The organism is Vibrio ruber DSM 16370 (assembly GCF_900163965.1).
GTDB classification, from domain to species: Bacteria; Pseudomonadota; Gammaproteobacteria; order Enterobacterales; family Vibrionaceae; genus Vibrio; species Vibrio ruber.
Window position 1 is genome coordinate 1 of record NZ_FULE01000037.1, and the last position, 57,671, is coordinate 57,671.

Genomic DNA, 57,671 nt, shown 5'->3' on the forward strand with positions numbered 1-57,671 from the left:
AGCCGACGGGCTTCGGAGACATCCATTCCCGCATATTTTTTGCGCCAGGTGTAAAAAGTCGCATCCGAGATCCCGTGTTTACGGCACAACTCCCTGACGGGAATACCTGCTTCGGCTTCTTTAAGAATGGTAATGATCTGTTGTTCGTTGAATCGCTTCTTCATGTTCATCATCTCCTTGGTTGGATGAACATCACTAAGTATAGACTGGACTAGATTTAGGGGAGCAGGTCACCCATTAAAACTCTTTTTTATTTTTAAAGCCACGACTACATCGTGGCTTATAATTTATTATTGATTTTTTTCGTTTAGATCGAGTATTTCTATTATGGTGTCAATCAAACATTCAGAATTAAATTCTAATTCACCTAGTTTTAGGAAAAGTTCCTTCATTTTATTTGATATGTTATAATTATTTTGTATTTGTGTGTTTAATTCTAACCATAACTCTTTTGACATATACCCTGTCGTACCAATAGGCAACAGAAAGAGTTCATTTTGTTTTGCAATTTCAAATTCTTCTCGCATGCCATTTGAAGATATTATTTCATTTCCATCTAATTTATTCCCAAACAAAAACAATGTTATTCCTGCATAGTTTATCATATCCTCGCGATATTTTGTCCAAAGTTCAGATAATGGAACTTCTCCAGCGGTAGACTGTGGAAATGGTCGTAGTATAAGCTTATCTTCAAGTTTTGCTTTTGGACTTTTAAATGTTTGTTCTAGCGCACCAGAAATGACAGAACTACCGACACCTAAGCCGAAACCAGAAACTATTCGCATATTTTTCGAAACTAGTTTTTTACTTAACTCATATACAAACTTCAAAGCTTGATGCTCGCCTATACTTCCGTATTCATGTGCGGCACCTGAAATAAAGACGGTTTTGGATTTGAATTTTTTCTCTAGCCTTTTTAGTAAGTCGGTAATCTCTCGAAAATCATCAATCAGTATTGTTTTGATGTTAAATCTTGCAAGATCTTTTACAAAATATTCTTGCTTCCTAACGCGATACTCGAAATCTGCATCATCTTCATCTTTTTGCTTTTCTACATTTTTAATAAAACAGTAGTGACGTCTTTGATTCTTTTCATAAGCTACACGAACTCTGCTGAGAATGTAGTCTAAGTTTGGATCAGTAAAACTAAAACCAATGAAAATGAAAGTTTTAGAAATTAGATCACCTTTTAAGTTAGCTAAATACTGCTCCATTTTGACATGATATTTTTCATAATCATCTTTGGTTAGGACTGCTTGACTTGGGTGTTCAACATCACCGTGCATCTTATAAACAACAGCATCACGTTTTGGCTTTGTCGTAGCCAAGTGATCTTTAGTATGCTTTACATCAGAAATTTTCCCAGCCTTGTCTAAAGCTAATTCTATAATTCTGTCATAATTGGTAGTCCAGTAAGTGCGAATCGGAAGTCTAGCCAGAATTCTGTGATTTTCTGTTTCTTCGGCTTCTCTTGAAAACTCTTCAATTAATCTTTGGTTTAACTGGCTACGGTTAGCTTCATTATCATTGCAGTGATATTGAGCTAGAGCGACCAGGTCTTTTTCTCTATCAACATCAAGACCTAGTTCATCAGCTATGGGACGGAGTAACTCCGCCCAGTTTACGAATCCAGATCCTGCCGACATACCAGCCCCTGCAAAAACAGCTACGTTTTCTTCAGCAAGCTCTTTTCCTATATCTTGTAGGAAAGACTGTTTTATGCGTTCTCTCATTATTGGTATCTCTATTGACTCATTTATACAGTGTTATAAGTACTAGCAGCAATAAGAGCAGCACTTTGATATGTAATGCTTGTTTTGTATAGCAAAGTGCGCCCTTCAATTTGGGATATATCGGCTATTTTTTTCTTTGAGCTATCGCTTTGTTAACCCAAGACTCCATATTTTCTGCTATGTCCTTGTATGTGTCTGCTGGACTAGGATCGTAGCAGCTCACGATCGATGACAATTTGGTTCCATTTTCAAGTGTGAACTGCTCAAATGGATTCTTACCTTTTAGGCTTTTTCCGTTGCGAGGGCATGCTAAGTTATGGATATGAATACCAAAAATCGGTTTTCCATCATTCCAAGCCTTTTCGATTTCGTATTTAACCCAAGGGCGAGCGTGAGTTTCTTCACCCACTAGAACGATTACGCATTGTTTGTATTTCAAATTATCATCGATCCAACGTTTGATAGATGCGTCACCGCCACGTTTTACTGTTTCCCAGTCGTTAACTGAAACTGGGGTGTTGCCTTCAAGCGCACCTATATTCCGAACTTGCTGTACGCGCATTACATCATTTCCGTAATGAAAACTAAAAAAAACTGGTTTTCTGGCCATAATTCCACCTTCTGAGTCAATGAGATTCAAGGTTGCTCATATGCAACTTATCCTTTATCAAATTTGGGGCTGTTACTTAAAATTCAACCCATTAACCTGAATTTATTGAAAATATGGCAAAAATGCGAGTTTAGTATGGCGACACATTGACAAGCTACAATTGATTGCCAAACGCTTACCAGTATAGAGCACACTATCAGCTTCAATGAAGCAGAATACCGAACACGTTGCAGTAGTTGCATAGCTAGCAGTAGGTGATTGGGATGACGGCTTGAGGGATTAAGCACAATATTCTTAAGAGTTTAACGTCGATCGCAATCAAAAAGCGGAATTCATTCCGCTTTTTTACTTTCATGTCACGAGCTGACACCCGCCCAAATGACTCCCCTCTTATCGGATCGCCGCTCAATTAAGGCCAGTTCGGCTTTTTCTCTTCCGCACAAACTGTTTGGGTGTCATCCGCGCAATCTGCTTACATTCCCGGGTCATATGGGCCTGATCGGCAAAGCCCTGCGCCAGCGCCAGATCCGACAAAGAGATGTCAGGCTGTGCCCGAAGCTGCTCTAAAGTCTGTCTCACCCGGGTAATGCGTTGATAATGTTTCGGAGTAATCCCCAGCCATTTCTGAAACTGACGCTCTCTCTGCCGCTGACTGATCGTTGCTCGCTCTTGGTCGATAATATGACTGACATCCTGAGGCGCACATACTGCAATCAGATCTTGGCACCAGCGGTATAACACAACCATTCTCGCTGACGGCGAACGCGCGGTTTGCAGAGATGCAAATGTCGCAAGCGCCAAAGAGGCGAGCGGATGCTCCCCCTCGATTCGCAACGGCTGTGCTAAGCATTGACCAAACAACTGATAACCGACAGCCGGATGAAAGCGCACCCCGGCCATAACAGCACCGGGCGGCAGGCAAACCTGATGCGCCAGCGTGCTGACGGGCAGTAACAAAACCCCCGGGCTCTGCCACTCGCCGTCCATCTGCACCTCATTTTGCAAAATGAACGTCACACCGGTTCCGGCATCACTGAGTAATTCCTTACGCACCGTTTGCACCATGTCAGATGCGACGGAAACCGACCAGATTGCCTGAATATGGCCGGCTAACTTTCCCTGAGGTTTAAATATCTCAAAGTCTAAACTCAAACGAATTATCCTATTTAACCACAACTGATTTAACCACGACTCAGAGAAGAACATCGTATCCATTGATACTCTTTCTTTTTCGTCTTCAGTGAAAGTATAAACAGTCAAGTCCCGATTAGATTAACCCGAGTTCAATTATTTGGGCTGGTATCCCCCCACCTGAGGCTTAAATGCCTTCACGATTCGATTCCAACTATTGATGGCGTTGATCGCAATCGTCAGGTTGACCATCGCTTTTTCACCAAAGGTATCTAAAGTCAGTTGATAGGTATCATCATCGACCGGCAGACCGGCCGTCAGTAATTCAGCCCAGCCCAACGCAACTTGTTCTGCATCGCTGTAGAAGTACATGTCTTTCCACGCACTAAGCCCCCATATCCGTTCAGGCTTTTCCCCCAGTTTAAGTGCGTCTTTACTGTGCATATCGATACAAAATGCACATTGATTGATTTGCGAAACACGCAACTTGACCAGTTCCCATATGATCATATTCATGGTGTCAGATTGACGGAATTGCTCATGGAAATACGCTTCCTGAGCATACAAGATGTCAATTGCCTTCGGTGCGATGTCGGTGTAGCTGAGTCGTTTTTGCATGGTCTTTCTCCTTTATTTTTTTACATGATAAAAAACGTACTGAGCAATAGATTGAAGATTTTCGACATGTTGCTGAAATCACCCCACAACCATATTAAGTGATTTACGCTATGAACAAAGTAGTAATGAGCGAGAGATTAAAGACCTGCGCTCGAAAATTACCGACAAAACCAATTTAATGCTCTCGAATGAAACAACCATTGATAACCGTTACCGGTTAAATCAAGAAATCAGCCAGATGCAACAAGACTTGGGCGGATTAGAACAACGCAACAGACAACTGATTGCGGATATCGCCCGGACTCAAGCAAAGTTAAGCACGCTTGAAAACCAGTCGGTGCATTTCTAACTCAAGACTTCCCAACCCATCGGTGGCTGTAGTGATCTGACAGCCACTGTCACTTAATGCTCCCCTGTTAACTCACTCGCAAAACCTCATACTTTTTTCATACTTTTATTTTCTAAAAAACAGATAACCTACTCTCTGCACTGGCAAAATCCGGTGCCGGGCGTAGGAACCCGCAAATTTTTTCTTCAGGTATTATAGTTGCTAACTTTACGTTGGTTTTTTACTATATGCGGCCTCAGCACACCTGAATAATGGTGAGCTGGGCAAGGCAGCTTCGGCTGGTCGTAATCCTGAAGAGCGGCATTCCTACACCTTGTTCCAGTTCACCGCCCGAGCGTAGGAACTCCCGTGGTGAAATAACTTTCCACTCTTCAGGAGTCAAATGATGTACGAAACTATCCCTTACGATCCCGACTTTGCCCAAAAAGCCCGCGAATATCTGCGTCAGTTAGAAGAAATGTTTGAAGCCGAGCAGCGGCACAACAGTCAAGAGCTACGCAATGTATTGCTGTATCTGAACAATCTGATTACCACTCATTACGTGCGCTACCATCAAGAGCTTGATGGGGAGGATTTTGTGTAGTTACTGGTGAGATGTCGAGCCGCGAATGCGGCTCGTTTTATATAATCATTATTTGATACTGATTTTAGATGATTGGAAAATTCTGCTCGCGTAATCTCTACCGCTGTGCCATTGGGTGCTCTGGATTTAATTGAAGCAAATCCCAGAGATTCCCATATAAATCTTCAAATACTGCGACTGTCCCGTAGTCCTGTTCTTTGGGATCACGAACAAATTTAATGCCTATTGATTTCATATGTTCATAATCACGCCAGAAATCGTCAGTATTTAAAAATAGAAAAACTCGCCCACCGGCCTGATTACCAATGAAATCATGTTGCTCTGGTTTTGAGGCTCTCGCGAGTAACAACGTCACGCCATGTGAATTTGGTGGTGCAACCACAACCCAGCGTTTATCTTGTTCTGGCTGATAGGTATTTTCAATAAGCTCAAATTGAAGCTTATTCACATAAAAATCTATCGCTTCATCGTAGTCCTTTACTACCAATGCAATGTGTACAATATTTTGCTTCATTTTCTACCTTATATAGTAAATGACTCGAATGATATCAGGCCAATTTACCCCGTCTAATACGCTTCACAGAAATGCCATCATAAACGCTAATCTTCAAAAGTGCTCCCCCTCCTTAAACCAAGGGGGATTGGCATGGCCGGAAAAAGTAAGCATTGAAAACTGATCTTTTTATTACAAAGTAGCATGCAAAATCTCATACTTTTTCCATACTTTTCCTTCCCCACAATCAGATAACCTGATGTCTGTACTGACAAAAACCGGTGCCGGGCTTGTCATAAAGTCAGCAAACATTGTGACACTTTGTTTACGGATAGCTTACTAAGTTGACATATGGAAAATCACATATATTATATTTCACATATGTGTTTTAAGAGATGTGAAACATGACGCCATTACAGTTTTTCAAATGCTTGTCTGATGACACCAGACTCAAGTCAATTTTGATTATTCATCAACTCGAAGAAGCTTGCGTGTGTGATCTCATGGCAGCACTTGAGCTTGACCAACCGAAAGTTTCACGCCATTTAGCCGAGCTACGCAAATGTAATATTTTGCGAGATGAGCGTCGTGGTAAATGGGTGTACTACCAACTCCATGAACAACTCCCTGACTGGGCAAAAACCGTTATCCGTCAAACGGCCGATAGCAATCCCAGCTATTTTGCTGATGCTTTATCAAAATTGAAAGCAGCGAAACAGCAAGCTTCATGCTGCTAAACAAAAGGAATTCCCATGAAAATTCTGTATATCTGCACCCACAACCGCTGTCGAAGTATCTTATCTGAAGCCATCACCAATCATGTGGCCGGAGAACGGATTATTGCCAAAAGTGCCGGGAGTCAGCCTTCAGGGGTCGTGCATCCGCTTTCTGTCCAGTACCTGAAAGAAGCCAATATTTCTGTTGAAGGTTTGCAAAGCCAGTCATGGGATGAGTTTGAAGATTTCCAACCCGATGTGGTTGTGACCGTGTGTGATTCTGCTGCCGGAGAAGCCTGCCCGGTGTGGTTTGGCAATTCTGTTAAAGTCCATTGGGGGCTGGCAGACCCTTCTAAAATCGAAGGCAGTGAAGCAGAAAAAGCCCAAGGGTTTCGCGCCTGTATTGCTGAAATCACAGTTCGGGTTAACCAATTACTCCCAATCGCAGCACAAGACCTCTCCCCTGCCGAACTCAAAGCGGAATTGGCGAAGTTAGGAGCGCTGTAGGTATGCGTCAAAATATTACCCTGCCGAATATTGATGAGTCGCAGTTTGAGATTCCAACATTTGATCAGTGTCAGAGCACACCGGCTGACCATGCGCCGCGCATCCTTTTACTTTACGGCTCGTTACGAAAGCGCTCATTCAGCCGCTTAGTGGTCGAAGAATGTGCTCGCCTCCTCACGCGAATGGGCGCTGAAGTAAAAATCTTCAACCCTGAAGGTCTGCCACAGACAGATACCGAAGATGAGAGTCACCCCAAGGTGAAAGAACTCCGGGAATTAATGATGTGGTCAGAAGGACAAGTGTGGTGTTCACCAGAACGTCACGGCGCTATGAGCAGCATATTCAAAAGTCAGATTGACTGGGTGCCGCTGAGCATCGGTGCTGTGCGGCCGACGCAGGGTAAAACGTTAGCGGTGATGCAGGTATGCGGGGGTTCACAGTCATTCAATGTGGTGAATCAGTTACGGATTCTTGGCCGCTGGATGCGCATGGTCACTATCCCGAATCAATCCAGTGTGGCGAAAGCCTTTCTTGAGTTTGATGAAAATGACCGGATGAAACCTTCCTCCTATTACAATCGTATTGTTGATGTGATGGAAGAGCTGATGAAATTCACTTTATTGCTGCGGAGCAATAAAGACTACTTCGTAGACAGGTATTCTGAACGTATTGAGTCGGCTGAGCAGTTAAGTCAGCGTGTCAATCAGCGTTCTATTTGAGGGGGAAATATGGGCTTATTTGAACGCTATTTATCAGTATGGGTGGGGATTGCCATTGTCGTTGGTATTCTCCTTGGCAGTGTTGTCCCTGATGCTTTCGCTGCTATTGCCAGTCTCGAGTATGCACACGTCAATCTGGTGATTGCCGTACTCATCTGGCTGATGATTTATCCAATGATGGTGCAGATTGACTTTTCTTCATTGAAAGACGTGGGTAAAAAACCCAAAGGTCTCACTCTCACACTTGTGATTAACTGGTTAATCAAGCCGTTTACCATGGCTTTCCTTGGCTGGTTATTCTTCAAGGGGCTGTTTGCAGACTGGGTTGATCCACAAACGGCAACCGAATATATCGCCGGCATGATCTTACTCGGTGTTGCGCCTTGTACCGCAATGGTGTTTGTCTGGAGTCAACTGACCAAAGGTGATGCAAACTACACGCTGGTGCAGGTTTCGATCAACGATATTGTTATGATCTTTGCCTTCGCACCGATTGCAGGGATGCTATTAGGCGTCACCGATATTACCGTGCCGTGGGATACACTATTCCTGTCTGTCATTTTGTATGTGCTGATTCCACTGATTGCCGGTGCAGTGACCCGCCAAAAACTGGACAAGGCCGATGACCATTCACGATTGAATCAGTTTTTAGCGACGATGAAGCCTTGGTCAATCATCGGCTTACTGGCAACGGTTGTTTTACTCTTTGGCTTTCAGTCGGAAACGATCATTGCGAAACCGCAAGCGATCGTGCTGATTGCCATTCCGCTGCTGATCCAGACTTACGGCATTTTTGCGATTGCTTATTTTCTGGCGAAACAGATGAAGTTACCCCATAACGTCGCCGCTCCCGCCTGCATGATCGGGACATCGAACTTCTTTGAACTGGCCGTTGCCGTCGCAATTTCGTTGTTTGGCCTGCATTCCGGCGCAGCGCTGGCCACGGTGGTCGGCGTGTTGGTGGAAGTTCCCGTGATGCTGTCGCTGGTGTGGTTTGCGAACCGTACACAGCATTGGTTCGGAGCGTAAACATGTTTGCAGCAGTATTCACCCAATTATTCGCCCAATTCGCCGACTGGCTGACGGATTCAGTGCTCTCACTGTCATCTGAGTCGAAATTGGCTAATGCTGGATTATTCAACCAAAGGGATAAGGTAAAGTTATGATTGTGATACATCACAACCCAGAATGCGGTACATCGAGAAATGTTTTGCAGATCATTCAGGATGCAGGATATACGCCGGTTATCGTCGAATATTTACAAGACGGATGGACACGAAATCAGCTTCTGGGGCTTTTTGCCGCGGCGAACATCACACCGCGGGAAGCACTGAGAACGAGTAAATCTCCTGCCAAAGAGCTGGGATTACTCGATGAAAATGTCACTGATGAAGCACTGATTACGGCAATGCTTGAGCACCCGGTGTTAGTCAACCGCCCCATCGTCTGTTCGCCAAAAGGCGTCAAATTATGCCGGCCAAGTGAAGCGGTGCTGGATTTACTCGACAACTGGCCGGCGGGCCCGTACTTCAAGGAAGACGGGGAACAAATTTTGGACGAACAGGGGCGTTTGCTCTCTGAGCCTGAAGCACATCAATAAACGAAGCGGGATGCAGCGTCAACGCGGTGTGACATCATCAACATCGCTTACCACGACACCCGCACCCGCTTTCGCCTGACACACATAAATCGAGGCTCTGAGGCCGGTTTCTGGTTCATATCGGGCTTCGACCGCTGCTGTGACGGATTCAACCAATGTTGAAGGTATCAGCGCAACGACACAGCCACCAAAACCACCGCCGGTCATGCGCACGCCGCCTTCATCACCGATCACGGCTTTCACCATCTCAACTAACAGGTCGATTTCTTGCACGGTGATTTCAAAATCATCACGCATCGATACATGGGATTCCGCCATTAATCTGCCCATCCACCGCATATCACTGGCGCGCAGCGCTTCTGCCGCTTCAAGCGTCCGGGCATTTTCGGTGATAACATGCCGGGCACGTTTTGCAACGATTGGGTCCAGTTCTGCACGTCTTTGATTGAATTGCTCGATACTGACATCACGCAGCGCTTTGACACCAAACACTTGCGCGGCTGCTTCACACTGCTGACGACGGGTATTGTATTCACTGTCGACTAAGCCGCGTTTTTTATTGGAGTTAATGATCAGTACAGCTACATTTTCCGGCATCGATACCGCCTCTGTTTCCAGACTACGGCAGTCCAATAGCATGGCGTGGTTTTCACGCCCTTGCGCGGAAATCATTTGGTCCATGATGCCGCAGTTGCAACCGACAAACTCGTTCTCCGCCTGCTGACCATTTAATGCAATTTCAGCCTGACTGATATCCAGACTGAACAGCGCTTTAAACGTTTGTCCGATCACCACTTCAAGTGCTGCGGACGAACTTAAACCCGCGCCTTGCGGGACATTACCGCTGACAGCCATATCCACACCACCGAGCAGATAACCCCGGGCAAGCAAGCACTTCACCACGCCCCGAATATAGTTCGCCCACATTTTGTCTGGTTGAAAAATGATTTCCTGACTGATGTCGAACTCATCCACTGCATTGTCATAATCAACGGAGACGACACGCACCAGATTGTCATCACGCTTTGCAGCAGCGACCACGGTTTGATAGTTAATCGCACACGGCAGAACAAAACCGTCATTATAATCCGTGTGTTCACCAATTAAGTTCACCCGGCCAGGGGCTTGAATCGTATGGCTGGGTACATAGCCCAACACCTGTTCAAAATACTTTTTCACATTTTGGATGCAATCAGACATAAGGTCGCTCTCTTAAACATGTAAATTGATCGGAATAACGCGTGCTTTAATGCATATTTTTTATGATGCGCATTCCTTGTAATGCACATCGCTCAGCTCACGCAGGCGCCGGGCTGCTTGTTCTGCGGTGAGATCGCGTTGTGCTTCGGCCAGCATTTCGTAACCCACCATAAATTTACGCACCGTCGCACTGCGTAGCAGTGGCGGATAGAACACCGCATGTAATTGCCAGTGTTCGGTGCTCTCCTCTGCTTCGGTAAAGAAAGGCGCATAATGCCACCCCATGCTGTACGGGAAGGAACATTGAAACAGGTTGTCGTAACGGCTGGTCAGTTTTTTGATCGCCACGGCGAGATCGTCGCGTTGCGCCTCACTCAGCTCACTCATACGGCGAATATGTGTTTTCGGCAGCAGCATGGTTTCAAACGGCCATGCCGCCCAATAAGGTACCAAAGCAAGCCAGTGTTCTGTTTCAACCACAATCCGTGAACCGTCTTTCAGTTCAGCTTGCACATAGTCCACCAATAACGGACTGCCATGCGTTTGATAATAGGCTCTCTGGTGATGATCTTTTCGCTCAATTTCGTTCGGTAAGAAGCTGTTCGCCCAAATCTGGCCGTGCGGATGCGGTTGCGAGCAGCCCATACTCTCACCTTTATTCTCAAAGACTTGAACCCAAACGTAATCTTTACCTAACGCTTCGATCTGAGCATTCCATGTGTCAATCACATTGCGGATTTGGCTCAAGGACAACTCCGGCAAGGTTTTACTGTGATCAGGAGAAAAACAGATCACGCGACTCAAGCCGCGAACGCCTTGGGTTTGAAACAGCGGATGAGCAGATGCCGGTGCGTCGGGAGAATCGACCATCAGCGCAGCAAAATCATTATTGAACACATATGTGCCTTGGTAATCCGGGTTAACATCGCCAGAGACACGCTTGTTGGTCGGACAAAGGAAACACGTCTCAGCGTAGCTTGGTAATTCATCAATTGCGGGTTGCTCATCTGCGCCACTCCAGGGACGTTTGGCGCGATGGGGTGAAACTAAAATCCATTGCCCCGAGAGTGGGTTGTAACGACGGTGTGGATGATCCACAGGGTTAAATTCAATGTTCGGCATCTGACTGACTCAACTGTTAAAGTTTTTCTTTGCATTCCCCCTGTTAAATTGGGGGGCAGCAGACAACAAGGTGATAAGGCAACACGCTTTCCCCTTGCCATGCACATCAAGATTAAATGTCGCTGGCATGAGAAAAATACTGTGTTTTCACTTACTCCGGGGAATAACCTTGTGGGTTATTGATTTGCCAGTTCCAGGTATCGGCGGTCATCTCTTCGATGCTGCGTGTCGCTTTCCAGCCAAGGTCACGTTCCGCTTTTTCGGTGCTTGCCCAGCATTCAGCGATATCGCCCGGACGACGCGGACACAGCTCATAAAGCACCGGATGACCACTCGCCTGACTGAATGCTTCAACCATTTCAAGCACGCTCGATCCTTTGCCGGTTCCGAGGTTATAGATATGTAATCCGGACTTTTCCCCCACGGCTTTGAGCGCAGCAATATGGCCGTCGGCTAAATCCATGACATGAATATAGTCGCGCACGCCTGTGCCGTCCGGGGTCGGATAATCGTGACCGAATACCGATAGTTTCTCCCGGCGGCCTATCGCGACCTGAGCAATAAACGGCATCAGGTTATTGGGAATCCCTTGTGGGTCTTCTCCCATCGTGCCGGACGGATGCGCCCCGACCGGATTAAAGTAACGCAGTAAAGTGATACTCCAACTCCCTTCGGCAGCGAATAGGTCGCTCAGACACTGCTCCACCATGTATTTACTGCGCCCGTAAGGATTCGTGGTGCCACCGGTTGGGGATGCTTCCGTGATGGGTACGATCTCAGGATCACCGTACACGGTAGCCGAAGAGCTGAACACCAAACTTTTCACGCCAGCTTTACGCATACAACGCGCCAGCACTAATGAGCCATTGACGTTGTTGTCATAGTATTCCAAGGGTTTTGCAACGGACTCACCGACTGCCTTGAGACCGGCAAAATGAATCACGGCTTGAATATCGTGGTTGGCGAAGACCGAATCTAAAAAGGCTTCATCGCGAACATCCCCCTGGTAAAACAGCGGGGGTTTGCCCGTGAGCGCTTCAATTCTGTTTAACACTGCTATTTTGGCGTTACACAAATTATCGACGATGATTGGTGTCATCCTCGCTTCAATCAGTCGGACACACGTGTGACTACCGATATATCCCATTCCGCCAGTAACCAGAACGTTCATTGTTGATTCTCCTTACCTCATATCTGATGATTCAGTTGCGTCGTAAGACGCTGCCCCCCCTGACTCATCTCAAAAACATATGACAAAAATACCGATAAACATGCTATAGGCCAGAATGAAATCACACTGGCCTAACAATAGGATTAAGTCACAATATCAATCAATTACCACCAAGCTTCGATTTGCACACCGTAGTTAAACGTGTTGTTGCGCTTGTTGTTATCGAAAGCGTTCCCCTCATTGTCTTTCAGATAAGTCACAAAGAAGCGGATTTCCGGGCGAGCAAAGAAAGATTCACCGGCAGAAATTGCATGGGCAAGGGTGAATTTGGTGCCGCCGGACTGTACTTCAGCGCCTGAATCTTTGGTTTTGTCTTGGTCAAAGTAGCCGACCTCTAACATGGTTTTGTTGTACGGTGACCAGATATAAGTCGGGCGGGCAACAAATGAGATCATGGTTTCCTTATCGAGCCCGTCGCCATGATCTTTGGCATTGCCGTAAGTGAAAACATGATTGATCACGACATTTTCACTTAAGTTCAAATCACCGGTACTGATCAAGCGAAAGCCTTTGGCCTGACTGACATCACCACTCCAGATGTCATACCATCCCCCGCCTTGCGAGATCGCATTTTGTGCCAGCCCTTTGTCCATATACTGAAAAACAAATTTGTTATAACCCAATGAAAATTTCTGGCTCAGCTCTGCGGTTAACATCAGACCGTTATCGAAATTTTTAGCCAAATCCTCTTGTTGGTCGGTTGGATTGACGATTGCGTAGTCAACCCCGAACTCTGTCCACGCGCCTTCCCACGGGCTGAACCCCGCGTAACGCAAGTCTAAGAAATAAGTATTGAGATCACCGTGGCTGGTCTTCTTACCGCCTCCGTCCCACGTTGCCAGCTCATTGTCGGCCCGGATGACCGCGGCTGACACTGCACCGGTATCTAACTTGATATTTTCGATCCCCGCACCGTAACCGGATACATTCCAGTATTTGGTATCAATAATGTGAATATCATGGCGTTGATAAAAACGTTTACCGGCCCAGATCACCGCATCCGGTAAAGACGGAATATAGCCCTTCGCCTGAATATTTAACTGTTTAATCCCAAAGTTGGCGCTGTCATCTTTACTATTTTCCGATTCAAGATTCCCGTCGGATGACATTTCAATCATGCTTTGAAAATACATCGAACGACCGTCTGCATTAAATAATTCCTGACCTAAACCAATTTCGGAATATGTGTCAAACTCATTGCCCAAACGGCCTAATTTAGTTTTGTTAAACTCATCGCCGCCTTTGGTGCCGCCCCCGTCAGAACTGGCGCCCAAACCAGCCCGGACATAACCATTAAAATCGACCGCAAAAGCTTGAGTGGCAGATAAAGCGCCTAAAATAGCGACTGTCAATATTGCTTTTTTCATCTTCATTTCCTTTTGTATTATTTTGCGTTATTGGCCGGGTAAATATCGCCATTGCATAAATTCAGGCAACACTGACCCGTGAGATGAATGTCATCTCATTTTTTAAATGTTGAAATTCATGACCGCCTGAATGATTCAGGCGGTATGGTTAATTGTTATTTTTTATTCATGATGACGATAACTTGATAAGGTTGAATGATCATATCCTCCTGAACTTCACAGCCGGTATTAACATCAATCCATTGCCCACAGGGACGTTTCAGCGCTTGCGACTCATTCATAAAATTCATGATAAACAAGTAGCGGGACTGTTGATCTTCACGCGTGGTTACGGACACACCATAAGGCACATTCTCCATCGGTTGGCGAAGACCGTGTAAATCCGCCAGCGCGGAATAAAATAACGTATTGAATGCTGTCTCGGTGCGTGCCGCGATGTAGTAAGCACACCCTTTACCGATTTGGTTTTTGGTGATCACCGGACAACCGGCAAAAAGATCCTCGCGGTAATAAGCCAGCGCTTGTGCCGTTTCCAAATGAATATGCTCCATTAAGTGCTTGGCTTTGAATTCACCACTCAAACTAAAGTCAGTCTGCTCCGCCATTGTGAACGCGACACGTTCATGGTCATAGAGTGAGTCAATCTCTTCAGCCCAGATCCCCAGAGTGCGACGCAGCGGGCTCCCTTCTCCACCGGGGAAACCGCCCAGAAAGCACAGATCATGCTCATCAACAATGCCACTCCAATACGTTGCGACCAGTGTGCCGCCCTGCTCAACGAACGCTTCCAGCCGCTGTGCGACACCCGGTTTAATCAGGTACAGCATCGGCGCGACAACGACCTTGTAAGGTGCAAAGTCACAGAGCTGCTCGATAATGTCACAGCTAATGCCTTGCTGCCAAAAACCGCGGTAATGATCGCACACGGTTTGTTCATAGTGCATCCCTTCATTACGAGGGCCTGAAGCATCATCGATAGCCCAACGGTTTTCCCAGTCAAAAATGATCGCGACTTCGGCCTGAGTCCCCGTACCCGCCACAGCATTAATCTGTTGCAGATACTCGCCGACAGCGGTCACTTCCCGTCCGGTACGCGTATTCGCATGACCAACATGATCAATCACCGCACCATGAAACTTCTCCACCGAACCGCGGCTTTTGCGCCACTGGAAGTACTGCACAGAATCAGAACCGTGTGCTACCGCTTGTAAGGAAGACAGCAGATGCACCCCGTCTTTTTTAAGCTTGGTGATCGGCTGCCAGTTGGTTTGACTGGGGGTTGATTCCATCAGCAAAAACGGCTGATTTTTCAGCGTGCGCATTAAATCGTGATACATCCCGGTATAACACGCGAGCGCCGCTTCATCGCTGTCCCGGTGCCACAGCGGATAACTGTCCCAAGACACCACATCAATAGATTTTGCCAACTCCCAATAGTTGTAGTCGTAGAAATACTCCATCAGGTTTGCCGTGGTCGGCAGATCGGGATTGATCGATTTCAGTGGTGCAATCTCATGTGCACAGAAGTTCGCGACCCGATCAGTACAGAAACGTTTCCAATCCAGCTTCAGCGCGTGGATGGAGTTCTCCCCGATCGGAGATGGTGATTCAATTTGTTCCCAACGGGTATAGGTGTGGCTCCAGAAAGTGCTCCACCACAACTTATTCAGATTATCCAGACAACCGTATTTGTTTTTCAGCCACTCACGAAATTCGGTCTGGCAGTAATGACAGTGACAATCGCCACCATATTCATTGGAGACATGCCAGCCGATCACCGCCGGGTGCTGACTGTAACGTTCTGCCAGTTTGGTGTTGATGATGGTCACCTTCTCACGGTAGTTCGGTGAGCTGTAACAATGATTATGCCGTTCACCGTGCAGTTGTTTCACCCGCGCGCTGTTAACTCGCAGCACATCCGGATATTGCTCAGACAACCACGCCGGACGTGCCCCGCTGGGGGTCGCCAGAAAGACAGAAATACCGTTTGCTGCCAGATTATCAAGGACGTGATCCAGCCATTCAAACTGAAACTGACCTTCCACCGGCTCAAGGGTTGACCAGCTGAATATCCCGACAGACATCACGTTACATTGCGTCTGTTTCATCAGTTCAATATCTTTGGCAAGAATATCCGGCCGATCTAACCACTGTTCAGGGTTGTAATCTGCGCCGTGAAGTAAGCCTTTTATCTTGGGAATAATATGTTTTTTATGATTCATTATTGACCTTTAAATACTTTCAATGACGGTAAAGCGTTACCTTCAAAATCAAACAGTGCTTGGTTTTCCCATGAATTGCCCATGGCCCCTTTATCGCTGCTATAATCCATCCCGGCTTTCGTTGACCAAGTCGCCCCCTTAATCGGTAACCATGCCGGCTCCCAGTAATAGATTCCTAAGCCTTGTTGATCAGGCAGTTGATTCAGCAGCGTCATGATGTCCGCCAGATATTGCGCCTGACCGGTAACTGAAACGCTGTACCCTTCAATCGGGCCGGTCTCGGAATAACTGTTGCTGAGTGAGTCACCATTCTCAGAGGTAAAAGGGAAAGCCGTTTCCACCAAGATGACTGGTTTGTGATAACGACGGATCACATCATTCATATTGGCTTTGACTTTAGCGATTGAGCCATGCCACCACGGGTAGTAAGACATGCCAATCACATCAAAATCGACACCACGTTTGGTGATTTCATCAAACCACCAGCGGAACAGGCCGTTGTCGCCTGCTTCAGCAAGGTGCAGCATAATTTTGGTCTTTTTACCGCTGTCATTGTCATGCACCGCCTGAATACCGGCTTTTAAGAGGCGTGACAGGCGGTCGAACTCCTTGCCATCTTGCCCCCAGCTTTTTCCGTCCGGCCACAGCATTCCACTGTTCAGTTCGTTCCCGACCTGAACCATATCCGGAACAACCCCTTCATCCTGGAGTGATTTCATCACGTGTGCGGTGTAGTCGTAGACTTTCTGAGTGAGGTTCTCAAATGTCAGTTGCTGCCACGCTTTTGGTTTTTGTTGTTTCTTCGGATCAGCCCAAAAGTCGCTGTAATGGATATCCAACAGGAATGACATGCCATTCTGTTGTGCTCGCTGACCAAGCTCAATCGCCCGCGCTAATGTACTATTACCACCACCAAACGCTTCACCACTGGCCGACATCGGATCGACCCACAAACGGGCCCGGATAGAATTGACCCCATTGTCTTTTAATATTTTGACCAGATCTTTTTCATGACCATTTTGGTAATATTTGCCGCCTCGTTTTTCTATTTCAGGCAACATGGAAATATCCATCCCACGGATAAAATCGGTTCTGAGTTGTGGCGCGGAGATAACCACCTCATCCGGGTCACTATTTATATCTGCACCACGATGATTCGATGAATGGACGGACTGACAGCCAGCCAAAGCCACTGCCGCACTCATTAGTGCAACCTTAAATTTTCGCGTCATATCTTTCTCTCTCGTATTAACCTTTGGTACTGCCTGCTGTTAAGCCAGATACAAAGTATTTTTGTAGGGACAGATAAAGCAGCGCGACCGGAATTGAAATCAGCACTGCACCTGCGGCATAAGTGGTATAACTTGCACCCATTTTTTCCACGACTAAATTATATAAACCGATGGGCAAGGTATAATTTTCCGGCGTTCTTAAAATCGTTGTCGCGAGAATAAAATCGCCCAGAGGCCCCGTGAAGGAGAATAATGCGACGACCGCAATAATCGGTTTTGAAATCGGCAATATAATTTCCAGAAAAATACGGATATGACTGGCACCATCCATTTTGGCCGATTCATCCAGATCCCTCGGTATTGCGTCCAGATAGCCTTTCATTAAATAGGTATTCATCGGGATCATGCCCCCGACATACACCAGCACTAATGCAAGGTGGCTATTAATTAAGCCCAACATCTGTGCCAGCACAAAGATCGCAATTAAGGCCGAGAATTGCGGGATCATCTGCAATAGCAGAAACAGCATCAGCCCATTTTTTCTGCCCTTAAAGCGAAAGCGTGAGAACGCATATGACGTGCATGACACACAGATCAGCGTCAGTACCATGGTCAAAAAGCTGATTTTCAGGCTATTCCAGAACCAAGTCAGATAGGCCACTTTGTCATTGGCAAACAAAGTGGCATAGTGACTCCACGTTGGGTTATCCGGGAAAATCGACTCACCCATGATACTGTTGCCCGGATAGAATGATGCACCAACCGTCCAGACTAATGGGTAAATAATGATCACCGCTACCAACAGGATCAGACCGTAACTCAATGTCAGTCGAATGCGATTACTACGTTTAATACTCATAGTTTTATACTCATCATATGGTTATCTCGCCTCTTCTTTGAATGACTTAGTCATCCGGAATTGCCAAAGGGCAATCCCCACCACGAAAATCGACAGTAACAAGGTGATTGCAGAAGCCACCCCGTATTGCGAGGACGACATCGTTAATTTGTAAATCCATGACACGAGGATATCGGTACCGCCCGCGTTACTGCCGATGACCGCAGGGCCACCATTGTTAAACAGATAAATGATATTGAAGTTATTGAAATTAAACGTGTATTGCGTAATCAAAATCGGTGCAATGGAATACAGCACCAGCGGTAAGGTGATGGTTCTTAACTGTTGAAATTTACTGGCACCATCCATCGTCGCGGCTTCATACAGATCACCCGGAATCGCCTGTAATACCCCGGTGGTCATGGCAAATACAAACGGGAAACCGAGCCAGGTCTGAATCATGATCAGTGCAATTTTGGTCCAGAACGGATCGGTCAGCCAAGCTTTCGGCTCAATCCCAAAGCAGTCGAGAATCACGTTGTTGATCACCCCAAAGCTGTCGTTAAACATCCCGGTAAAAATCAGGATGGTGACAAAACCGGGGACCGCCCAAGGCAGAATAAAGATAGTCCGGATCAATGGCTTAAATTTCAGATCTTTCTGGTTAACCAGAATCGCCAACAGCACGCCGACAGTACATTGCAATGTGGAGGCAACTAACGTCCAGACGACCGTCCACTGCAATACATCGATAAACGTGTTGCGCCATAAGTTAATGTGGAAAATGTTAAAAAAGTTCTTTAACCCAACCCAGTCAACCAGCTTTGCCGGCGGTGAGTTGTATAAGTTGTAGTTGGTAAAGCCAATGGCAAAACCAAAGATAATCGGAAACACCACCACAAACACCAAGAGGATAAAACCGGGACTAATCATCAGATAAGGAAAACCGGCATTGATTACATTGCGGTACTGAACGCGTAATGAATTCAGCGGGCGTCCCTCATCAAACAATCGACCATTTTTGTACGCGTCATGGATGCTCAATGCATAAACCGCTAAACCAAATAGCACAACAAGCGAGGCAATAATCCCTTTTGCAAGCAGGAAAACCGAGTTGTCTTCAGGCAGGTTTTCGCCCAGTGTGACAAGCCCCCACATCCCGTGAGAAATAAAATCACTGGTTACCGCATAAAAACTCGTGAGCAAGATGAAAAACATCATGCCTTTAACAAACTGTCGGTTATAGAACTGGCCGAAGCCAGGCATGAACGCCAGTAAGGAGGCCGTCAATCGGTGGGATCGATAACGCCCCGAGTCATGCTTAAAATGTTCACTCATGTCAGGTATCACTTACAAACTCCATTTCAGAAACATCTGGGGGAAATTTCTGGCGTCTGTCGGCTCACATTAAAACGCACATAGGCCAACAACTGCTTTCGCCAGACAATACCTTCAACTACTGGCCCATCATGGCGTGGTTCGCTTCGATTTGCATATGGATACTTTCTACCGCGGCGTCGAGTGCACTTTTCGCATCTTGTTTATTGGTCGCGATCAATTGCAGTGCGCTGTTCGCCGGCCCCCAGACTTCATTCATTTCCGGAATGGAAGGCATTGAGGTTGCATGTAGGGATTGCATCGCAACCGCACTGGCACCCGGGTCATTTTTGATCACCGGATCGTTCACCAGTTTTTTCACCGCCGGGACTTCACCCGTCAGTTCAAAACGGCGTTTGGCGTTATCGTAATTATTGATGAAGGTAATAAATTCCTGTGCGAGGGGTTTATTTTTCGAGAAGGTGGAAATGCTATAACTCTTCACCCCCATAAATGATCCCATTGGTTCACCGGAGGGTAATTTTGGCAGTGGTGCAACACCATAATTGATGCCTGCTTCTTTATACGGCTGAAGCGACCAAGGCCCTGTTTCAACAATTGCGGCTTTGCCCGAGGTAAATAATGAATCAATCGCATTCAACCCGTTATTACCAATAATACCGGTCGGAAATAGTTTTGATGTATAAAACTTCTGAATGAATTTTGCGCCTTCAATTGCTCCGGGAGTGTTGAGTAATATTTTTTCCGGGTCATAAGAACCGTCAGATTTTTTACCGAAAATATCGCCACCCATACCATTTAAAATGCCGTAGGTGTAATAAAGTTCATCCCATTTTGCCAGCAAGCCGTATTTATTTTCTTTACGAAACCGCTTCGATAATTCAAATATTTTATCCAACGTATCAGGCAGTTCAGAAATAAGATCTTTGTTGTAAACCATAAATACGGTTTCAACTGATTTTGGTAAACCGTAGAGAACGCCATTATAAGTCAATGCCGCAATCGAAGGCTGACTAAATGTATCGATCACCGCTTGCTCAACCTGAACCGGCGCAAGCAAACCTTGAATCACTGCCCCACCAATCTGATCATGAGGAATTAAGACCACATCAGGCCCGGTGCCCGCCGGGCCGTCCATCCGCAGCGATTCGATCTGACCACCGTATGGCATTTCAACAACTTTCACGTTTACATCGTGCTGTTTTTCAAATGCTGCAACCGCTTGTTCATTACCAAAAGACTTTTGGATGTCCTCCCAGACTAATAAGGATTGCTGCGCCAACACCATTGGCGAACAAAATAGAGCCGTCACTGCAAGCGCAGTTATTTTTTTACTAAATTTATTATTATTCATAAAAAATCTCACGTCTTTGTATTTGGAAAAATAAAATTTATGGTGCAAATATGCTCCTTTGTGTTAGTTTTTCCATACAAGCAATTCATTCACGTGATACAAATCACTTTAGCAAGCGGTTATTGTGATAAAACAAACAAGTAAAAATAAAATTTACTAAATAAAAACCGAATGAGATCACACATTTTTATTTATTATCATTTATGAGGAACTTAAAATGTCTTCGATTCAATTATCCAATGTCGTAAAACGTTTTGACGATACCCAAACGATTCACAACGTAAACTTATCAATAGAAGAAGGTGAATTTGTGGTATTTGTCGGCCCGTCAGGTTGTGGAAAATCGACACTGTTGCGCATGATTGCCGGTTTAGAAGAGATCAGTGATGGGGCTATCTCGATTGCAGGCAATGTGGTCAACGACACTCCCCCGTCAGAACGCGGCGTCGCCATGGTATTTCAGTCTTATGCGCTCTACCCGCATATGACGGTTGCTGAAAACATGGGGTACTCGTTAAAAGTCAACAAAGTGCCCAAACAAGAGCTGGAGAAGAAAGTCCGTCTGGTCAGTAAAGCCCTGCAATTGGAACAACTGCTCGATCGCAAACCCGCTCAGCTTTCAGGCGGACAGCGCCAGCGCGTTGCCATCGGCCGGGCGATCGTCAGAGATCCGCAAGTCTTTTTGTTTGATGAACCGCTCTCAAACCTTGATGCAGAACTACGGGTAGACATGCGCCTGCATATTGCCAAATTACACCAAGAACTCAAATCAACCATGATCTATGTGACGCACGACCAAGTCGAAGCCATGACACTTGCGGATAAAATCGTCGTGCTTCGTGATGGAAAAGTTGAGCAGGTGGGTTCACCAATGGATCTGTACCATCACCCGATTAACAGATTTGTTGCCGGATTTATCGGCTCACCTAAAATGAACTTTATCCCCTGTACCATCGAAGGCTGGGATGAAAACAGCTTAACCGTAAATCTCAATGTTGGCCGTTCAATCACTCTACCGATAAAAACAGCGCCCATTGCAACCGGCAAAGAGCTCACGCTAGGGATCAGGCCTGAACATCTCACGACAAGTCCGGATATCATTACGCTGGCATTCCAGTGTGAAGTAGTCGAGAGACTGGGAGGCATGACGTACATTTTTGGCCAGTGTGGCGGTGTGGATGACTTCAAGTACCTTCACCATGGGGATACACAAATACAGCCGGGTGAGTCAATTTCGTTATTTACATCACCTTCCCATTTACACATTTTTGACCCCGATGGAAACGTCATTCAATTTGATTCTGTACAATCAACGCATTAACGTTTTCGTGCCAAAGTGCATTCAGAATACGCTTTGGCATCATCGGATCGTTCGATAAAAATAATATAGGGTAATCTTTTGGCTACACTTAAAGACATTGCACAAAGAGCTAACATTTCTACGTCCACTATTTCGCGCTTTCTTAACGAAGACCCGACTTTATCGGTCAGTGAAGATAAAAAGCGGGCTATTTTAGAGGCGGTAGAGTCACTGGGTTATCAATCCCCGAAACGGAGCAAAAAACAGTTTGTTCATCATGAAGTGACCAAAACCAATGAGCCGGTTGGTGAACAAAATGTGGTGATGTTGAATTTTTTAACGCCGACACAAGAAATTGACGATCCGTATTTCACGTCGATTCGTGCCGGTATTCAAAATCGTTGCTTAGAAAAAGGTATCGACTTAAAAACACTGCATTTGGATCAAGTTGATGCCAATCTAAAGCTGATCAAAAATGCCCCGGCTCTCATTGCGGTCGGACATTTTTCTAAACAGGTTGTCGAAACTTTATATCAGGCGAACCAACATATTATTTTTGTCGATTCAAACCCTTTGGGCAGTAAAACAGATGCTGTCTTAATTGACCGTCTCGCATTATCCGATGAAGTTATGCAGCATGTGTTAAATAACCACTGCAAACGCCCCGCTTTTATCGGCAATAATGAGGAACGCTTGCATGTCTTTCGTAAAGTCACCAAAGAACACGGCTTATATCACGAGGCATTATGTAAAGTCAGTAAAGAATATTGCATCGAATCCGGATACCAAGCGATGAAAGAAATGCTACAACTCGATGAACTTCCTGATGTGGTTTACGCGGCAACCGATATGGTTGCTGTCGGGGTTTATCGCGCAATTTATGAGAGCGGATTAACAATTCCGGGGGATATACAAGTTATCGGAACCAATGATATTTCATCCGCCCGACATATGAGCCCCAGCCTGACCACTATGAGGCTATTTCCATTTGAAATGGGGGAAGTTGCCATTGATATGTTTATTGAAAAAATGGCAGGTAGAAAGTATAAAAAAACGGTTTTATTTGGACATGAATTTATTTGGCGGGACAGTTTTCAACGCAAATAAATACGGGACGGTTTTTATTTTCAATCACACAATGGCACATCGAGTAGATACCTTTCATTTTGGCAAGGATCTTCCTCACAATGCCCGAAGTAAATTTACTGTGACAATTCATTGATAATCACAACCCGATAAAATACTTGATTCCGATATCCCGAATCTATTTATCAATCACATCCATTTTAAAATCCGTTGCTATTCTTTTCCTGACGTCATGACGTGACGATAACGTGAATGAATAACAACGGTGAAACGATGAATAAGACCTTAAAAATACTTGCTATTTTCAGCTCACTCGCCACATCGGGCTATTCTCATGCGCTGATTAAAGGTGCAGATATTAGCTGGATCACGCAGATGGAAGACAGTGGCTACGAGTTCTACAACGACTGGGGGTATCGGCAAGATGTCCTGTCCATATTACGCGACCATGGCATGAACGCCGTCCGTTTACGGGTTTGGGTGAACCCTCGCGATGGGTATTACAATTCACTGCAAGACGTGATCACCAAAGCCAAATGGGCGAAAGCCGCCAATATGGATGTGATGATCGATTTCCACTACAGCGATACGTGGGCAGATCCGGGCAATCAATGGAAGCCAGCGGCATGGGCGCAACTCAGTTTTGACGATTTAATGGCCCGGGTCTGGTCTTACACCCGTGACTCACTCAATACCTTAAAAGCGGCCGGTATTACCCCCAAGTGGATTCAAGTCGGAAATGAAACCAATAACGGTATGTTGTGGAATGACGGCATGGCATCAAGCAACATGCGTAATTATGCATGGTTATTTAATAGCGGACGCAACGCTGCGAAAGAAGTCTTCCCGAATGCAAAAGTCATTGTTCATTTGGCGAATTGCCATGACAACGCTAATTTCCGCTGGATACTGGATGGCTTACAGGCCAATAGTGCCTGGTGGGATGTGATTGGTGCATCATCTTACCCTAAAAATGCGACGGGCATGAGTTGGCAAGAAGCAAACCGCCGCTGTCTCAATAATCTTAATGATATGGTCAAGCGCTACGGGACCGAAGTGATGATCACTGAAATCGGGGTACCTTGGGATGATCCTGAATCAAAAACGATTGTTGCAGACATGATCCACAAAGTCCGGCAAGTCAATCAAAATAAAGGGATTGGGATTTTTTACTGGGAGCCACAGGCATATAACTGGCAAGGTTATACCTTGGGCGCATGGAATCCAGACACACGCCGTCCGACTCAGGCGCTGGATGCTTTTCTTGAATAACAAGTAACTTGCCCCGCCCCTCAATGATGAGGGGCATCCTCAAAAGTTCACTATCCGTCAATATGAGGTGTTAAACGCACTGATTGACGCCAGATTAAACATGCAATTCAATCCGTGACACAGAACACACCATCATTGAGTAAGCGTGTGTTAAGCACGACTTTTAGCGAGGAGCAGGTTCACTTTCCCTTTTGCTGTTTTACCAATGGCTTGCATAAGCTGAAAGCTTGGCTTGACGATTCCCGATTGCTCTAAGTCCTCTACCATTTGAAGCCAAAGTTTGGCTGTCATCTGTGCATCAGCTAATGCCCGGTGGAATACACCGTCATTGTCGATGTTTTTGTAGCGAACAAGCGCACCGAGTTTGTGTGACGGTGCATCTTGAATCAGCCGCCTTGCAACCAGTAAAGAGCAAGCAAACTCTCCTGAATAACCACGGTTGATTCTCTCAAGCTCTGCGTCTAAAAATCGTTTATCGAACGAAGCGTTGTGAGCAATCAGGTTCTCACCGGTAATGAACTCACTAAACGATGCCATTACTTCATCACAGCTTGGTGCTGTACGTAACATGTGATTGGTGATGCCAGTATAGCTTTCAATGAATGAGCTCACTCTGAAGCCCGGATTCATCAATTGCTGAAAACTATCGACAACCTCACCATCGACGAGTTTAACCGCACCAATCTCGATTGCGCGGTCACCAAGATTAGGAGAGAGGCCAGTGGTTTCAAAGTCAAGTACGACTACGGAATTTGCTTGAGGCATGCAGTTTTCCAGCTAAATAATAATGTGCAAGAGTATCATCGAAAGTGGTAGAAAAAGAAAGGCGATAGCCGCCGCTGATAAGACTCCAAGTATGTGTCCATACAAATGAGTAACATTGATGATTATCATCCCAAAAACACTAAATCAGTTCCTTTTATCTTGATTAAGCCGAACAGTTTAGTAATAGTGTATTCACTTAGTAAAAGTAATTGTATATCATCGAATACAAGAATAAGGCTTATTATCGTGTTATCTTTCATTAGAATAATATTTGTTATTTGCATCATTAATCTATGTGGCTCATTTCAAGTTTTTGCCAAAAATGAACAAGTAGAGTTAGCCGGACGTATGATTGATACTGACGCATACATAGCGACTTCCGGCTTCAAAAAACTGAACTCAGTCAACATAAAAAATATAAATAAATTCAGCAATTTGGGTAATCTAACAATTACTGCCGAGGATATTGATCTTCATTTTGCCGGAGAAAATAATACCGTCACGGCAATCACTCTTGAATTACAGTCATCCCATCCGAAAAAATTCAACCAAACAATCTCTTCTCTGAAGCAATTCAAGAAAATATCCAGTTTAGATATAAGACTGAATTCTCCAATGCATCGACTTGATTTGAGCCAACTGCAAGGATTAAAAGAGTTTAAATTTACTGGCACAAAATTCATTCCACAAAATCTTATACTGCCAAACACAGTGAAAGAACTATCAATCAGCTCTCCAAAATTTCATACGAATGAATTAAAAGAGTTCAAACATATCCAAACACTATATATAACAACAGATCATCTAACTTTTGATCCAAACACGCCAATACCAGCAATCCAAAAAGTTTCTCTAACATTAGACAATACCTCTCTGAATGGAATCGAGCAGTTCCCTAACCTGAAATTTATAGAACTTAACACCATCCGGTTAACCGATTATTCAGCACTTACAAATCTGAAATTATTAGAGCAGCTAGAAATTACGACTACCGGTGTTGATATACTGCCCGCCATTCATAACCCAACAATTCAAAAACTTATTATCCGTTACCTGGATACTCATGACCTCAATAGTGAACGTTATCTGGGGAATACTGAGCACTTTAAAGATAAGATAGGAAAAACTATCAACAATATCGATCAAATTACGGCAATGACCGGATTAAAATCACTCGAACTACAACACCCTACAATAAATGTAACGCCTCTTGAAAAAATGGCGATAGAGAAGTTAACTCTTTCTCGTCATCATCCGATGCCTATTGGTACATTGCGTAACATGAAGCACCTCAAAACGCTTAAACTGGGATATAAAGAATATGAAGGGAATGAGCTAATACAGATAATTAATTCAAAGTATACCGATAAAAATGAATTTGATGCTCTGATCATTTCTAATGCCGAACGAGGTAGTATTGTTTATGGCAAGAACTCTACATTAATTCCAGTTCATAAAATTCAGCTAGATACTTACACTCGCTGTGGTTCGAATCAGATTGTACTGAACCCTAAATTTATGGATCTTTCTATTAACGATTACATGTCTGTCCTCAAGAAAGCTTTTGCACAAACCAACGCTGGAGTAGAAAGCCGATACTTCATCCAGTCATGCAATAGTTCCAGTGCTGTTATTAATAAAATCATAGTTCACTAACTTTCGATCTAGGCAAGATGATGTGTCACAACCTCATCTTGTCTTTTCTTCATGGGCTGCTTTATTGGTATTTGACGATTACACTGGATGAGCCATTCGCAGTAACATTGTTGCCGAAATTTCCTCTCGGCATAGAGAATCACGTCTCGCGTATTTGTGCCATTTTCTCATTTGCAATTAACTGGAACACACTTTAGATTTCGAGATTGCCGCTGAGCAGACAACTCATCTTGGTCGTATAGTTTTCATCATCTTTCCCCACCGTGGTAATTTCACCATTAACTTTGAGTTGTTTATCCATCGAAAACAGCGAGGATAAATCTTGCCACTCACTGAAGGTATCCGCACTCTGGAAATACCACTTCTTAGTCATTTGCCGATAGTCGGTCAGCAAATCCGGAAAGCTGTTCAACTTCTGATTGATATAATTTGTTGTTCACTCATGAGAGTATCCCTAACCGTTGTGCACCCGATAAAAATAAACGGATACCCCCATCCCACATATTGGGTTTTCAAGCAGACGCTATTTTATTGGATCAGAAAGAAAACTGTTGGCTGATAGGCAATTGACGGGAGGAAAATCTCATAAAAATAATAGGATTTCATATTTTCTCATTCATACAGGGGTCAGTAATTTTCTGTCACATCAGCATCATCAGTTCGGGAATAGCCTAATAATTGAGAGAACATTCAAGTCGTAGCTTGAAAAAAAACAAACTGTTAACCCACACCCAAAATCTCATACTTTTTTCATACTTTTATTTTCCCAAAAACAGATAACCTACCCTCTGTACTGGCAAAATCCGGTGCCGGGCGTAGGAACCCGCAAATTAACCTCTAGCATTATAGGTTGCTAACTTTACGTTGGTTTTCTACTATATGCGGCTTCAGCACACCTGAATTATGGTGAGCTGGGCAAGGCAGCTTCGGCTAGCCGTACCTAGAGGGCGGCATTCCTACTCTTGTTCCAGTTCACCACCCGAGCGTAGGAACTCCCGTGGTGAAATAATCTCTAATCCTCTAGGAGTCTACTATGTACGAAACCATCCCTTACAATCCCGAGTTTGCCCAGAAAGCCCGCGAATACTTGCGTCAGTTAGAAGAAATATTCGAAGCCGAACAGCGGCACAACAGTCAAGAACTACGCAACGTACTGCTGTATCTGAATAATCTAATTACCACTCATTATGTGCGCTACCATCAAGAGATTGACGGGGAGGATTTGGTGTAATTAATGGGTTTATTTGGATTTCGAGCCGCGGTTGCGGCTCGTTTTACAATAGAAGGTGTAACTCGTCGGTTACGTCCCTGACCAAAGCGATACTACCACTCCCCGGATATTCACCTCAAGGGTCAGTGGCTGCGGGAAGCCGGGTTTGAGACCGGGACGAAGATCACCGTCAACATAACCACGGATTCATTGTGCTCTTCCGCGATATCAGTTGATTTGAAAAAATAAAACAGTCGGGACTATTTGCCCGGCTGCTGTTTTTTTTGATGTTGTGAATGAGTTAATCAGGTTAGGGTGACCCTGTTAATTTATTTGTAAGAAACAACCTTGGTAATAAGATTTTTACCATCTAAGTTCTTGTATTCTATTTTTATTTTCTTATAAAAATAAAATGAATCCCAAAAATGAGGTGTTATATTCTTCGTCAAATGCCCTCTAGAATCAGAATACAAACAGAATTCTTCCCCTGCTGTATTTTGAAAAATATATTCACAGCTATCTTCATCACTAACACATTTAAAAAAAACATCTTTCATCTTTTTATCTCACTCAGTAACTATTCTTTTTCTTGGCATTTTATGAACACTAGAGAATATTACTTTCCCTTTATTTTCTAATGTCCAAAATTCAACAAACGCTTGAGTACCACCACCCTTGTATAATTTCCCGGCTTTAGAAACCTGTGGTGCCACTTCACCAAGATATAACGTTGTTCCTTTTTTCATAGAAACGGAGGTGTAATGAGTCATCTGGTTATACGCTCCTCGGCCAAAATTCTTTAAAGCCAACAATTGTCTTGCTGCATATCGTGACTGCGGAATATTACCAATTGCCACATATGGACCTTGCGGATTAGAGCCCCCACCAGAAAACCGGTGCCCATCAACATCATCAAGAAGTTTTATTTTTACAGCTTTATCACCAGTAAATCCTTGCCCTGAACGATCAACTTCTCCAATGATTTCATATGACCCATCAGGAAGGTTATTAAGATGTTTTGCCAATACAGGATCAATATCACCTTTTGAAAGTCCACCACTCCCCGCACAATCCCCCACACACTGCGTCAACCCCAGCGGGTCAATCCAGCCCGTCGGATTTTTCACATACTGGTAGTTGTTTAAACCACCTGCAAGCCCAATCGGGTCGGGGGTGATAAAACGTCCGGTGCTCGGGCTATAGTAACGGTGACGGTTGTAATGTAAACCCGTTTCTGCATCATAATACTGCCCCTGAAAACGCAGCGGGCTGACGATTTCTGCCTTGCGCTGGTAAGCCACATTGCCGTAACTGTGGTAATCCACCGACCATGCCACGGCACCGGTGGCATCGGTGATTTCCAGTGGTGTGCCAATCTGGTCAAGGTGATAGAAATAAGGTGTGGCGTTGTCTGCCCCTTCACCGGTCACCAGTGCCAGCGGTTTAAAGCTGCCGTACTCGTACAGATAAGTCTGGTAGTGGTGCTCACCCGACTCTGCCAGCAGTTTATCCCCCTGCCACAGAAATTCAGTTTGCCGGGTTTGCCCGGTTTTGTCGGTAACCGCTTTATGAATCCGTCTGCCGAACGCATCATATCGGTATTCAGCGCTGCTGCCGTCGGGCTTTTCAACTTTGATAAGCCGGTGCTGACAGTCATAATCAAGATTGGTTCATCCCCGTGTGTACGGGGAACACCACATCAAACCCTCGAATAGCCCCGTCAGCCGCGGTTCATCCCCGTGTGTACGGGGAACACTCCCGTATGTTTTATTCGATGCCCCCTGACTTCGGTTCATCCCCGTGTGTACGGGGAACACTGGAAAGTACGGCGCTGAGAAGTTAGGAATTGCGGTTCATCCCCGTGTGTACGGGGAACACTGGAAAGTACGGCGCTGAGAAGTTAGGAATTGCGGTTCATCCCCGTGTGTACGGGGAACACGATTTTTATCAGCGTGTTTCAAGCTGTTTTTGAGGTTCATCCCCGTGTGTACGGGGAACACGCCACACCACCACCCACGCGGGCAATCAATTCCGGTTCATCCCCGTGTGTACGGGGAACACTACGTTACAGTTTGCTGCGGTGCAAATTTAATCGGTTCATCCCCGTGTGTACGGGGAACACATGGCTGATATCAGTCGTTTTGTTGATGTTCGCGGTTCATCCCCGTGTGTACGGGGAACACACCAAGCTGCCGAGATTGGCCGGACAACAACGCGGTTCATCCCCGTGTGTACGGGGAACACTCCAAATATAGGTCATTGATCAATAAAAAGAAATTTCATCATTAACAATCTACCAACATTTTAAAGAACAAAAATCATCTTTCCAAAGTGCTACAACTGGATTGAATTTTATCAATTTCAGACAATCATCGGCTGATTATTTTTAGAACCCACACCCAAAATCTCATACTTTTTTCATACTTTTATTTTCCCAAAAACAGATAACCTACCCTCTGCACTGGCAAAATCCGGTGCCGGGCGTAGGAACCCGCAACAACTCACAGCATATGGATTGCCAACATCATTTGGGTTTTCTATTATGTACGGCCTCAGCACATCTGAATTATGGTGAGCTGGACAAGGCAGCCTTGGCTGGCCGTATCGTGAGTGCGGTATTCCTACACCTTGTTTCAGTTCGCCACTCAGAGCGTAGGAACTTTGTGTGGCGGTATTTCAAAATAACTCACGGAGTCTCTGCACTATGTACGAAACCATCCCTTACAATCACGAGTTTGCCCAAAAAGCCCGCGAATATTTGCGTCAGTTAGAAGAAATATTCGAAGCCGAACAGCGGCACAACAGTCAAGAGCTACGCAACGTACTGCTGTATCTGAATAATCTGATTACCACTCATTATGTGCGCTACCATCAAGAGATTGACGGGGAGGATTTGGTGTAGTTAATGGGTTTATTTGGATTTCGAGCCGCGGTTGTGGCTCGTTTTGAAATATAAGATGTAACTAGTCGGCTATGTCCCTACCGGGACGAGGATCACCGTCAATATCACAGCGGACTGTATTGTGCTAGCCACCAACATCAGTTGATATGAATGAAAACAGCCGGGGCTATTTTTATCCCGGCTGCTGTTTTTTTTGAGGTGGGGTGAGTTGGATTAGAGTCATTAAAGAGCTATAAAAACCATCATGAATATATACTAATAATATCCTGAATTGTTTTAATATCATCCGAAGAAAGTGTAACATCTTTAAAAATAGGCCAAATAATTCGCCCGGGGATACAACCATGTAATGAACTAATCGTTTTAATACCTATTATTTTATCTGTATCATTATCTATATAATTGTCTATCATATAGATAAGAACTTTTAGAGCATATGCTTCATCATTCAGTCTTGAATTATCTATCATCTTATTTCTCCGGGATAATGTCCACTTTGTCATAAGTAACCAGTCGTCTATCTGCATGCAACTGGACAGCACCACCATCACCATATATTCTGTACGCTTCAGCGAAGGGTTCAAGCTTGCCACTAGCTGGATTATCTCCCCCCCAAAATGGGACTCGCACTTTTGGTACACCATCTTCATATAACTGTAATGTATCAAAGGTACCTCGAATTCTAGCATCAGACCAAGACCCAGGACCATTTACATCAGGTCCTACTTTAGGACCCTTGATTTGGAAAGCATCTAATGCATCTTCTGCTGTATCAAATTTCTCAAATCCAAAATATGTAGGGTTGCCAGTTTTAGTCTCTAACATTTTGTTTCCCCACTCAAAGATACTTCCGTCATCGTTATATAATCGTTCATATCTATAAGCTGTAGATGGCAACGTAGAAGACGGCCCTGATGGCCCTACATAGAAGTCTGGTTTAGAAGAGGAAGTATTACCACCCGGACAACTCCCCACACACTGCGTCAACCCCAGCGGGTCAATCCACCCCGTTGGATTTTTTACATACTGGTAGTTGTTTAAACCACCTGCCAAACCTATCGGGTCGGGGGTGATAAAGCGTCCGGTGCTCGGGCTATAGTAACGGTGACGGTTGTAATGTAAACCCGTTTCTGCATCATAATACTGCCCCTGAAAACGCAGCGGGCTGACGATTTCTGCCTTGCGCTGGTAAGCCACATTGCCGTAACTGTGGTAATCCACCGACCATGCCACGGCACCGGTGGCATCGGTGATTTCCAGTGGTGTGCCAATCTGGTCAAGATGATAGAAATAAGGTGTGGCGTTGTCTGCCCCTTCACCGGTCACCAGTGCCAGCGGTTTAAAGCTGCCGTACTCGTACAGATAGGTCTGGTAGTGGTGCTCACCCAACCGGCCCAGCTCATCATACTGAAAATGACTGGTCAACGCGCCCTGCGTGCGGCGGGTTTCCAGACCGCTCACCTGATATTGGTGTTGCGTCAGACAATGCCCGTTCAGGCTGACCTGCTGCAGCCGCCCGTGCTGAAATTGATAATCAAGATTGGTTCATCCCCGTGTGTACGGGGAACACTAGCAGCAAGACGCCAATAAAATAACCATTGGCGGTTCATCCCCGTGTGTACGGGGAACACCATAAGCAAATCAAAGTGGATCATGGCGGCTTCGGTTCATCCCCGTGTGTACGGGGAACACTCTGTCATTTACGCACCGGTGAATTCGCCAGACGGTTCATCCCCGTGTGTACGGGGAACACTACATCCCATCTCATCACAGACCCCCGCCTAACGGTTCATCCCCGTGTGTACGGGGAACACGCTCTCAAGTTGATCATGATGGGGTAGTCACTCGGTTCATCCCCGTGTGTACGGGGAACACACATGGCAAAGTGGTAACCACTTGCGGTTTAACGGTTCATCCCCGTGTGTACGGGGAACACTACATCATACAGGTGCTCTCCCGTCGCCCATGCGGTTCATCCCCGTGTGTACGGGGAACACTCCAAATATAGATTATTGAACAATAAAAAGAAATTTCATCATTAACAATCTACCAACATTTTAAAGAACAAAAATCATCTTTCCAAAGTGCTGCAACTGGATTGAATTTTATCAATTTCAGATAATCATCGGCTGATTATTTTTAGAACCCACACCCAAAATCTCATACTTTTTTCATACTTTTATTTTCCGAAAAACAGATAACCTACCCTCTGCACTGGCAAAATCCGGTGCCGGGCGTAGGAACCCGCTCACAAGACTCCAAGTATTATAGGTTGCTAACTTTTAGTTGGTTTTTTACTATATGCGGCCTCAGCACATCTGAATTATGGTGAGCTGGGCAAGGCAGCCTTGGCTGACCGTGTCTTGGAGAGCGGTATTCCTACACCTTGTTCCAGTTCACCACCCGAGTGTAGGAACTCTTGTGGTGAGTTTATTTTCATCATTCTCCAAGGAATCAACTATGTACGAAACCATTCCTTATAATCACGAGTTCGCCCAAAAAGCCCGTGAATATTTGCGTCAGTTAGAAGAAATATTCGAAGCCGAACAGCGGCACAACAGTCAAGAACTACGCAACGTACTGCTGTATCTGAATAATCTGATTACCACTCATTATGTGCGCTACCATCAAGAGATTGACGGGGAGGATTTGGTGTAGTTAATTGGTTTGTTTATTTGGATTTCGAGCCGCAATTGCGGCTCGTTTTGGAATATAAGGTGTAACTCGTCAGCTACAGCTACATCACTCGATCAGAGCGAAGACTACCGTCAACATCTGAGGCTGTATTATGCTCATCCCCGACATCAGTTGATATGAAATAAAACAGCCGGGGCTATTTTTGCCCCGGCTGTTTTTTAAGGAGATACAAATGTGTCAACCGAGTTTGAATCCCTGTTAATCCATCAACCAAAATGAAAGAAAATTTCTTTAATCAATCGACCATCCAGTTCATTATCGACTTTCACAGAATCTTTTTTCATCTCATGTAATATATACTTCGCAATAGGATTTTTACTATTTTTAACTTCGTTGATAAGATGATTTTTCCTATTTTCATCGAAGTAGTACTTATCCAATAGATATATTATGTTTTTATCCAACTCTTGTTTATCCATAAATTATTCTTCTATAACTTTCACTGTTCCAAACTTGATCATAGGCTTATTTGACATATCAAGTGGAATTTCTTGGGGATAGTTACTGAAAACTAAATAAGTTATATCCCGGCAGATGCTGGGATATTTATATGCATATGTTAATTATTTCCCATCCCAAAACCAAACTTCGATTTTTTTAGGATCTACATTAATAATTTCAGTATTATAGGACACATTTTTTAATTCACTACCATCCATGAACCTTGGATATTCAACATTATTAATGAATTTATTATAATCCAACTTACCACAACAAGGACATGGAGGAATAGATAATAAAAATCTACTTATCTTGTCCCTGCAATATTTTCTGTAGCTCTCACCAGATGAAGGAATATTAGCGGGCAAATTTTCAGACAATATAAAATTCAGTCTTCCATTTACCCAAACAATAGTATGACAATGTTTACATTGCGCACCGACAGAGCAGCTATCATGACATAAGAAAAAGTTGAGCCCATGCCTTTCCATACCTTTAATTTTGACAGGCTGAATTTCTAATTCATACGCACTTTTTAAAACTAGCTTACTCATCATTTAATCCTTTTATCAAAAATAAGCTTAACATTACTAGCATCATACTTTCCACCAAATAAAACAATAGCTTTATTATTGCCAACAGTTTTTCGTGTACTTGAATATAAAATACCGTTATACCCGGTATCATATGCTTGATTCGCTATTTGGTTTGTATATCCATAAATAGCATCCGCTTGTATTTGATTATCAACTGTAGACATTAACATTTTTGGATCTATATTCATTTTTTTTAGGATATTTGAATCAGTTAAATCCAATACATTATCAATTTTAACATCGGCTAAATATAAAGATTTACCTGTAATATTTTTACGAACTTCATTATATGAAGTAGCAACATTTTCTCCTAAATAAACATCACCACCAGTGTTACGATATGCGGGATCTGAAAATCTATACTTAGCAGTAGGATTTGTACTTAATGCCGGAAAATTGGGATCATAGATCTTACGCCCATCCATCTGAACAGTGACGCCATGTCCAGCGACAACATTTGGAGCATTACCACCATTTGTACCATTAGGATCATTAGCACCCGGACAATCCCCCACACACTGACTCAACCCCAGCGGGTCAATCCACCCCGTCGGATTTTTCACATACTGGTAGTTGTTTAAACCACCTGCAAGCCCTATCGGGTCGGGGGTGATAAAGCGTCCGGTGCTCGGGCTATAGTAACGGTGACGGTTGTAATGTAAACCCGTTTCTGCATCATAATACTGCCCCTGAAAACGCAGCGGGCTGACGATTTCTGCCTTGCGCTGATAAGCCACATTGCCGTAACTGTGGTAATCCACCGACCATGCCACGGCACCGGTGGCATCGGTAATTTCCAGCGGCGTGCCAATCTGGTCAAGGTGATAGAAATAAGGTGTGGCGTTGTCTGCTCCTTCACCGGTCACCAGTGCCAGTGGTTTAAAGCTGCCGTACTCGTACAGATAGGTCTGGTAGTGATGCTCACCCGACTCTGCCAGCAGTTTATCCCCCTGCCACAGAAATTCAGTTTGCCGGGTCTGCCCGATTTTGTCGGTAATCGATTTATAAAGGAGTCAGATCCAGTTTCCGTTCAAACATCCACTTTGGCGACCAACTCGATAACTACATGGGTCACATCGATAAAATCTTATCGCTGGATACGACACATATAAAATCCCTTTTAATATACAACAATTATCTTATTGTGTAGAACACCACATGGCCAATAACCATCAGAGTATAAATCAAGCAGTTCAGACCAAAACCCCGGTTGACATATTAAGGATTCAATAGCGGCCATTCTGACACAATAAAGAGCAGAGCCTTTTGCCGCCTCGGAGAAGTCATTAGAACCACTTTTGAACTTACTCTTGTCGAAATTTCTCAATGATTTCATTGCCAACTTATATGCATCCATCACCATTTCTTTGCCATTTGGGATATTTTTTAATTCATTCTTTAACTTGTTCCCATTTACAGGATCTATCTGATCCCTAGTTGTCGGTAACCAATCCATATTTGCTGCAATACTAGCAAGTTTTTCATCTAAATCAGGTGAAAATGTCGCACTATCCCATGCTGAAAAATTAGGAAGAGAAATCTTCGATTCATCAACCCTACTGAATTGACCAACATTTGAAAACCAGTTCATATTCATCAATTTTTCAATAAGTTCATCATATGTCATCATCTTGTTCCTCGAAGATCAGTTTGAGTTCCAGGAGGTAATGCTTTGGGACCTTTTTGGATCGTTTCTCTCAAAACTCCCCCCTTAGCATGAGGACCTGCAGTCCCAGGTAATGAATGGTTAGGGAGCTTTCCAAAGGTTGGCATTAGATTCCACCATTTATTTGCACCTCCACTCTCAAGTGGAATTATATGATGAGGGGTTGCAGGTTTTAAAACCCCATTAACGTCTCTCATTGGCCAAGGCCTATGTGTTGCCTCACTCCATTGTTGCATTAGAGCCTTCTGATTTTTCTCAAATTCAGATCTCAATACTCTGTTCTGAAAAGGGCTTCGTCTTTGAATTATCGGTAAATTTTGCCTTAATGCCAGCCTCTGGGCATCTGTAATATTTCCCCCTGGAGCTGAAACCAAGTTTGCATCATCCACAATATCATCCAATATAGAATTCGGAATTATGGGAGAATCAACTTCAGGCCCACAACATGGCTTTTGACTCAACCCCAGCGGGTCAATCCACCCCGTCGGATTTTTTACATACTGGTAGTTGTTTAAACCACCTGCCAAACCTATCGGGTCGGGGGTAATAAAGCGTCCGGTGCTCGGGCTATAGTAACGGTGACGGTTGTAATGTAAACCCGTTTCTGCATCATAATACTGCCCCTGAAAACGTAGCGGGCTGACGATTTCTGCCTTGCGCTGGTAAGCCACATTACCGTAACTGTGGTAATCCACCGACCATGCCACGGCACCGGTGGCATCGGTAATTTCCAGCGGTGTGCCAATCTGGTCAAGGTGATAGAAATAAGGTGTGGCGTTGTCTGCCCCTTCACCGGTCACCAGTGCCAGCGGTTTAAAGCTGCCGTACTCGTACAGATAAGTCTGGTAATGATGCTCTCCCGACTCTGCCAGCAGTTTATCCCCCTGCCACAGAAATTCAGTTTGCCGGGTCTGCCCGGTTTTGTCGGTAACCGCTTTATGAATCCGTCTGCCAAACGCATCATACCGATATTCAGCGCTGCTGCCGTCAGGCTTTGCAACTTTGATAAGCCGGTGCTGACAGTCATATGCATAGGTTGTGACCAGAGACTGCTGGGTGCCCCGCGCTTCCTGTATCAGGTTACCGAACTCATCATACTGATAATGACAGTCCCCCTGAAACAGCAGTTGGTTGCCGGACACATTGCTCAGCCGGTCCTGTATCAGGTTACCGGCCGGGTCATGAGCAAAGCTCTCGCTGATATTACCGCGCACCTGTGTCAGGCGGTCTAACGGGTCGTAGTGATATTGCGTCACGCCGCGCAGGTTATCTTCCACCTGCGTCAGATTACCCGAGCGGTTGTACTGATAGCGGCGGAATAACGTCTGTTGCTGCGCCTGACTCACCCGGTGCTCACTCAACCGGCCCAGCTCGTCATACTGAAAATGACTGGTCAACGCACCCTGCGTGCGGCGGGTTTCCAGACCGCTCACCTGATATTGGTGTTGCGTCAGGCAATGCCCGTTCAGGCTGACCTGCTGCAACCGCCCGTGCTGAAATTGATAATCAATCTGCTGGCCGTCCGGTAACAGATGGGCGGTTAAGTGACCCATCGCATCATAACGGTAACCGGCACTCGCCCAGCCCTGATGCTCAACCGTCAGCCGCCCCATCACGTCATAGTCATACGCCAGCGGCCACTGACCGTCATCCACTCCGGTCAGATTGCCCAACAAGTCATAGTGATAGCTGATAGTGGATTCATCCGGCAGGGTTTTCTCAATCAATTTGCCCTGCGCGTCATAGGCATAACGCGTAGTCAGCTCCCCGCCCTCCCGGCCGATTTCGGTTTTCGCCGTCAGTTGGGTGTGACTGTCATATTCATAGACGAACTGACGCCCGTCAAAAGTCACTTCCCGCTGCACATGGCCGGTCGGCGTGTAGTCTATCTGGTAGCGCTCACCGCGCTCGTTGATAATGGCGCTGACAAAGTGGAACGGGTTGTCATAACGGTACTGCACCGTACTGCCGTCCGGGTTGGTTTTCTGCGTCACCAGATGCAGCGGGAATTCATAGTCATAGGTAGTGACCCGCCCCTGCTCATCGGTGAATCGGGTCACCTTGTTGTAAGCGTTGTATTCATAGCACCGGGTCTGTCCGCCGGGCAACACCTGTTTGGTCAGACGCCCGCTGCGGTCATAAGAAAGCTCCGTCACCCCCTGACTGTCATGGCGCAGCCGCAGCCGCCCCAGAATATCGTAGCGATAACGAATCACCTCCCCTTGTGGGGTGGTCTCATCGACCAGATAACCATTGCGGTTCCATGTCAGCTGATGCAGGCCGCCATCCGGGTAGGTAATGCGCTCAATCAGGCCGTGGTCATTGTAGTCATACCGGGTGGTGTGACCGAGCGGGTCGGTCTGCTCGATAATATGTCCCCACGCATCATGACGGTAACGCCAGATGGCCTTGTCCTGCTGCACCTGACTCAGCAGGCCGTTTTTATAGCTGAAATGGGTGGTTAAACCATTGGGCGCGATTTTTGCGACCAGCTCACCGGCATCGTTATATACCGACTCGGTGACATTGCCGAGCGCATCGGTCTCCTGAATCAGCCGCCCTTTGTCATCGTAGGCCTTGAGGTATTCACCGCCACTGCCGTCAACTTCTTTAATCAGCCGGGCATTGCCGTCATGCTGGTACACCTGTTGTGAGCCGTCACTATTGGTCAGCGTCACCGTGCCGGCATCTTCATCCCATTCATAGCGGGTATCCACCTGAGTCAGGTTACTGAACTGACGGGTCGCCCGGGCCTGCTTTCCTTCGCCCTGCCATTCCCAGCGGAATATCGCCCCGCCGGCCAGCTCACGCGACTGAATCACATGCTGCGCATCGTAGGTGTAGCGCTCCGTCTCGCCACTGGCATTGGTGGCACTCACCAATTGCGACTGCGCGTTATAGCCATAACTGACCTGCGTCTGGACAAACTGCCATTCATCCTGCTCGGCCAGATAGGCATACAAATCCACCCGGGCAATCAGGTCATGCTCGTAAACCAGCTCAAATCTGAGATTGGTCTCGGTTGAAATCCGCACCGGACGGTGCTGACGGTCATAACTGAGACTCAGTGTATAGTCATATGGGTCTTTTATCGAGGTCAGCCTGCCACTGTCACCGCGCATCTGAAAGGTATAAAACCGCTCACCACTAGCAATGATGATGTGTTGCTTATCCCGGCCTAAAAAGGCGGCGGCTCCGGCCATGCGGTTGGTAATCGCCGGCAGTTGTGCTGTCGGTTTGGGGAAGCGGGTCAGTTTGCCTTCGCCGTCACGCCAGACCAGCGCATCGCCGTCCACCGTCAGCTGGTGTGACAATGAATGCGACCAGCCATAACCGAGCCCGACATTGGTTTCCACCGCCCCGGTCCGGTACAACCGTTGCCACTCAAACGGCAACAGGCCAATCAGGTGGCCGTCCGTCAGTGACAGCAGCTCTTCACCGGTTGCCATCGATATCGGGTCTTTGTCACACACCGTGGCTTCACTGTCTTGTGTTGAGCGCCCTGATTCATTCGTCGCTGCACGGCTGTCATCCGGCAATGCATCATGATCGCCATGGAGCTTGGTATTCGGTCGGTTATTGGCTTCAAATTCAAGCGTGCCGTTGTGATAAGCCCCCTTTCCGCCGCGGTTCATCGCGATCCGCTTGAATTTATCACTGGCTTTCAAAATCAGTTTCTTGGCAAAAGCAAAGATTTCTCCAATCACATCCAGCAGCGGTTGAATCACTTTTTTAATCGCCACCCCGGCGGTTTTTACAGCCCGGTAAGTCGCATAAGCAACCCCTGTCGCCGGTGTCGCAATAAAGGTCACGATGACACCACCCAATAGCCCGAGCAGGACACCGGCCAGCGCATTACCACCCATTTCAGCCAGTTTATTCAGCATCCCGGTCAGCGGCACCATCGAGATATACGCCATCATCGCCCGGACAAACAAATATAATGCCGCTTCATCAGAGGCAAACAACAAGGCTTTTTCCAGCATATCCGGGGTATTGCTGGCTGCATTTTTAATTGCATCAATCAGGTCAGCAGCACCATCAACCATATCCTTCAGCGCTTTTTGGGGATCTTTGAGCATGTCATAAATTTCACCAATCCCATCCCACAGCTCTTTTAAGGCTTGCCAGATCCCATCGGCAAAATGGCGGATCACCGATAAAACCGACTGCGCCGCGCTATTGGTAAAATAGCTGTCCCATTCGGGCTTGAATGCCTGCCACTTGCCGTCCAGCCAGCTCACTAAATCACCGCTCAGCTCATCGTAATGCGCAAACAGGCTGTCCATCTCTGCCGGGGTCGGTTTGTTATTGATCACCACTTCATAGTATTTGCCCGGCGTCAGGCCGGTCACCGTTGCTTTCCCCTCGGCATCAAGGGTTACCGTCCGGGTTTCACTGCCGTCTTCGGCTTTGATAATCGCATCAATGCCGCCTAACGGCACGTGGTAGATCGACTGAAACACACTTTGGATTTCGAGATTGCCGCTGAGCGGACAACTCACCTTGGTCGCATAGTTCGCATCATCTTTCCCCACTGTGGTACTGGCACCATTGACTTTGAGCTGTTTATCCATCGAAAACAGGGAAGGTAAATCTTGCCACTCACTGAAGGTATCCGCACTCTGGAAATACCACTTCTTAGTCATTTGCCGATATTCGGTCAGCAAATCAGGAAAGCTGTTCAACTGCTGATTGATATAATTATAAAATGCCTGTTGTTCACTCATGAGAGCATCCCTAACCGTTGTTGTTCTTGTTCTATCAATTGAATGAAAGCCGCGAGATAACCGTCTTGCTCTCCCTGATAACGCGCGACAAAACGCTCGGTTTTCTGACGTAAAACCGGCTCAGGATAGGCGTCATACAAAGCCTGCTGATACTCACTTAATCCCTGAAGGAGATTATTGACCAATACACCCGGGTCTTCGCTCAACCCGGCCAGCACCGCCTCGGGCACCTGCCACCACGGGAAAGGCCGCTCCTGAAAATCGGCTGGCGCAGTGGGGGCCGGGTTCTCCACCCGGGTCAGCGTTTGCTGAGCCGATAAGCGCAGCCAGCATTGGGTCGGCCCCATCAGAGCGATGCGCTGCTCGTCATCGCACAGTGTCGCCACATCCAGCCCGAAATGCGGGTCGTAGAAGCGGAAAAACACATGCTCGCCGGATGGCAGCCACACGTGGGTCAGGCTGCGAAAATGCGCCTGAACGGTGGCAAAATCGGCATGACTGCCGACCAACATGCCCCAGTCCTCGCATGACGCCTGTTCAATCCAGTCGAGAAACGGGTGCTCAGGGGTAACCTGCGCGAGATTCGGCATCACTTCGCGCCACTCGGCATACGGTGTGCTCAGCCAGATGCCCTGCGCATCACTGCCGCCATTGAGGTAAAACCAGCGCTGCGGCTGGCCGTCACTGGTTTCATTGAGAATGACGTACCAGTTTAAATCCGGGGTCAGTTGCTGGTTTAAATCGCACATGCGCCATCCTTACATTTTTCACACTCTTCACAGAACGGTGCCGCAGCTTTCATTGTGGCAATCTGCGCCGGAGTCAGGATAGGCGCCGGATTATCCGGCTTGGTGGTAATTTCATCGGGTAATTGCGCGGCTTGCCCGCCATATGCCACCGCACTGCCGGCACTGCCGCCGGCGTTGAGGTTAATCGCCGGGCCGGAGAGGTTGACACTGCCGCTGTCGATACTGATAAAACTGCCCCCGGCGGATAAGGTCAAACCGGAGCCCGCCTCGGCAACGATTTTAGCCCCGCTTTTCAGGGTAATGGCACTGCCGGTCTCGACCGCCGTCAGGCTGCCGATTTGCTGCGCCAGCGAGCCGCCGATATCGTGGGTCTGGTCTTGGGTGATTTTCAGGCGCTGCTCACCATCAATGGTGAGATGGTCATTCATCTTGATGTGCTCGTAACGGTCGTTTTCCACCGTGAAATGGCTGTCGTGACGGATCAGCGTGGCGGCATCGTTTTCAATCAGCGCTTCGGTGTCTTTCTGGGCATGAATATAGACTTTTTCACGGTCGGACTGGTCTTCAAAACTCAGCTCGTTAAAGCCTTCGCCCTGATGGGTTTCGGTGCGCAGCACGGTTTTGGTTTTGTGCTCAGGCAACGGGTAAGGCGGCACCTGAGTGGCATTGTAAGCCCGCCCGGTCACCAGAGGCTGGTCCGGGTCGCCGTCGAGGAAATCCACAATCACTTCGTGGCCGATGCGCGGCACGGCAACCATGCCGTACTGACTGCCCGCCCACTGTTGTGACACCCGCACCCAGCATGAGCTCAGCTCATCGCCGTTGCTTTCGCGGTCCCACGGAAAATGCAGTTTCACCCGGCCATGCTCGTCACAGTAAATTTCTTCACCGGCCGGGCCGACCACGGTCGCCACCATCGGGCCGTCCACCCGGGGTTTATTCTCTACCGGTGACAGCCACAAACTCTCGCCGGGAATGGCGGTAAACTGGTTGGCATAGGTGGTGGCGCCGCTGCCGCCGGACTCTTCCAGTGCCTGCGGCTGACTGCCCTGATGGGCAATTTGTACCACCAGCCAGCTCTGATTCATTGCGCTATCGAGGTGCTCGCTGAGGTCAAACCGCACTCCGGCCTGAAGCATCGCCTGATTACTTTGACCGCGGGCGGTATGCGCCTCACGCCGCAGCGCATCAAGGCGGATTTGGCTGAATGCTTTGCCGCTGGCGTCATCTTTATAGCGCCCCGGCGCATCGAAGTGCTCGTACATGGTGAGCTGGTAATCGAGCTGGCTGCCTTCAACGCTCTGTTTAAAACTGTAGGTCGGCTTTTTAAAACTGTAGTCCTGCAACCACACCGCACTGACTTCAGACTGCTTACGCGCCGTCATCGCAGAGACATACGGCGTGTCAGAAACGCCACCGGACAGCACGTTATACGGCACCGTGCCGCCGAGCCGGGTAAAGCCTTCGGCATTGTCGGTCACCACCAGCGTATGTTTGTCGGTGTCATGGGTGAAGGTGTACATCAGCCCTTCTTCAGCCGCCAGGCGGTGGAAGAAATCTAAATCGGTTTCGCGGTATTGCACGCAGAACTCACGCGGCGGGCTTTCCCGTTTGGTGGAAAACGCATAGTCGGTGATGTTCATTTCCTGTAGCAGGACGGAGAGGATTTGTGGCACGCTTTTTTGCTGGAAGATACGGCTGTTATGGCGCAGCGAGAGCCGCTCGAATGACGGCACCAGCGTCAGGGAATAGAAGGTGTGGTGATGGCCGGTATCGCCGCGGCTGAAATTGCGGATAATGCCATGCACCTTTTGCACCACTTGACCGCTGCGCAGCACTTCGAGCAGTGCCGTGGTATCGACCATCTGCTCAAAAGTTAAATCACTGTTGCGACTGGCGAGTTCAATCTGATAACGATAGCCGTAAACCGGTTGCCCGCCAGCGTCCACTGAAGCTGAAACGGATTCAAATCCCTGATAGTCACGCACCACCAATGACGTATCATTGACCCCATTGATCGTGAGCCTGAAACCTAACGTTGCCATGCAGAAAACCTTTGATGTTTTATGTGAGAATGTCGCTCAAAACGACCCACCCCTATCGTATTGAAACACAATGAATATGATGAGCATATTTTTAGCACTAATGATGAATTTTGAAGCAAGATCTCAATATAAACCATATTGTTACATCACCTTCAGTGCTCCGCCTTCAACACTGCTGTTCCGGTAAATCCCCCATTTCTACCATAACGGCATCGATAAACGCCCCAAACAACCCACAAAAAAAGAAAACGTTCCCATTCATATTTACAATCATAAACAGACTAAATATGCGTATTTTTGCACCTAAAAACCCGGAATCACCAGATAAAACCGATCAACTCTATAGATAATCACCATAAATTACTAACCAAAAAATCAATAGTATGAAATAAGTCAAACTTACCGACACCAAAATAGGGAACGATCCCAAAAGGTGATCTAACCGAAAGTTTCATTCAACCGGCAAATGTAATCTCTAGATTCATCACCAAGATGAAATCAATAAAATTCAATCAATGATTGGCTCCCCGGAAAAGAATAAATGTGGATTAAACCACTTATGGGGCTAAAGAATGAGTAACTTTTACGGAGTATAACGATGAAAACAAGTGGTATTTTGAAATTATCAGCTGTCGCCCTACTAACTTCTGCCGCACTCAATGTTCATGCCGGAACCAGCGTGACCAATGAAATGGGTACCTTCGCGATCCACGGCGATGTCGAGTTTAATAACGACTACCGTAATCAAGAAACAACCGGCCCCGATACCACCACTTATGATCAAAATGGCCGCCTTTTGATTGGTGTTTCCGGTTCGCGGGATGTGGGCAGCAATGGCTATATCAATGCGAATGCTGAAACATTACTGCATCTTGATGGTGACATTACTGCTGATGATGCGTGGATTGCAATCGGTGAGAAAGCCGACTGGGAAATTAAGATGGGACGCTTTGAAGCGTATGACCTCTTCCCGGCAGGTCAGGATACCTTTGTTAATTACGCGAAAGACGTTTATATGACGAAGTATGCTCGCGGACGCAGCGACAACGGCCAGATTAATCTGTCCAAAACTACTGAACGTGTCTACTTCGAACTAAGCACCAACTTTATGGCCAACGATGACGATAATATCAACGCAAGAAATAATGCGGTGTTCCTTCGTCCGGTCGTCGCTGCAACACTGAGTGACTCATTTAAGTTAGCCGTCGGTGCAGAGATTAACGCAACGGCTGATGAAGAAGATGCAGCAAACGATTTTGCCGGTTATGGTGCAACGCTAAACTATACAGCGGGCGACTTCAACATGAACGTAAGCTATGCCACCCGTGACTTTAATGACACAATCAATCAAGAAGATACCACTTACGGTGTGAATGCTCAGTACCAAAACTTCTTTATTGCCTATGTCTATGGCGAAAGCGATACCGGAACAACCGCGAAAACCACAACGGTCTATTCCTCGTATAAATTCGCTAACATTATGGATGTGGAAGACTTGGCGCTTTACGCCGGTGGTTATTACTCTGACGTAAAAGATGCTGACAATACCGATAGCGGTTTACGTTTGCGCGTTAAATATCTGTTCTAACACTCGCCCACACTGCCTGTCCGCCCTATATTTGTTGTCACCGATACGGTTGTTTATTGACAGATATAGGGCTGACTCTTTATACCCCGACTGGTTTCAGTCCATCGAATTGATCAGCGGCACAATCTCTTCCAATGATGTGAAACATTGGTCAGCCAACGTAAAACGAGGATCCGAGTTGTGTTCATTGACTACAAATGTTGTCATTGAAGCGGCTTTGGCGGCAATCATCCCGGTGACACTATCTTCAATCACGAGACACGCCTCAGGCGCAATATCAAGTTGGCGCGCCGCACTTAAATAAACAGCAGGATGCGGTTTGCCATAGTCTTCATTTTCGGCACTACAAATTTGGCTGAAATAATCTTTGATTTCCAGACGCTGAAGCACGGCTTGGATAATTTCCGGCCCGGATGAGGTTGCCAGACCAATGCGATAGTCCGCCTGTTTGAGCGCATTTAACAGTTGATGCACTCCCGGCAATGAACGGCCATGCTCCCTGACTTGAACGATCAGTTTGTGTAAAATTTCTTCAGCCAGAATAGTCGGGTCAACCTCAAGCCGGCAGCGCTGACACCAAATTGCAGCAATCGCGTCCAACCGTTTTCCCATGGTGTACTGAATACATGCTTCAACCGTGATCTCAGCCCCGTAGTTTGCCAGCGTTTCGATCTGCGCCTGCCGCCAGAATGGTTCTGAATCAATTAACACACCATCCATATCAAAAATAACTGCTTTATATGGCAAGGCCATCTGCTATCTCTCCTCTGTCGGGATTTTAAATGTAAAAAGCCAGCAGGACGCTGGCTTTAATCGTTCAGTCAATGATGGATAAGACTTAAAGAAAATGGAATGTTGCATTCAAATTGAAAGTCTTCATGTCATCATCCCCCATGACATAAGTCTGGTAGCTGGCACCAAATGAAATTGGCCCCATCAGGAAGTATTCCGCACCGACACCGTACATCAAGTCAACACCATCATCTACTTTGGCACCATTCACCTTTTCATCCCAAGCATGCAGGCCGCCTTTGGCGTAAATATGCAACGGACCAAAATCAATACTTGGCTTAATGGCGAAATAGCCGGTTGTTGCTTCAGTTTTATTGGTTGGCGAGACATCAATTTCTTCAAATTTGGTGAAACCCGCTTCCAAACCGATCAATGGCAGGATACCGGTACCGACATGAATATTGTAGGCTGTGCCATGCTCACCTTTAAAGTCAGATTGTCCAACGGAAGCGCCGCCATAAATCCATGAATCTGCAAAGGCAGATGTTGATGCACCTAAAAGTGCCAATCCAATTAATGTTTTTTTCATGATGAACCTTCTCTACTTTTTCATCGGTGATCATACTATCGATACAATGATCATACTAAAGCGGCATGAAATTGCCTACACTCGCCAAAAAATCAACAGAATTCTCTGTAATGGTTTAAGTTATGCAAAAATCGAACCTGAATTAACATTCACTGATTGCATTTTTGATGCGTTTATCCGATACGGGATAAGGCGTTCCCAACTGTTGGGCAAAGAAGCTCACCCTTAACTCTTCAATCATCCAGCGGATGGCTTTGACATTCTCAGGAACCGGTGCGCCTTTCGGGATTTTGTTCAATAACTCCCGATAGTCTTGGGTCACCGATTCTATTTTCAGCATATGGAGGCGATCTTTGTTCGGGTCGATCGGTAATTTCTCTAATCGACGCTCGATAGCCTTCATATACCTTAGGATATCCGGTAGTTTTTTCCAACCACATTCCGTGGCAAAGCCTTTGAAGATTAAGCCTTCAATTTGTGCTTTGATATCAGAAAGTGCAAATGCCATCGTAAAATCAACTTTTCCTTTCAGCTTTTTGTTGATTTGATAAGCCGTTGTCAAAATTTCCTCAACTTGCTTGGCGATATCAACCACGGTATCACCCAGCTCCGCCCGAACATGCTCCTTCAGTGCTTCAAACGCCTCGGCTTGCCAGACCAATCCGCCCTGCTCATCAATCAGTTTATCGATCCCACAGGTAATGCAATCATCAATCAGATCCAACACTTTGCCATAAGGATTGAAATAGAGCCCGAGTTTGGATTTGTTCGGCAAATTGGTGTGCAGATATTTCACCGGAGAAGGCACATTGAGCAAAATCAAACGCCGCTCCCCGGCGCGCATCGCACGCTGCTGCTCCTGTTCGGTCTCAAATAGCTGAATCGCGACGCTGTCTTTTTCATCAACCAGAGCCGGATAAGCCCGCACATCAAAGCCACCTTTTTTCTGCTGGTAGACCTGAGGCAACTCGCCAAAACTCCAGGTATGCAAACCTTTCTGCTCGATATCATCATCAGCCACCTGCGACAGGGTTTCTTTGACTTTGTCTTTCAGGCTCTCTTTTAATGCGAATAAATCTTTATTTTCCCGCAGCTTTTTATGACGGTGATCGACCGCACGGAATGTGATTCGCAGGTGATCCGGAATCTGATCAATCTGCCAGTCTTCGCGCAGTATGGTCACTCCGGTCATTCGCTTCAGCTCTTTTTCCAATGCATCCAACAATGGTAGTTCCATCGGTGTTGTCCGGGCTAAAAAAGCATCCGCATAGTTCGGCGCCGGGACAAAATTCTTGCGCAATGTTTTCGGCAACGCCTTGATCAAACTGACGACTAATTCATGCCGCAGCCCGGGGATCTGCCAGTCGAACCCCATCGGCTCGATTTGGTTCAAAACAGCCAGTGGAATGTGAACCGTGACACCGTCACTATCATCACCGGGTTCGAATTGATAGCTGAGCTTCAGCTTAATGCCATTCTGATGCCAGAAGTTCGGATAATCGAGTTCGGTGACATGGCTGGCATCCCCTTTGAGCAACATCTCTTTTTCAAAGTGGAGGTATTCCGGATTCTCCCGGCTGACCTTTTTCCACCATGTATCAAAGTGACGACCGGAGACGACCTCAGTACCGACGCGCTGATCATAAAACTGGAACAAGGACTCATCATCAATCAGAATATCCCGGCGTCTCGATTTATGTTCAAGTTCTTCAACCTCTTGCAACAACTTACGGTTTTGTTTGAAAAACGCGTGTTTAGTTTCCCATTCGCCTTCAACCAGAGCGCTGCGGATAAAAATTTCCCGGCTCAGTGTCGAATCAATTGGTCCATAGTTGACCAGCCGCTTAGCAACAATCGGTACGCCAAACAAGGTCACTTTTTCATAAGCCATCACCGCTGCGCGCTTTTTCGACCAATGCGGCTCACTATAGCTGCGTTTGATCAAGTGCTGGGCCAGCGGTTCAATCCACTCCGGCTGAATTTTTGCCACCACTCGCGCCCAGAGTTTCGAGGTTTCCACAAGCTCAGCCGACATCACCCACTTGGGTTGCTTTTTAAACAGCCCGGAAGCCGGGAAAATATGAAAACGTGCATTCCTCGCGCCGTGGTATTCTTTCTCTTCCTGGTCTTTAATCCCGACATGAGACAGCAAGCCCACCAGAATCGAGGTGTGAACTCCCTGATAACTGCCGGGTTCTTCATTCAGCTTCAACCCCAGATCATGCATACTCTGATGCAACTGAAAATAGACATCCTGCCATTCACGAATGCGCAAATAGTTCAGATAGTCGCTTTTACACTGACGGCGAAACTGATTCCCGGTCAGTGCTTTCTGTTGTGTTTTGATGTAATCCCACAGGTTTACAAAGGTCAGAAAATCAGAGTCTTCATGGTAAAAGCGGCGGTGTTTATCATCGGCAGACTGCTGTTTGTCTGCCGGTCGCTCGCGGGGGTCTTGAATCGACAAGGCTGCCGCGATAATCATCACTTCTTTCAGACATCCCCATTTGGGCGCTTCCAGCACCATACGAGCCAAACGTGGATCAATCGGCAGACGCGAGAGTTTTTGCCCAATGGCGGTCAGCCGTTTTTTGCGTTCCTGAGACTGAGCCTGAATCGCGCCTAACTCTTCAAGAAGACGGACACCATCTTGAATATTGCGTTTATCCGGGGCTTCAACAAAGGGAAATGCTTCAATGTCACCGAGTCCCAGAGCCGTCATCTGCAAAATGACCGAAGCCAGATTGGTTCTGAGAATTTCCGGATCGGTAAATTCCGGACGGGATTGAAAATCGTCTTCGGCATAAAGCCGGATACAGATCCCGGCTTCAACCCGACCGCAACGCCCTTTCCGCTGGTTGGCACTGGCCTGAGAAATCGGCTCAATCGGTAACCGCTGGACTTTAGTGCGGTAACTATAACGACTGATCCGGGCGGTTCCCGGGTCAATCACGTACTTAATTCCGGGGACGGTCAAAGATGTTTCGGCAACGTTGGTTGCCAAGACGATTCTCCGGCCACTGTGAGGCTGAAAAATCCGATTCTGCTCACCGGCGGAAAGACGCGCATACAACGGCACAATTTCGGTATGTTTAAGATTACGCTTACTCAAAGCATCCGCCGTATCTCTGATCTCGCGCTCGCCGTTCATAAAGATCAGAATGTCTCCCGGCCCCTCATCGCTCAGTTCATCGACCGCTTCAAAAATCCCCTCAAGCTGGTCACGATCACTGTCATCTTCCCCGGCTAAAGGACGATATCGGGTATCGACCGGATAGGTTCTGCCGGACACTTCAATAATCGGTGCGCCGTCAAAATGCTGGGAAAAGCGTTCAGGGTCGATGGTTGCAGAGGTGATAATCACTTTTAGATCAGGACGCTTTGGCAACAGTTGTTTCAAATAGCCAAGAATAAAATCAATGTTCAGACTACGTTCATGAGCCTCATCAATGATGATCGTGTCGTACTGGTTGAGGAACCGATCATGCTGGATTTCAGCCAGCAGTATCCCGTCTGTCATCAGTTTAATTTGCGTCTGCTCGGAGATCTGATCATTAAAACGCACTTTATAACCGACGAAATCACCGAGTGAGGTTTTCGTTTCTTCAGCAATCCGGGTGGCAACTGAGCGCGCAGCTAACCGACGCGGTTGGGTATGACCAATCACGCCATAGGTGCCGCGCCCCAATTCAGCACAGATTTTCGGTAGTTGGGTGGTTTTACCTGAGCCAGTTTCACCCGCCACAATCACGACCTGATGCTTTTCAATTGCTTGAGCAATATCATCCCGTTTCTGACTGACGGGCAGAATTTCCGGGTAGTCTAATACCGCAGAAGTTTGCTGTCTGAGCTCAGCTGCCATCATCGATTTGGCAATATCCTGCGCGATTTCATCAAAAACGGCCTGCTTGGCACTGGGATTATTAATTTTACTGGCACCCTGAATCCGTTTATTCAGGCGAAACCGGTCTCTGAGCATACATTCGTTCAATGCATGACGCAGCGTTTTCTCGGTATTGGGCTGTGCCTGAGGTGATTGGGTATGTGGCTGTGACGACGTCAAAGCGAATCCTATTGTATACTTGATTAAAACTGGCCGGATTGTATCACTGTCAGGCCATGACACCAAAAACTCCTTGGTTTTCACATTCATCTGACCAGGCAGTTCTCAATCCAATCTGGTGCAGGTTGACCGTTTTTGATGTATATTTCGTTTGATGTCAGACATGCAGGATGAGACCATAGATAACGTGAAAGCTTCTGAATTTATTCATATACTTAATGCCCTGCCTAATGATCCGGAAATCGTTACCGGAGAAATATGGCTGCCGGAGCGTTTATTACAGGCCACCTATCTTGATGACTTGCTATTTTGTCAGTTTGATAATGCACCGGAAGAGAATGAAGGCGAAGAAGAAGGCAGAGGTTTTGTCGATCATGAACTGTCCCTGCTCAAAAGCCATATCATGCAGATTTTTCTCGAAAAAGCGCCTTTGGAGCATAAACGGGATGCGATTCTGGCACTGATTCTTTATGCGCATGAACATTCATCATCCGATGTCGTTGAGATGCTTGAGCAACTCAGTTTGCAGGAAAATACTCTGCAAGAAAACGATCAGGAAAGTTAATCCCGACCTTTGAGCGGAACACGCGATTCGCGCCCCAATTGCTCCGTTTCAATCAACTGCGCAAAGAAATCGTTCATCGTGACTGACAAAGCGCGGTATTTAAGCCCCAACTCACCAATACTTTTGGTGTTATTTCCTTTCCATGTATACCCGACATTCTGCGTAATCGTTTTGCGGGTTATCGCCGGGTTGAGCATTGGTCCAAATAACCACACCAGAAACTTCGGGAGTATCCGTTTGGGCAGCGGATAATGCTTGCCATATGTCGGCTGGAGCTGACGCGCCATTTCCAGTAATGTCGTGTTATAACCGGAGATAATATATCGTCCTCGCGCATGCGTGGTATAAGCCGCCGATAAATGGGCTTCGGCCACATCCCGGACATCAACGACCCCGACGCCCCAGTCCGGCACACCGGCTTTCATTGTGCCATCCCCCATCTGACGAATGATTTGAAAACTTTCAGAGGACATATAAGGATTGACGCCCGGCCCCATGATCAGAGAGGGATTCATCACGATCAGTGTCCACTGTTGCTGAGTCTCCGCGATACACCACGCTGCTTTTTCAGCTTCCGTTTTTGAATATGAGTATGGGTTATGGTCTATCGTGCTGGACTGATTCCAGCTTTCTTCAGTCACCATGCCATGCTCTAAGTTTGACAAGTCGGCGTTATCACCATAGATGGCAGCACAACTGCTGGTCAGAACCACACGCTCTACTGATGGTGTTAATGTCGCCTGATTGAGTACATTACGGGTTCCTTCCACGGCAGGTGTAATCAACTCACTGAGTGGATCGCTGACCTGAAGCCGAAATGGTGACGCGGTATGAAATACCACCCGACATCCTTGCATTGCTTGTGCATATGATCCGTCATCAAGTAAATCTGCCTGAAAATAACGGAGCGTTCCCGGAGCAGTGCGAGCGATTCGGTTGAGATACTTGAGTTTATGCTGAGCCGTCACATCTCGAACCGTTGCGTGTACTGTCACGCCGGATTCCAGTAAACGTTTAATCAGCCAGCCGGCCACATATCCTGTCGCTCCGGTTACAAGTACCGGCGATTTACGGTCAATGCTATACATGATTTAATCGTTCTCATCTAAACAAGATGCAGAAATTACGATGCCACGCCAATACACACGAAAGGCTTCGCGAAATATCGTTTCCGTCTCATCGCGAGTATATTTTTTCCGGTTCGCGTACATGACCAGTGAATGCAGATAACTTTGTGCTGTGATACAAATCAGCTCGGGAGAAATAGGATGTAGCGTACCGCTATCCTGAGCGTCTTTGAGTTTTTTGAGCATCGGCTCCCATAGCTCTTCTGCATACTGGCGAACCGTTTCCCCCAGTAACTGAGAGGCGTTCAGCACATTCAACGCCCAATATTCCCTCATATGGTCATAAGACCAATGCGCAAAAGCAATCCATTGAGTAAAAAGAACCTCGGAGATCGGTGCTGAAAAATTCACCTGACGCAAGATCACATCCGCCATATTGCGTTTAATAAAGAGATAAACATCATCGATCAGCATCTGTTTGGTTTCAAAATGATTGAACAGTGTGCCGTTAGAAACACTCGCTTCTTTTGCAATGGCTGCGGTCGAGACACCTACGCCATCCTGAGCAAACAAGCGAATGGCAGCTTCAATAATCTGTAGTTTCTTGGCGTTCATTAAAAACAATACATTTAGAGTGACTAGTCACTCTAAATTAATGCAAAAAGACCTCACCCGTCAACAAAAATCTAATTGAGAATTATTTTCATTTTATTGTATAGGTACAAATAGGTACAGACGTGAGGTGACGTAAAAGGTGTAAGCGGTGCACGTTGAAAATGAACCCGTTTACAATCCTGTGGTCAGAATAATCAATACAGCCTTTTAAAACGGTTTCACATCAATAGGATGACATTGTATAACCTTCCCAAACACACTTGGGTATAAAACAATCAATATCGAGTCGATCACGTTTATTTTCTGATGATCCTATGATATTTCTTACGGCTGATAATTAAGCGCTTCTGTGAGGAAAATATGTTTAATACCATTACATCACTGTTTAAAGAACTTCTTGAAGGTCAGGATCTCGGTCATCATGAAGACAGTCCGCAACTGGCAATTGCCTGCCTGCTGACTGAGGTGTCCGGAGCGGATCACGACATATCCTCGTCAGAAAAAGAGGCGCAGACTCAACTGCTTATCAAATTGTGTCAACTGACTCAACCTGAAGCTGAAAACTTATTAAAACAGGCTGCACAGCAAGTGAAGGATTCCGCTTCGCTCTATGACTTTACATCGCAGCTCAGAACGTTGTCTCAAGAACGACGCTTTGAACTGATTCAAGCCATGTGGGAAGTCGCCAATGCCGATGAATACATCGACCCGTTTGAAGATGCAGTCATTCGTAAAACCGCAGAACTGTTATATGTCGATCATAGTGAATTTATCCGGGCAAAATTAATTGTGACCGATCATAAATCTTAACGGCTCTCTCCCACTTTGCTCGCCCTGTCATCATCCGCACTGTGAACGACAGTTATCGAGCACGGCACAACCCTTCATAATCAAGCAGAAGTCGAATCATCCGGTTCGACTTCTGCTGTTCAATTTCTACACGTCAGCTATAATATGTGCCCTTTATAGCCGGATGATGTTAAAGAGCCGTATCAACCATCCTGAATCAATCTAAGGCCACGATTTGAACCGAGGTTGGTCAAATTGCTGTGTGACAGCAGTGACCATGCATAACATACGATTAGGTAGCAAAATAAAGCAATGACAGTCCATACTTATACGCCAAATCAAACCACGACTCTGGATACAGCGCAGAAAACGCTGGCACAGCAAGAAGCAAGCAATCATGCGGTATCAGGTAACAGAATCGGATTTGTTTCTCTGGGGTGCCCGAAAAACCTTGTCGATTCAGAGCGAATTCTGACCCAGTTGCGAACTGAAGGATACGATATCGTCAGCCAGTATCAGAATGCTGACTTGGTTATCGTCAATACCTGTGGTTTTATCGACAGTGCCGTTCAGGAATCTCTGGATGCTATCGGGGAAGCGCTGAATGAAAACGGCAAAGTCATTGTCACCGGATGTCTCGGGGCGCGAGAAGATGAAATCCGGGAAGTTCATCCCAATGTATTAGGAATTACCGGACCACACGCTTACGAAAATGTCCTTGAGCATGTCCATCAGTTTGTGCCGCGGCCGGCGCACAATCCATATACCAGTCTCGTCCCCGATCATGGGGTCAAACTGACCCCGAAACACTACGCGTATCTGAAAATATCAGAAGGTTGTAATCATCGTTGTACATTCTGCATTATCCCTTCCATGCGCGGTCAGTTAGTGAGCCGCCCGGTCGGTGAAATCATCGGGGAAGCAGAACGGCTGAAAAATGCAGGCGTCAAAGAACTGCTTGTCATCAGTCAGGATACCAGTGCTTATGGCGTGGATACTAAACACAGCCTTGGTTTCTCAAACGGCACACCAGTGCGGCAAAACCTCACAGCGCTCAGTGAACATCTGAGTCAGTTGGGAATTTGGATCCGACTCCATTATGTTTACCCTTATCCTCATGTGGATGACATCATTCCGTTGATGGCGGCAGGAAAAATCTTGCCTTACCTTGATATTCCATTTCAACATGCCAGCCCGCGCGTTCTGAAAATGATGAAACGTCCCGGTCAGGCAGAACGAACGCTGGAACGGATTAAACAGTGGCGTGAAATCTGTCCGCAACTGGTGATTCGTTCCACCTTTATCGTCGGGTTCCCCGGAGAAACGGAAGAAGATTTTCAAATCTTACTCGATTGGCTGCAAGAAGCGCAGCTCGACCGGGTCGGATGCTTTAAATACTCTCCGGTTGAAGGTGCTACCGCCAATGAACTGGCCGAACAAGTTCCGGAATCGATCAAGCAGGAGCGCTATGAACGTTTTATGGCGTTGCAGCAATCAATCAGTACCGCAAAACTGCAACGTCGTATCGGCACTCAAATGCAAGTGCTGATCGATGACGTCGATCAGGAAGGTGCGATAGGCCGCTCTTACGCTGACGCACCTGAAATTGACGGTGTGGTTTACCTCAATGGTGAAACGGGGGTAAAAGCGGGAGATTTAGTGAATGTCATCATTGAACATGCAGACGAATATGATCTGTGGGGTAGCCTGATCGCTGATTAAAACACCAGCGTCAGTCTGAGATGCTGAGCAGTTGTGTGACAATACTCGCCACCTCAGCACCACGGTGATTCACTCCCGTGGTGCTGATTACTTTTACAAAGGCAGCAACTAAAGCTATGCTGCCTGTTCTTTTTTTCTTTTTCTGATAAAAGAAGGATTCCTGAAGATGTGGATTCTTGTGACCCTCTTTGCTGCGACTTGTCAATCAATCCGCACGGCTTACCAAAAAACACTCTCCCAAGAGCAGGGCTTTTTACACGCAACCATGGCCCGCTCACTGTATGGTTTACCGATTGTGAGTATTTATCTGTTGATTTGCTGGTATTTTATCGGGCAAATTACCTTCCCTTCCATCGGACAGTTTCTCGGTTATGCCTCCGTCTGTGCCATTGCACAGGTGCTCGCCACTTACCTGATGCTCCGGGTTTTTCAGTCCGGCAGTTTTGCGTTAGGCACACTTCTGGCAAAAACAGAAGCGGTTCTGGCAGCCTTGATCGGCATTCCGCTGTTACACAATTCGCTGAATCTGACTGCCTGGAGCGGTATTGCATTAGGCGTCACCGGAACGTTAGTGATGAGTATGCGCCTGGGTAACTTACGTCATGCTCATAAAGATATGTCACTGCTTGCCGGGTTAGGTAGCGGGTTATGCTTTGCCGTTACATCAGTGACAGCGTCACTTGCAAGTCATTCGCTACAAGGATCGATTATTACCAGCGCAGGTGTCACGATCTGGTACGTTCTCGCATTGCAATCAGTGCTCTTATGTAGCCTGCAAATCTATCGCAGTGGTGATCTCTTCTCCCCTGTGAAGCAATCTTTCCTGCTCAGCAGCAAAGTCGGTATTCTCAGTTCATTGGGATCAATCGGTTGGTTCACCGGTTTTGCACTGATTAATCCGGCGCTGGTCAAAACGCTGGGGCAAATTGAGATTCTCGGTACGCTCTACTTTTCCAAACGGCGTTTTAATGAACAGATGACATTGCAACAATGGATCGGTGGCAGCATGATCGTCGGCAGTGTGATTCTGGTTGCCGTCGCGACCCTGTGAGAAACCTATAACATGGTCAATGCCAGCTTCGCGAGATTATAGGCATCGACATATCCGGAGTGCTGACGCCCTTCCCATGGAATCCCAGCCGCTTCCTGAGCCGTCCGGTGCCCGATCCGGCGTTCTTTCATGCGGTGCTGAATCCGGTACAAGGTTGCCAGATTAATAAACTCATGGATCGGTGACGCAATCCCTTTCTGTTGGCACTCCTGTTGTAAAATCAGGTCATCCCTTCCCCATGCCATATAAACTTTATTGGTCGAACCAAAGTTTTTGATCACCGACTGAATCACCTGCGCCAACGGTCGTCCCTGTTTTTCCAGTTTCCGTGGGGTGATACCGGTTAATTCTGCACAAAACAGCGACACTTCATCCTGTTCCGGCTGAACATAGTACTGAGCTCTTTTGACGATTTTGCCTTGATCCAGTGCGATTTCAGCCAAACCGATTTCAATTATTTCTCCGGTTGTCCCGACACCGTTTTCATTCCAGCAACACATTTCCAGATCGAAGCAGACAACTCGATTGCAGTTCATAACCTATATACCCAGTCTTTCGCCCAAACCCGCGATCATAATGAAATAATCTCAAAAAGCGAATCAAGGAGACAACACCATGAACTGGATGGACAAATATTCAACGAACAGGGGGCTGATAACAGCAAATACGGCGACTTCATACATGGATTCATGCCCTTTTGTGTTAGTATTTGCGCCATTATCTTAATGTAGCAGAGAATTACATATGACCTTCGATTTAAACACCATGCCGACAAGTTTCGATATGCTTCATGCCCTTCTGGCCCTGTGTAC

Annotated in this window: 54 protein-coding genes, 1 pseudogene and 2 CRISPR repeat arrays (1 of these 57 running past the window's edge); of the genes and pseudogenes, 21 read left to right on the forward strand and 34 right to left on the reverse strand. The window is 46.4% G+C overall.

Translation table 11 applies throughout. The features are described from left to right. From VR7878_RS13775 to VR7878_RS13795, 5 genes are all read right to left on the reverse strand, one after another. Positions 1-164, reverse strand: a 164-nt coding sequence (locus VR7878_RS13775; protein WP_139343958.1) for a transposase, incomplete at its 3' end; no start/stop codon positions are given. 126 nt (positions 165-290) lie between these two features. Next, complete coding sequence (locus VR7878_RS13780; protein WP_077336666.1) at positions 291-1,733, reverse strand: SIR2 family protein; 1,443 nt, start codon at positions 1,731-1,733, stop codon at positions 291-293. A gap of 124 nt (positions 1,734-1,857) precedes the next feature. Next, positions 1,858-2,343: a TIR domain-containing protein gene (locus VR7878_RS13785; protein WP_077336667.1), complete on the reverse strand. Its 486-nt coding sequence runs from the start codon at positions 2,341-2,343 to the stop codon at positions 1,858-1,860. A gap of 405 nt (positions 2,344-2,748) precedes the next feature. Further along, positions 2,749-3,495 (reverse strand): AraC family transcriptional regulator, encoded by a 747-nt coding sequence (locus VR7878_RS13790; RefSeq protein ID WP_077336728.1) that lies wholly within the window; start codon positions 3,493-3,495, stop codon positions 2,749-2,751. A 135-nt stretch (positions 3,496-3,630) separates the two neighbouring features. Then, on the reverse strand, positions 3,631-4,092 hold the full coding sequence (locus VR7878_RS13795) for a carboxymuconolactone decarboxylase family protein (RefSeq protein ID WP_077336668.1): 462 nt from the start codon (positions 4,090-4,092) through the stop codon (positions 3,631-3,633). 178 nt (positions 4,093-4,270) lie between these two features. On the opposite strand from VR7878_RS13795, the gene VR7878_RS21100 reads away from it, so the two are divergent. Beyond that, positions 4,271-4,441: a hypothetical protein gene (locus VR7878_RS21100; RefSeq protein ID WP_159440472.1), complete on the forward strand. Its 171-nt coding sequence runs from the start codon at positions 4,271-4,273 to the stop codon at positions 4,439-4,441. 382 nt (positions 4,442-4,823) lie between these two features. Continuing rightward, a complete protein-coding gene (locus VR7878_RS13800; protein ID WP_159440473.1) occupies positions 4,824-5,024 on the forward strand; it encodes a hypothetical protein in 201 nt (66 codons plus the stop codon). Positions 5,025-5,121: 97 nt separating this feature from the next. On the opposite strand, the gene VR7878_RS13805 is transcribed toward VR7878_RS13800, so the two are convergent. Further along, positions 5,122-5,538 (reverse strand): VOC family protein, encoded by a 417-nt coding sequence (locus VR7878_RS13805; RefSeq protein ID WP_077336670.1) that lies wholly within the window; start codon positions 5,536-5,538, stop codon positions 5,122-5,124. 383 nt (positions 5,539-5,921) lie between these two features. On the opposite strand from VR7878_RS13805, the gene VR7878_RS13810 reads away from it, so the two are divergent. The 5 genes from VR7878_RS13810 to arsC all read left to right on the forward strand — a co-directional run bounded on the left by VR7878_RS13810 (position 5,922) and on the right by arsC (position 9,059). Then, the gene (locus VR7878_RS13810; protein ID WP_077336671.1) at positions 5,922-6,254 is read left to right on the forward strand and encodes a metalloregulator ArsR/SmtB family transcription factor; all 333 of its coding nucleotides are present in this window, start codon (positions 5,922-5,924) and stop codon (positions 6,252-6,254) included. 15 nt (positions 6,255-6,269) lie between these two features. Further along, positions 6,270-6,740 carry an arsenate reductase ArsC gene (locus tag VR7878_RS13815; protein WP_077336672.1) on the forward strand — a complete coding sequence of 157 codons (471 nt, stop codon included), beginning with the start codon at positions 6,270-6,272 and terminating at the stop codon, positions 6,738-6,740. Positions 6,741-6,742: 2 nt separating this feature from the next. Beyond that, the gene (gene arsH / locus VR7878_RS13820; RefSeq protein ID WP_077336673.1) at positions 6,743-7,459 is read left to right on the forward strand and encodes an arsenical resistance protein ArsH; all 717 of its coding nucleotides are present in this window, start codon (positions 6,743-6,745) and stop codon (positions 7,457-7,459) included. A 9-nt stretch (positions 7,460-7,468) separates the two neighbouring features. Then, on the forward strand, positions 7,469-8,488 hold the full coding sequence (gene arsB, locus VR7878_RS13825; protein WP_077336674.1) for an ACR3 family arsenite efflux transporter: 1,020 nt from the start codon (positions 7,469-7,471) through the stop codon (positions 8,486-8,488). 133 nt (positions 8,489-8,621) lie between these two features. Continuing rightward, positions 8,622-9,059, forward strand: a complete 438-nt coding sequence (arsC, locus tag VR7878_RS13830) for an arsenate reductase (glutaredoxin) (protein WP_077336675.1) — start codon at positions 8,622-8,624, stop codon at positions 9,057-9,059. Between the two features lie 18 nt (positions 9,060-9,077). Here the strand turns inward: arsC and galK are convergent, their stop codons facing one another. The 9 genes from galK to VR7878_RS13875 all read right to left on the reverse strand — a co-directional run bounded on the left by galK (position 9,078) and on the right by VR7878_RS13875 (position 20,963). Beyond that, entirely contained in the window at positions 9,078-10,259 is a 1,182-nt protein-coding gene (galK, locus tag VR7878_RS13835) for a galactokinase (RefSeq protein ID WP_077336676.1), read from the reverse strand. Between the two features lie 60 nt (positions 10,260-10,319). Further along, the gene (locus VR7878_RS13840) at positions 10,320-11,381 is read right to left on the reverse strand and encodes a UDP-glucose--hexose-1-phosphate uridylyltransferase (protein WP_077336677.1); all 1,062 of its coding nucleotides are present in this window, start codon (positions 11,379-11,381) and stop codon (positions 10,320-10,322) included. A gap of 151 nt (positions 11,382-11,532) precedes the next feature. Continuing rightward, positions 11,533-12,552 carry a UDP-glucose 4-epimerase GalE gene (gene galE, locus VR7878_RS13845; RefSeq protein WP_077336678.1) on the reverse strand — a complete coding sequence of 340 codons (1,020 nt, stop codon included), beginning with the start codon at positions 12,550-12,552 and terminating at the stop codon, positions 11,533-11,535. Positions 12,553-12,716: 164 nt separating this feature from the next. Beyond that, complete coding sequence (locus tag VR7878_RS13850; RefSeq protein WP_077336679.1) at positions 12,717-13,979, reverse strand: maltoporin; 1,263 nt, start codon at positions 13,977-13,979, stop codon at positions 12,717-12,719. A 155-nt stretch (positions 13,980-14,134) separates the two neighbouring features. Continuing rightward, entirely contained in the window at positions 14,135-16,201 is a 2,067-nt protein-coding gene (locus tag VR7878_RS13855) for a beta-galactosidase (protein ID WP_077336680.1), read from the reverse strand. Further along, entirely contained in the window at positions 16,201-17,433 is a 1,233-nt protein-coding gene (locus VR7878_RS13860; protein ID WP_077336681.1) for a glycoside hydrolase family 53 protein, read from the reverse strand. The genes VR7878_RS13855 and VR7878_RS13860 overlap by 1 nt, the downstream gene beginning before the upstream one ends. 16 nt (positions 17,434-17,449) lie before the next feature. Further along, positions 17,450-18,292 (reverse strand): sugar ABC transporter permease, encoded by an 843-nt coding sequence (locus tag VR7878_RS13865; protein WP_077336682.1) that lies wholly within the window; start codon positions 18,290-18,292, stop codon positions 17,450-17,452. A 21-nt stretch (positions 18,293-18,313) separates the two neighbouring features. Continuing rightward, positions 18,314-19,609, reverse strand: a complete 1,296-nt coding sequence (locus VR7878_RS13870; protein ID WP_077336683.1) for a carbohydrate ABC transporter permease — start codon at positions 19,607-19,609, stop codon at positions 18,314-18,316. A 118-nt stretch (positions 19,610-19,727) separates the two neighbouring features. Beyond that, positions 19,728-20,963 carry an extracellular solute-binding protein gene (locus VR7878_RS13875; RefSeq protein ID WP_077336684.1) on the reverse strand — a complete coding sequence of 412 codons (1,236 nt, stop codon included), beginning with the start codon at positions 20,961-20,963 and terminating at the stop codon, positions 19,728-19,730. A gap of 217 nt (positions 20,964-21,180) precedes the next feature. On the opposite strand from VR7878_RS13875, the gene VR7878_RS13880 reads away from it, so the two are divergent. From VR7878_RS13880 to VR7878_RS13890, 3 genes are all read left to right on the forward strand, one after another. Continuing rightward, positions 21,181-22,284: an ABC transporter ATP-binding protein gene (locus VR7878_RS13880; protein WP_077336685.1), complete on the forward strand. Its 1,104-nt coding sequence runs from the start codon at positions 21,181-21,183 to the stop codon at positions 22,282-22,284. A 78-nt stretch (positions 22,285-22,362) separates the two neighbouring features. Beyond that, positions 22,363-23,370 carry a LacI family DNA-binding transcriptional regulator gene (locus tag VR7878_RS13885; RefSeq protein WP_077336686.1) on the forward strand — a complete coding sequence of 336 codons (1,008 nt, stop codon included), beginning with the start codon at positions 22,363-22,365 and terminating at the stop codon, positions 23,368-23,370. A gap of 252 nt (positions 23,371-23,622) precedes the next feature. Continuing rightward, positions 23,623-24,621, forward strand: a complete 999-nt coding sequence (locus VR7878_RS13890) for a glycoside hydrolase family 53 protein (RefSeq protein ID WP_077336687.1) — start codon at positions 23,623-23,625, stop codon at positions 24,619-24,621. A gap of 150 nt (positions 24,622-24,771) precedes the next feature. On the opposite strand, the gene VR7878_RS13895 is transcribed toward VR7878_RS13890, so the two are convergent. Further along, complete coding sequence (locus tag VR7878_RS13895) at positions 24,772-25,386, reverse strand: 3'-5' exonuclease (RefSeq protein WP_077336688.1); 615 nt, start codon at positions 25,384-25,386, stop codon at positions 24,772-24,774. A gap of 105 nt (positions 25,387-25,491) precedes the next feature. Here VR7878_RS13895 and VR7878_RS13900 point away from each other — a divergent pair, with 105 nt between their 5' ends. Then, the gene (locus tag VR7878_RS13900; protein ID WP_139344095.1) at positions 25,492-27,042 is read left to right on the forward strand and encodes a hypothetical protein; all 1,551 of its coding nucleotides are present in this window, start codon (positions 25,492-25,494) and stop codon (positions 27,040-27,042) included. 193 nt (positions 27,043-27,235) lie between these two features. Here VR7878_RS13900 and VR7878_RS13905 read toward each other — a convergent pair whose 3' ends face one another. Then, on the reverse strand, positions 27,236-27,454 hold the full coding sequence (locus VR7878_RS13905) for a hypothetical protein (protein ID WP_077336690.1): 219 nt from the start codon (positions 27,452-27,454) through the stop codon (positions 27,236-27,238). Between the two features lie 621 nt (positions 27,455-28,075). Between VR7878_RS13905 and VR7878_RS13910 the strand changes: the two genes are divergently transcribed. Next, the gene (locus tag VR7878_RS13910; RefSeq protein WP_038179236.1) at positions 28,076-28,273 is read left to right on the forward strand and encodes a hypothetical protein; all 198 of its coding nucleotides are present in this window, start codon (positions 28,076-28,078) and stop codon (positions 28,271-28,273) included. A 108-nt stretch (positions 28,274-28,381) separates the two neighbouring features. Next, positions 28,382-28,501: a SymE family type I addiction module toxin gene (locus VR7878_RS21550; RefSeq protein WP_077336729.1), complete on the forward strand. Its 120-nt coding sequence runs from the start codon at positions 28,382-28,384 to the stop codon at positions 28,499-28,501. 80 nt (positions 28,502-28,581) lie between these two features. On the opposite strand, the gene VR7878_RS13920 is transcribed toward VR7878_RS21550, so the two are convergent. Both VR7878_RS13920 and VR7878_RS13925 read right to left on the reverse strand, forming a co-directional pair. Continuing rightward, positions 28,582-28,809 (reverse strand): hypothetical protein, encoded by a 228-nt coding sequence (locus tag VR7878_RS13920; protein WP_077336691.1) that lies wholly within the window; start codon positions 28,807-28,809, stop codon positions 28,582-28,584. Positions 28,810-28,818: 9 nt separating this feature from the next. Continuing rightward, positions 28,819-29,904 (reverse strand): annotated as a pseudogene (locus VR7878_RS13925) (RHS repeat domain-containing protein); the annotation flags it as partial. Between the two features lie 14 nt (positions 29,905-29,918). After that, positions 29,919-30,496: direct repeats of the CRISPR family, unit length 29 nt; unit sequence CGGTTCATCCCCGTGTGTACGGGGAACAC. A 460-nt stretch (positions 30,497-30,956) separates the two neighbouring features. On the opposite strand from VR7878_RS13925, the gene VR7878_RS13930 reads away from it, so the two are divergent. Continuing rightward, positions 30,957-31,154 carry a hypothetical protein gene (locus VR7878_RS13930; RefSeq protein ID WP_038181651.1) on the forward strand — a complete coding sequence of 66 codons (198 nt, stop codon included), beginning with the start codon at positions 30,957-30,959 and terminating at the stop codon, positions 31,152-31,154. Positions 31,155-31,396: 242 nt separating this feature from the next. On the opposite strand, the gene VR7878_RS13935 is transcribed toward VR7878_RS13930, so the two are convergent. Next, positions 31,397-31,624: a hypothetical protein gene (locus VR7878_RS13935; RefSeq protein WP_077336692.1), complete on the reverse strand. Its 228-nt coding sequence runs from the start codon at positions 31,622-31,624 to the stop codon at positions 31,397-31,399. A 1-nt stretch (position 31,625) separates the two neighbouring features. Beyond that, on the reverse strand, positions 31,626-32,579 hold the full coding sequence (locus tag VR7878_RS13940) for an RHS repeat-associated core domain-containing protein (RefSeq protein ID WP_235862891.1): 954 nt from the start codon (positions 32,577-32,579) through the stop codon (positions 31,626-31,628). Between the two features lie 116 nt (positions 32,580-32,695). Next, positions 32,696-33,151: a CRISPR direct-repeat array (repeat unit 29 nt; unit sequence CGGTTCATCCCCGTGTGTACGGGGAACAC). Positions 33,152-33,614: 463 nt separating this feature from the next. On the opposite strand from VR7878_RS13940, the gene VR7878_RS13945 reads away from it, so the two are divergent. Next, complete coding sequence (locus VR7878_RS13945; protein WP_038181651.1) at positions 33,615-33,812, forward strand: hypothetical protein; 198 nt, start codon at positions 33,615-33,617, stop codon at positions 33,810-33,812. Positions 33,813-34,057: 245 nt separating this feature from the next. Here the strand turns inward: VR7878_RS13945 and VR7878_RS13950 are convergent, their stop codons facing one another. The 7 genes from VR7878_RS13950 to VR7878_RS13980 form a co-directional block, all read right to left on the reverse strand. Next, positions 34,058-34,270: a hypothetical protein gene (locus VR7878_RS13950; RefSeq protein ID WP_077336693.1), complete on the reverse strand. Its 213-nt coding sequence runs from the start codon at positions 34,268-34,270 to the stop codon at positions 34,058-34,060. 144 nt (positions 34,271-34,414) lie between these two features. Next, complete coding sequence (locus VR7878_RS13955; RefSeq protein WP_077336694.1) at positions 34,415-34,846, reverse strand: hypothetical protein; 432 nt, start codon at positions 34,844-34,846, stop codon at positions 34,415-34,417. Continuing rightward, positions 34,846-35,754, reverse strand: a complete 909-nt coding sequence (locus VR7878_RS13960; RefSeq protein ID WP_077336695.1) for an RHS repeat-associated core domain-containing protein — start codon at positions 35,752-35,754, stop codon at positions 34,846-34,848. Before VR7878_RS13960 ends, VR7878_RS13955 begins: the two co-directional genes overlap by 1 nt. 254 nt (positions 35,755-36,008) lie before the next feature. Next, positions 36,009-36,518, reverse strand: a complete 510-nt coding sequence (locus VR7878_RS13965; protein ID WP_159440474.1) for a hypothetical protein — start codon at positions 36,516-36,518, stop codon at positions 36,009-36,011. Beyond that, entirely contained in the window at positions 36,515-41,284 is a 4,770-nt protein-coding gene (locus VR7878_RS13970; protein ID WP_077336697.1) for an RHS repeat-associated core domain-containing protein, read from the reverse strand. The genes VR7878_RS13965 and VR7878_RS13970 overlap by 4 nt, the downstream gene beginning before the upstream one ends. Beyond that, positions 41,281-42,033 carry a DUF4123 domain-containing protein gene (locus VR7878_RS13975; RefSeq protein ID WP_077336698.1) on the reverse strand — a complete coding sequence of 251 codons (753 nt, stop codon included), beginning with the start codon at positions 42,031-42,033 and terminating at the stop codon, positions 41,281-41,283. Before VR7878_RS13975 ends, VR7878_RS13970 begins: the two co-directional genes overlap by 4 nt. Then, positions 42,021-44,078: a type VI secretion system Vgr family protein gene (locus VR7878_RS13980; protein WP_077336699.1), complete on the reverse strand. Its 2,058-nt coding sequence runs from the start codon at positions 44,076-44,078 to the stop codon at positions 42,021-42,023. Before VR7878_RS13980 ends, VR7878_RS13975 begins: the two co-directional genes overlap by 13 nt. 598 nt (positions 44,079-44,676) lie before the next feature. On the opposite strand from VR7878_RS13980, the gene VR7878_RS13985 reads away from it, so the two are divergent. Beyond that, positions 44,677-45,666 carry a carbohydrate porin gene (locus tag VR7878_RS13985; RefSeq protein WP_077336700.1) on the forward strand — a complete coding sequence of 330 codons (990 nt, stop codon included), beginning with the start codon at positions 44,677-44,679 and terminating at the stop codon, positions 45,664-45,666. 96 nt (positions 45,667-45,762) lie between these two features. Here the strand turns inward: VR7878_RS13985 and hxpB are convergent, their stop codons facing one another. The 3 genes from hxpB to hrpA form a co-directional block, all read right to left on the reverse strand. Beyond that, positions 45,763-46,419 carry a hexitol phosphatase HxpB gene (gene hxpB / locus VR7878_RS13990; protein ID WP_077336701.1) on the reverse strand — a complete coding sequence of 219 codons (657 nt, stop codon included), beginning with the start codon at positions 46,417-46,419 and terminating at the stop codon, positions 45,763-45,765. 85 nt (positions 46,420-46,504) lie between these two features. Further along, entirely contained in the window at positions 46,505-46,987 is a 483-nt protein-coding gene (locus VR7878_RS13995) for an outer membrane beta-barrel protein (RefSeq protein WP_077336702.1), read from the reverse strand. 142 nt (positions 46,988-47,129) lie between these two features. After that, positions 47,130-51,050, reverse strand: coding sequence for an ATP-dependent RNA helicase HrpA (gene hrpA, locus VR7878_RS14000; protein WP_077336732.1), 3,921 nt, complete (start codon positions 51,048-51,050; stop codon positions 47,130-47,132). A gap of 187 nt (positions 51,051-51,237) precedes the next feature. On the opposite strand from hrpA, the gene VR7878_RS14005 reads away from it, so the two are divergent. After that, on the forward strand, positions 51,238-51,615 hold the full coding sequence (locus VR7878_RS14005) for a VC1380 family protein (RefSeq protein ID WP_077336733.1): 378 nt from the start codon (positions 51,238-51,240) through the stop codon (positions 51,613-51,615). Here VR7878_RS14005 and VR7878_RS14010 read toward each other — a convergent pair. Both VR7878_RS14010 and VR7878_RS14015 read right to left on the reverse strand, forming a co-directional pair. Next, positions 51,612-52,703, reverse strand: coding sequence for an NAD-dependent epimerase/dehydratase family protein (locus tag VR7878_RS14010; RefSeq protein WP_077336703.1), 1,092 nt, complete (start codon positions 52,701-52,703; stop codon positions 51,612-51,614). The two genes, VR7878_RS14005 and VR7878_RS14010, sit on opposite strands and share 4 nt — an antisense overlap. A gap of 3 nt (positions 52,704-52,706) precedes the next feature. Further along, the gene (locus tag VR7878_RS14015; RefSeq protein WP_077336704.1) at positions 52,707-53,297 is read right to left on the reverse strand and encodes a TetR/AcrR family transcriptional regulator; all 591 of its coding nucleotides are present in this window, start codon (positions 53,295-53,297) and stop codon (positions 52,707-52,709) included. Between the two features lie 360 nt (positions 53,298-53,657). Here VR7878_RS14015 and VR7878_RS14020 point away from each other — a divergent pair, with 360 nt between their 5' ends. The 3 genes from VR7878_RS14020 to VR7878_RS14030 all read left to right on the forward strand — a co-directional run bounded on the left by VR7878_RS14020 (position 53,658) and on the right by VR7878_RS14030 (position 56,859). After that, positions 53,658-54,107 (forward strand): tellurite resistance TerB family protein, encoded by a 450-nt coding sequence (locus VR7878_RS14020; RefSeq protein ID WP_077336705.1) that lies wholly within the window; start codon positions 53,658-53,660, stop codon positions 54,105-54,107. Positions 54,108-54,398: 291 nt separating this feature from the next. Continuing rightward, positions 54,399-55,808, forward strand: coding sequence for a 30S ribosomal protein S12 methylthiotransferase RimO (gene rimO / locus VR7878_RS14025; RefSeq protein WP_077336706.1), 1,410 nt, complete (start codon positions 54,399-54,401; stop codon positions 55,806-55,808). Between the two features lie 166 nt (positions 55,809-55,974). Then, positions 55,975-56,859, forward strand: coding sequence for an EamA family transporter (locus tag VR7878_RS14030; protein ID WP_077336707.1), 885 nt, complete (start codon positions 55,975-55,977; stop codon positions 56,857-56,859). Between the two features lie 5 nt (positions 56,860-56,864). On the opposite strand, the gene VR7878_RS14035 is transcribed toward VR7878_RS14030, so the two are convergent. Next, complete coding sequence (locus VR7878_RS14035) at positions 56,865-57,395, reverse strand: 3'-5' exonuclease (RefSeq protein WP_077336708.1); 531 nt, start codon at positions 57,393-57,395, stop codon at positions 56,865-56,867. A gap of 208 nt (positions 57,396-57,603) precedes the next feature. Here VR7878_RS14035 and VR7878_RS14040 point away from each other — a divergent pair, with 208 nt between their 5' ends. Next, positions 57,604-57,671 carry the beginning of a DUF2760 domain-containing protein gene (locus VR7878_RS14040; protein ID WP_077336709.1) on the forward strand. Its footprint extends 553 nt past the window's final position, so only the first 68 of its 621 coding nucleotides appear in the window; it begins with the start codon at positions 57,604-57,606; its stop codon lies beyond the right edge, outside the window.

Coding starts and splice junctions, on each gene's coding strand:
- VR7878_RS13780 (WP_077336666.1), bottom strand. CDS start 1,733: ATGAGAGAACGCATAAAACAGTCTTTCCTACAAGATATAGGAAAAGAG.
- VR7878_RS13785 (WP_077336667.1), bottom strand. CDS start 2,343: ATGGCCAGAAAACCAGTTTTTTTTAGTTTTCATTACGGAAATGATGTA.
- VR7878_RS13795 (WP_077336668.1), bottom strand. CDS start 4,092: ATGCAAAAACGACTCAGCTACACCGACATCGCACCGAAGGCAATTGAC.
- VR7878_RS21100 (WP_159440472.1), top strand. CDS start 4,271: ATGCTCTCGAATGAAACAACCATTGATAACCGTTACCGGTTAAATCAA.
- VR7878_RS13800 (WP_159440473.1), top strand. CDS start 4,824: ATGATGTACGAAACTATCCCTTACGATCCCGACTTTGCCCAAAAAGCC.
- VR7878_RS13805 (WP_077336670.1), bottom strand. CDS start 5,538: ATGAAGCAAAATATTGTACACATTGCATTGGTAGTAAAGGACTACGAT.
- VR7878_RS13810 (WP_077336671.1), top strand. CDS start 5,922: ATGACGCCATTACAGTTTTTCAAATGCTTGTCTGATGACACCAGACTC.
- VR7878_RS13815 (WP_077336672.1), top strand. CDS start 6,270: ATGAAAATTCTGTATATCTGCACCCACAACCGCTGTCGAAGTATCTTA.
- arsH (WP_077336673.1), top strand. CDS start 6,743: ATGCGTCAAAATATTACCCTGCCGAATATTGATGAGTCGCAGTTTGAG.
- arsB (WP_077336674.1), top strand. CDS start 7,469: ATGGGCTTATTTGAACGCTATTTATCAGTATGGGTGGGGATTGCCATT.
- arsC (WP_077336675.1), top strand. CDS start 8,622: ATGATTGTGATACATCACAACCCAGAATGCGGTACATCGAGAAATGTT.
- galK (WP_077336676.1), bottom strand. CDS start 10,259: ATGTCTGATTGCATCCAAAATGTGAAAAAGTATTTTGAACAGGTGTTG.
- VR7878_RS13840 (WP_077336677.1), bottom strand. CDS start 11,381: ATGCCGAACATTGAATTTAACCCTGTGGATCATCCACACCGTCGTTAC.
- galE (WP_077336678.1), bottom strand. CDS start 12,552: ATGAACGTTCTGGTTACTGGCGGAATGGGATATATCGGTAGTCACACG.
- VR7878_RS13850 (WP_077336679.1), bottom strand. CDS start 13,979: ATGAAAAAAGCAATATTGACAGTCGCTATTTTAGGCGCTTTATCTGCC.
- VR7878_RS13855 (WP_077336680.1), bottom strand. CDS start 16,201: ATGAATCATAAAAAACATATTATTCCCAAGATAAAAGGCTTACTTCAC.
- VR7878_RS13860 (WP_077336681.1), bottom strand. CDS start 17,433: ATGACGCGAAAATTTAAGGTTGCACTAATGAGTGCGGCAGTGGCTTTG.
- VR7878_RS13865 (WP_077336682.1), bottom strand. CDS start 18,292: ATGAGTATTAAACGTAGTAATCGCATTCGACTGACATTGAGTTACGGT.
- VR7878_RS13870 (WP_077336683.1), bottom strand. CDS start 19,609: ATGAGTGAACATTTTAAGCATGACTCGGGGCGTTATCGATCCCACCGA.
- VR7878_RS13875 (WP_077336684.1), bottom strand. CDS start 20,963: ATGAATAATAATAAATTTAGTAAAAAAATAACTGCGCTTGCAGTGACG.
- VR7878_RS13880 (WP_077336685.1), top strand. CDS start 21,181: ATGTCTTCGATTCAATTATCCAATGTCGTAAAACGTTTTGACGATACC.
- VR7878_RS13890 (WP_077336687.1), top strand. CDS start 23,623: ATGAATAAGACCTTAAAAATACTTGCTATTTTCAGCTCACTCGCCACA.
- VR7878_RS13895 (WP_077336688.1), bottom strand. CDS start 25,386: ATGCCTCAAGCAAATTCCGTAGTCGTACTTGACTTTGAAACCACTGGC.
- VR7878_RS13900 (WP_139344095.1), top strand. CDS start 25,492: ATGAGTAACATTGATGATTATCATCCCAAAAACACTAAATCAGTTCCT.
- VR7878_RS13910 (WP_038179236.1), top strand. CDS start 28,076: ATGTACGAAACCATCCCTTACAATCCCGAGTTTGCCCAGAAAGCCCGC.
- VR7878_RS13920 (WP_077336691.1), bottom strand. CDS start 28,809: ATGAAAGATGTTTTTTTTAAATGTGTTAGTGATGAAGATAGCTGTGAA.
- VR7878_RS13930 (WP_038181651.1), top strand. CDS start 30,957: ATGTACGAAACCATCCCTTACAATCACGAGTTTGCCCAAAAAGCCCGC.
- VR7878_RS13935 (WP_077336692.1), bottom strand. CDS start 31,624: ATGATAGATAATTCAAGACTGAATGATGAAGCATATGCTCTAAAAGTT.
- VR7878_RS13945 (WP_038181651.1), top strand. CDS start 33,615: ATGTACGAAACCATTCCTTATAATCACGAGTTCGCCCAAAAAGCCCGT.
- VR7878_RS13950 (WP_077336693.1), bottom strand. CDS start 34,270: ATGGATAAACAAGAGTTGGATAAAAACATAATATATCTATTGGATAAG.
- VR7878_RS13955 (WP_077336694.1), bottom strand. CDS start 34,846: ATGAGTAAGCTAGTTTTAAAAAGTGCGTATGAATTAGAAATTCAGCCT.
- VR7878_RS13965 (WP_159440474.1), bottom strand. CDS start 36,518: ATGATGACATATGATGAACTTATTGAAAAATTGATGAATATGAACTGG.
- VR7878_RS13970 (WP_077336697.1), bottom strand. CDS start 41,284: ATGAGTGAACAACAGGCATTTTATAATTATATCAATCAGCAGTTGAAC.
- VR7878_RS13975 (WP_077336698.1), bottom strand. CDS start 42,033: ATGTGCGATTTAAACCAGCAACTGACCCCGGATTTAAACTGGTACGTC.
- VR7878_RS13980 (WP_077336699.1), bottom strand. CDS start 44,078: ATGGCAACGTTAGGTTTCAGGCTCACGATCAATGGGGTCAATGATACG.
- VR7878_RS13985 (WP_077336700.1), top strand. CDS start 44,677: ATGAAAACAAGTGGTATTTTGAAATTATCAGCTGTCGCCCTACTAACT.
- hxpB (WP_077336701.1), bottom strand. CDS start 46,419: ATGGCCTTGCCATATAAAGCAGTTATTTTTGATATGGATGGTGTGTTA.
- VR7878_RS13995 (WP_077336702.1), bottom strand. CDS start 46,987: ATGAAAAAAACATTAATTGGATTGGCACTTTTAGGTGCATCAACATCT.
- VR7878_RS14010 (WP_077336703.1), bottom strand. CDS start 52,703: ATGTATAGCATTGACCGTAAATCGCCGGTACTTGTAACCGGAGCGACA.
- VR7878_RS14015 (WP_077336704.1), bottom strand. CDS start 53,297: ATGAACGCCAAGAAACTACAGATTATTGAAGCTGCCATTCGCTTGTTT.
- VR7878_RS14020 (WP_077336705.1), top strand. CDS start 53,658: ATGTTTAATACCATTACATCACTGTTTAAAGAACTTCTTGAAGGTCAG.
- rimO (WP_077336706.1), top strand. CDS start 54,399: ATGACAGTCCATACTTATACGCCAAATCAAACCACGACTCTGGATACA.
- VR7878_RS14030 (WP_077336707.1), top strand. CDS start 55,975: ATGTGGATTCTTGTGACCCTCTTTGCTGCGACTTGTCAATCAATCCGC.
- VR7878_RS14035 (WP_077336708.1), bottom strand. CDS start 57,395: ATGAACTGCAATCGAGTTGTCTGCTTCGATCTGGAAATGTGTTGCTGG.